Raw genomic sequence first — 57,671 nt, forward strand, 5'->3', positions numbered from 1 at the left:
ACCCCTGGTCTGGGTGCTCACGATCGTCGGGTTGCTCGCGATCGTCGCGTTCGACCTGGTCGTGATCGCCCGCCGCAACCACACCGTGACGATCAAGGACGCCACCCGCTGGGTGCTGTTCTACGTCGGCCTCGCGGGGCTGTTCGCGATCGGGCTGTTCGTGTTCAGCCCGGGGCAGTCGGGCAGCGAGTTCGTCGCCGGGTACATCACGGAGTACAGCCTCAGCGTCGACAACCTGTTCGTGTTCGTGATCATCATGGCGCGGTTCGCCGTACCCAGCCTGGCGCAGGACAAGGTGCTGTACATCGGCATCGTGGTGTCGATGGCACTGCGGGCGATCTTCATCCTGGCCGGCGCGGCGGCGATCTCGGCGGCGAGCTGGGTGTTCTACATCTTCGGTGCGTTCCTGGTCTATACCGCCGTCCGGCTCGCACTCGAGGGCGAGAACGATGAAACCGACTTCCAGGAGAACGCGATACTGCGCGGCCTGCGCCGGGTGCTGCCGTTGTCGCAAGACTACGACGGCTCCAAGCTGGTCACCCGCGGCGGCGGCAAGCGGCAGCTGACGCCACTGGTGATCGTGATCTCCGCGATCGGGATGGCGAACGTGATCTTCGCGCTCGACTCGATCCCGGCGATCTTCGGTCTCACCCAGGACGCCTACATCGTGCTGACCGCGAACGCGTTCGCGCTGATGGGCCTGCGCCAGCTGTACTTCCTGATCGGCGGCCTGCTGGAACGGATCGTCTACCTGAACGTCGGCCTGTCGGTGATCCTCGCGTTCATCGGCGTGAAGCTGATCATCGAGGCGCTGCACGGCTCGCACATCGACGACATCGGCGCGATCCACCTCCCGCACATCGGCATCCTGACCTCGCTCGGCTTCATCGTCGGCACGCTGTTCGTCACCACTGTGGTCAGCCTGCTCAAGACGGCCCGCGACAACCGCCGCGAGGCCGTCCGGGTCAAGATCGACGACTGACCAGACCGTCTTTCCGGAAACTATGCGGCGTCCGGCGCAGGATTCTTTCCGGAAACCGGGTCCAGGCCGGCGTTGTAGACGTAGTACGTCCGCGTGGGGTCGGCAGAGCGGTAGGGAGGCATCGCGGGGTTCTCCTGAAGGCGCGCGTGCGGGTATGACGGAGCGCGACCGGGAGCCGGTCAAACGCTTGCGTGGCGCACGTCGGAGGTGCGCGATCAGGAGCGGGTTCGCATGGCGCCAAAAGTAGGGCAGCGCGCGGCGCGTCCGCCCGCCGATTTGCCGACCCCGCTTGGTGATCAGGGGTATCATCGAAGTTGCCTGGCCCGGCCGTTCCCCCGTGATGGTCGGGTCAGGTTTTTCCTTGCGCCGGACACCCTCCGCGACGGACCTGCGACGATGGCGGGATGCTCAGCACACCGCCCCTGGACGCGTTCGGACTCGAGGTCGACCGCATGGAGGCGACCCGGCCGGGCGACGACGAGTCGCCCGGCAACGGCAACTGGCATCTGTGGACGGCCGACGGCGAGCACCACATCCTCCGGCGGTATCACGTACTCCGGACCGAGGCCGACCTCATCTTCGAGACCCGAGTGCTCGACCACCTGACGGCGCAAGGGAGTTCCAGGGGTCGGATCGCGGGGTCGGGCTGCTTCGCAGGCAGCGGCCCGAGCTGGCGGATCGGGCGGTGCGGGCGATGGCGCGGGCGAAGGAGCTCGTGAGCGAGCACGGGCTGTTGGAGCTGCCGCGGACGATCGTGCACGGGGATTTCGCGAGCTGGAACGTGCACTTCGACGACGACGGCAAGCTGGCGGGCGTGATCGACTTCGATCTCGCGCATGTGGACAGCCGGTCCTGGGAGTTCGTCATCGCGCGGGTGGATCTGGCACCGGGGCTCGTCGACGGGTACCAGCGCGCCACGGCGTACCCGCTGAGTGGGCGGGAGCTGGGGGCGATCGGGCCGTTGCAGGTTGTGTTGCAGGTGTTGATGGTGATGGCGGGACTGTGGGACGGGCAGCGGAGTGGCCGGTTCGACGAGGCGATGATCACTCGGCACCTGGTCGCGGCCGGGTCTTGACACAGGACGTTGTCGGCGGGTTGACTGCCATATAGTTAACCGAAGAAATAAATTCTGCAGAGGTTCGGCGTCGGCGGCTCAGAACGACTCCGGGCCTTCCTGAGGTGTGCCCGGATCCGGTGGCCGGCCATCGGATCATTCGTCGTTGGGTGACCCATCGTTGCTAGCGGCAACCTCGGTAAGCCCTTGCAGGCAAGGGATCCGAGCGCCTCGGTCACCGTCCGGTATCGACTCGGGCCGGAACTCTTCCGCTTCCCGGGGATTGTGTGTCATCCTCCGGGATAGCGAAACCCGAGATCCTATCGGATATCGGTTCCACTCCAGCGCGTGAGGGAAAGGAAGCGGAGTGAGCGCAACCTTCGAGGTGAAACCGGCAGCCACGGCACCGGCACCGCCGGCGGCAGCGTCGGCCCGGAAACCACCGCGAACGAGCCGCCGGACCCAGGCCCGGCGCAGTCTGCGGCGGCACTGGCAGCTCTACCTGCTCGTCGTCGTACCGCTCGCGTACTTCGTGATCTTCAAGTACATCCCGATCGTGAACGCGGTGATCGCGTTCAAGGACTACAGCCCGGTCAAGGGCCCGTGGGGCAGCCCGTGGGTCGGTTTCAAGAACTTCGAGCTGTTCTTCCAGAACCCGGTGTTCTGGACCCTGGTGAAGAACACCTTCCTGCTCTCGGTCTATACCGTGCTGGCGAGCTTCCCGATCCCGATCGTGCTGGCGATCGCGCTGAACGAGATCCGCAACGGCCGGTTCAAAAAGACCGTCCAGCTCGTCACGTACGCGCCGTACTTCATCTCCACCGTGGTCGTCGTGTCGATGACGATCCTGGTGCTGTCGCCGCGGCTCGGGTTCGTCAACGACGCGATCGGGTTGTTCGGCGTACCGCAGATCGACTTCCTGGGTAACCCCAACTACTTCCGGCACATCTACGTCTGGTCGGACGTCTGGCAGACCACCGGGTACTCCGCGGTGATCTACCTGGCCGCGCTGGCCGGTATCGACCCGGCGCTGCACGAGTCGGCCCGGATCGACGGTGCCAGCCGGCTGCAGCGGATCCGGCACGTCGATCTGCCCGGCATCATGCCGACCGCGGTGATCATCCTGGTGCTGGGCGTCGGCAACATCATGTCGATCGGGTTCGAGAAGGCGTTCCTGCTGCAGAACCCGCTGAACACCGCACAGTCGGAGATCATCGCGACCTACGTGTACAAGACCGGTCTGCTGAACGCCGACTTCAGCATGGCGACGGCGATCGGGCTGTTCAACTCGGTGATCAACCTCTTCCTGCTGCTCGGCGTGAACTTCGCCGCCAAGCGCATCACCGGAAACGGACTCTGGTCATGAGCGTTACGCTGCAAGAATTCCGCCGTACGTCGACGCGCGGGCACGAGTCGCAGCGCACCACGATCGAGGAGACGCGGACCGACAAGATCTTCCTGACCGGCGTGAAGATCATGCTCTGGCTGGCGCTGATCGTGGTCGCGGTCCCGCTGATCTACATCGTCGCGAACTCGTTCAGCAGCCCGTCCGCGGTGAGCGCGGGCAAGGTGCTGCTCTGGCCGGTCGAGCCGAGCGTCAAGGCGTACAAGGAGGCCTTCAGTGATCCGCTGATCATGAAGGGCTACCTGAACTCGTTCATCTACGCGATCAGCGGCACGCTGATCAGCGTCACGCTGACGATCGCGATCGCGTACCCGCTGTCGCGCCGGACGTTCTTCGGCCGGAACGTGATCATGAGCGTGCTGATCTTCACGATGCTGTTCTCCGGCGGGCTGATCCCGACGTACCTGGTGGTCCAGGACCTCGGGATGCTGAACACCCGCTGGGCGATGGTGATCCCGAGCGCGATCGGCGTCTGGCAGGTGATCATCGCGCGGACGTTCTTCCGCTCGACGATCCCGGACGAGCTGTACGAGGCGGCGACCATCGACGGCGCCAGTGACCTGCGGTTCCTGTGGTCGATCGTGCTGCCGCTGTCGAAGCCGGTGATCGCGGTGATCGCGCTGATGTACGCGATCTTCCAGTGGAACAGCTACTTCGACGCACTGATCTACCTCAAGGACCCCGGCCTGTACCCGCTGCAGATCGTGCTGCGGAACGTGCTGATCCTGAACACCCTCACCGGGTCCACCACCACGACGAATCTGGCCCAGCAGCTCGAACAGCAACAGCTGGCCAACGTCCTCAAGTACGCGCTCATCGTCATCTCGAGCCTGCCCGTACTGGTCATCTACCCGTTCGTCGCCCGCCACTTCACCAAGGGCGTGATGGTCGGCGCTGTCAAAGGCTGACTACAGAAAGGAACACCGCAATGCGCTCATCCATGAGCAAGGTCGTGGCGCTGGCAGCTGCCGGCGCACTGGCCCTGGCCGCTTGCAGCTCGGACAAGTCGTCCAAGGGTGCGGCGAACGAGACGTCGGCCGACGGGAAGGTGATCATCGATACCTTCACGCCGTCGGACCAGAGCACCGATCTGGCCACCAACGCGGTCACCAAGATCATCAGCGACAAGTTCAAGATCCAGTTCCGCTGGCAGACCACGACGTACGACGCCGGCCCCGCCAAGGAGAAGCGCCAGATCGCGCTGGCCAGCGGCGACTACCCGGACCTGTTCTTCCTGATCCCGTGGGTCGACGCGTTCACCCAGGCCGAGGTGCTGAAGCTCGGCCAGCAGGGCGTCGCCGTACCGCTCGAGGACCTGATCAAGCAGAACGCGCCGAACATCCAGAAGGTGCTGGACTCCAACAAGGAGTACAAGGAGATGGCGACCGCGCCCGACGGTCACATCTACGCGCTGCCGCAATGGGCCGACTGCTTCCACTGCACGTACCCGGACAAGCTGTGGATCAACAGCAGCTGGCTGAAGAAGCTCGGCCTGCAGGTACCGAAGACCACCGACGACCTGCGCAACGTGCTCGAGGCGTTCAAGACCAAGGACCCGAACGGCAACGGCAAGGCCGACGAGATCCCGATGACCACCGACGTCCAGGACAGCAGCCTGATCGCGTACCTGATGAACGCGTTCGCTTACGACCCGGTCGGCGCGAACAACGGCGTCCGGTCGCTGCTCACGCTGAACGGCGACAAGGTCGTCACGCCGGTCACCTCGGACGCGTGGAAGGAAGGGCTCAAGTACATCCACGGTCTCTACAAGGACGGGCTGATCGACCAGGCAGCGTTCACCCAGAACGCGCAGGCATTGCAGGCCGAGGGCAACAACCCGAAGGCCGTCGTGCTCGGTTCGGTGCCGGTGCTCTGGCCGGGCATCTTCGTCCAGCTGGACTCCAAGGACGGGCGGGACAAGCAGTACGACGCCGTACCGCCGCTGACCGGTCCGGAGGGTAAGAGCTACACCGGCTACAACCACCCGACCTCGACCGGGTACACGTTCATGCTGACCAACAAGGCCAGCAAGGAGGCCCAGGTCGCGGCGATCAAGATGCTCGACTGGATCTATACCGACGAGGGCCAGATGATCACCAACATGGGCCCAGAGGGTGTCGGCTGGACCAAGCCCGGCCCCGGTGACATCGCTCTCGACGCGAGCACCAAGCCGCTGTACAAGCCGAAGCAGAACGCGCCGAAGAACATCAGCTGGGGTGCGCTCGGTCAGTACAACAACACCCTCGCCTTCCGGAACGCGCAGGTCACGCCGAAGGACATCTACTCCGGCGCCGGCCTCGAGCGGCGGCTGTGGGAGGCGACCAAGCAGTACGAGAACCATGTCGACAAGTCGCAGTGGTTCCCGCAGGCGTTCATGTGGCCGGACCCGAGCCTGAGCGGTGAGATCGCCACGCTGCAGACCAACCTGAACAACTACGTGAACCAGAACCAGCTGGCCTTCATCACCGGCTCGAAGAACATCGACACGGACTGGGACGCGTACGTGAAGGGGCTCGACAGCACCGGAATGCCGCGGTACCTGCAGATCAACCAGCAGGCGTACGACAAGTACAAGAGCGGTTCGAAGTAGTGTCGCATCTCCTGTGGTTCCGTACTCCCGCACCGGACTGGTTCGAGGCGTTGCCGCTGGGCAACGGGCACCTCGGCGCGAAGGTGTACGGCCGGGTGTTCGACGAGCGGATCGCGCTGAACCTCGACGACGTGTGGTCCGGGGACGGGCCGCGGACGTTGAGCGTCCCGGACGGGCCGGCGGTGCTGGCCGACGTACGGCGGTTGCTGCTGGACGAGGGTGATCAGCTGGCGGCGACCGAGCGGACCCGGGCGTTGCAGGGGCCGTTGGTGGAGTCGTACCAGCCGCTGGCCGATCTGGTGATCTCTGCCGGGCCTGTCGGCCAGAGTGCGGACTACAGGAGAAGTTTGGATCTGCGGACCGGCATCGCCGCCGTCGACTACACGGTCGACGGCGTGCGGTTCCGGCGCGAGACGTACGTGTCGGCGCCGGACCAGGTGCTGGTGTGGACGCTGATCGCCGACAATCCTGTCGTCGACCTTCAGATCGGGCTGGAGAGTAAGCATCCCGTCGAATCGGTAGTTGCTGACGGCACCTATGGAGTGGTGGGACATGCGCCCTCTGACCTGACCATCGAGTACCGGTCGCGACCTGATCCGGTGCGGTACGAGGACGGGCGGGGGATCGGGTTCGGGGTCGGGCTGCGGGTGTTCTCCGACGACGGCTCGGTGTCGGTTTCGGGCGATGGTGTCGCTGTCCGTGGGGCTTCTCGGGTGACGGTGGTGGTGGCAGCCTCGAGTACGTTCTTGGGCTGGTCGGTGCCGCCAGGGCGTGATCCGTCGGTCGCTTTCGATGCCGCTGTGGCCGTCCTGGATTCGGTTGCCGTGGACAAGCTTCGGGCGCGGCACGTCGAGGACCACGTCTCGTTGTACGACCGGGCGTCACTGGAGCTCGGTCCGATGGTCGACGAGCCGACCGACGAACGACTCCGGGCGGTCGCTGCGGGGGCGAGTGATCCGGATCTGATCGCGCTGATGTTCAATCACGGCCGCTACCTGTTGATGGCGTCCTCCCGCCCGGGGACGCAGGCCGCCAATCTGCAGGGCATCTGGAACCAGGACCGCCGGCCTATGTGGGCCAGCGATTGGACCAACAACATCAACACCCAGATGAACTACTGGCTCGCCGACCTCACCGGGCTGAGCGAGTGCTTCGAACCGTTGGCTTCGTTGATCGAGGAGCTGGCCGCGGCGGGTGCCGGGACGGCGCGGATCCTGTACGGCGCGCCGGGATGGGTGTGTCACCACAATTCGGACATCTGGCGCGCTACCTGGCCGGTGGGCGAAGGCGGTGACGATCCCGTCTGGGCGATGTGCGCGACGTGCGGCGTGTGGCTGACAGCGCATTTGATGGAGCATTACCGGTTCACAATGGATGTGGAGTTCCTGCGTACGCGGGCCTATCCGGTGCTGGCGGGTGCGGCCGAGTTCGTGCTGGCGATGCTCGTCGCGGACCGGGACGGCGTACTGCAGTTCATTCCCTCGACTGCGCCGGAGCATCACTTCGTACTGCCGTCGGGTGCGAAGGCGTCCGTCGATCTCACCTCGACGTACGACATCTGGCTGATCCGCGAGCTGTTCGCGAATCTGCTGGAGGCGGAGGCGGCGCTCGGGCTTTCGTCGTCGCTGGCCGAGCGGGTTTCGCAGGCGCGCGATCGGTTGCCGGCGGTACGGGCGACGCCGGACGGGCGGCTGCACGAATGGCCGACGGACTGGGAGCCGTCCGAGGTACATCATCGGCATCAGTCACATCTGTACGGGTTGTACCCGGGCGCCGAGATCGATCCGGTGCGTACGCCGGAGTGGGCCGCGGCGGCTCGTACTTCGCTGCTGGTCCGGACCGACGGCGCCACGAACGGCGGGTGGACGGCGGCCTGGCTTGTGGCGCTGTGGGCGCGGCTGTTCGAGCCGTCACGGGCGGTCGCGGTGATCCAGGACTACCTCAGCCGCTTGGTTTCGGACAACCTGTTGTCGCGGGACGGCGACATCTTCCAGATCGACGCGAACTTCGGGATGACCGGGTGCATTCCGGAGCTTCTGCTGCAGAGCCATACGGATGTGATCCGGGTGCTGCCCGCGCTGCCTTCCGAGTGGCCGGACGGGTCGTTCCGCGGGCTGCGGGCGCGGGGCGGGCTCGTGTTCGACGTGTCCTGGCGGGACGGGGAGCTGACCGAGGCCGTCGTACGGGCGTCGCACGGCGGCACGTACCGGATCGCGCTGCCGTCCGGGGAGCGGACCGTGACGCTCGCGGCCGACCAGGTTCTCGTCCTGGTTAGGGCTGCCTAACCAAAGGTGTGTAGGGTCAGCGGTTGTGAGGAAGCTGATCGGGATCGTCGCCTCGGCCGCCGTACTCGTACTGGCCGGCTGTGGTGGCGCAGACGCCAAGACCGCGGACACCGGCGTCGGTGACAAGGACGTCGCGACCGGCGGGCGGGTGTTCAAGACCGCCGACGCCGAGACCGCGAAACTCGGATCGGACGCCGCGCCCGGCGCGTTCCCGCGGACCGTGAAGGGCGCGCTCGGCTCGGTACAGCTCGAGAAGAAGCCGACGCGGATCGTCGTACTGGACAGCGGCGAGCTGGACGACGTACTGGCCCTCGGCATCACGCCGGTCGGGATGGCGACGACGGCCGGACAGAACGGCGTACCGTCGTACCTGGCCGGCAAGGCGCAGGGCATCAAGACGGTCGGCGGGATCAGCGAACTCAACCTTGAGGCGATCGCCGCGCTCAAACCGGACCTGATCCTCGGCAGCAAGCTGCGCGCGAACGACCTGTACCCGAAGCTCAGCGCGATCGCGCCGACCGTCTTCAGCATCCGCCCCGGGTTCCCGTGGAAGGAGAACTTCCTGCTGGTCGCGGACGCGGTCGGCGAGGAGGACAAGGCGACCGCGATCCTGAACGACTACCAGAAGCGCGCCGACCAGGTGAAGTCGAAGGTGCAGGGTAGCCCGACGATCTCGCTCGTCCGGTTCCGCCCGGGGGAGATCCGGCTCTACGGGAACCTGTCGTTCATCGGCGTCATCCTGAAGGACATCGGCCTGCCGCGGCCCAAGATCCAGAACGTGCAGGATCTCGCGGTCGAGGTCTCCCAGGAAAACATCGGCCAAGCTGCCGGCGACTGGATCTTCTACTCCAGCTACGGCAAACCCGACACCACCGACGAGAACAAGGTCGTCAACAGCCCCCTCTGGAAGTCCCTCCCCGCCGTCGAATCCGGCAAGTCGGCCCGCGTAGACGACGAGATCTGGTTCCTGGGCCTCGGCCCACTCGGCGCCATGGACGTCCTCTCCGACCTGGAAAAACTCCTCACCTGAACCACCCCCCACGGCTCGAGTATTGGCTCACTCGCTGACGGGTAACAGGCCTCGTTCGGCGAAGACCTTTTTGGCGATGGTGATTGCGTTGATTGCGCGAGGGAAGCCCGCGTAGCCGAGGGTGTGGATGAAGGTTTCGACGATCTGTTCGGGGGTGAGGCCGACGTTGAGGGACGTGCGGATGTGGACTTCGAGTTCGGGTTCGCAGCCGCCGAGAGCGGCCAGGATGCCGAGGGTGATCAGTTGCCGTTGCTGCGGTACGAGCGCTGGTCGCGAGTAGATGTCACCGAAGCCGAACGCGACGATGTGGTGCGCGAGCGCCGGTGCGATGTCGCCGAGGCCGTCCATGACCGCGGGTGCACCACCGCCGTCGATCGCGCTGAGAACCTCCAGACCACGCTGATAGCGGGCCTGTTCTTCCGGGCTGTTGATGTCAGGAGCTGCCATACCCGCGACGCTAACGCGGCAGCGGGTCGGAGACGTCCAGCGCCGACCCGGCGGTCGCGGGTTCGGTCAGTCCTCCACGCGGCCGCGGTTGGTGACTGGGACGTGGGGAGCGCAGCGGGCGACGGCGTTGGCGAGTTCGGCGTACGGGAGAGGGCGCCCGAGGATCTCGTGGGTGCCGGGCCACGGGCAGGACGGGCCCCAGGCCTTGGTACTGCGGGGGAGCGCGTCCTCGTCGACGAGCATCACGATCAGGCGCGGCTCCCAGACCTCCTCGGCCTCGAGGCGTTCGACCCGGCACACGCCGCGGATCTCGCGCCAAGGGATGGTCCGCGGCTGGTCGCCGCCGAGGTAGATCCCGGTGTTGTCGACGGTCAGCAGTACGTCGTCGGCGTCCTCCTCGCGGCGTTCCTCGAACGCGGTGATCGCGCCCGCGAGGAGCAGCACCGGCAGGCCGACGGCGAAGATCAGCGGCGTACCGCCCCAGCTCAGCCAGACGGCTTCCAGCGGCTGGCGGATCGAGGCGCCGCGGATCGCCTGCACCACAACGATCCCGAGCGTCAGCAGCACCATCGCACCGAACAGCGCGCTGCCGAGCGCGAGCGCGGTCTTCGTCGTACCCAGGCCGTGGCGCTTCACCACGAACGGCTCGCTGGTCTGCGCTGACATACCGGCATTGTGTGCGCTGTCCGCCGAAGGCACCAGACTTCTCCCTGATTCCTCATCATTCCGGTCCCGACCGGTCGTCCGTACGGATGAAATCGGCAACACTGACCGGGGATGGGCTTTGGTCCGGCCCGGCAGTCCGCAACAATCGCTGCATGTCCGACCGCCAGACCGCAGTCGCCGCCCGTTCGCGACCGCCGACGCGCTCCAGCGCGCGCCGGCGGAAGAAGACCGGCGGCATGTGGCGCCGCGGCTGGGTGATCGCTGTTCTCGCGGTGCTGACCGCGATGGTGTTGTTGTTCCACCGCAGCGTGCCGAACTCGATCGGCAACCTCGGCAGCCTGCTCGACACCTTCCTGCCGTGGGTCGGCGTCGCCGTCCCGGTGCTCGGGATCGCAGCGCTGGTACGGCGTTCCGCAACGGCCGGCGTCGCGCTGCTGCTCCCGCTGGCGATCTGGGGACTGATGTTCGGGCACCTGATGCTGCCGGGGAAGGCGCCCGGCGGCGCGTACGACCTGCGGGTGCTGAGCCACAACGTCGACGCGGCGAATCCGGCACCGAAGCAGACCGCGCAGGACCTGCTCGGCGCCGACGCGGACGTGGTCGCACTGGAGGAGCTCACGCCGGCGGACCTGAAGATCTACAAGGCGGAGTTCGCCAAGACCTATCCGTACGAGGTGACGCGCGACACGGTCGCCCTGTGGTCGAAGTACCCGGTCGTCGAGACGAAGTCCGTCGACGTCGGGTTCGCGTGGACGCGGGCGTTGCGGGCCGAGGTGAGGACGCCGAAGGGCACGGTCGCGGTGTATGTCGCGCACCTGGCGTCGGTGCGGGTCGGGACCAGCGGGTTCACGTCCGACCAGCGCAACAACACGATCAAGGCGCTCGGCCGGCAGATCGCGGCGGACAAGTCGTCCGGGGTGATCGTGATGGGCGACTTCAACGGCACGATCAACGACCGCAGTCTGGCGCCGCTGACCTCGGGTCTGCGTTCGGCGCAGGGCGCGGCCGGTACCGGGTTCGGATTCACCTGGCCGTCGGCGTTCCCGATGGCGCGGATCGACCACATCCTGGTCCGCGGTCTCACGCCGACCAAGGCATGGGTGATGAGTTCGACCGGCAGCGACCACCGCCCGGTCGTCGCGGAGCTACGCCTCTGAGGCGATTCCGTTGCGGAAGGCGTAGCGGACCGCCTCGGCGCGGTGCCGGGCACCGATCTTCGCGAACGTGTTGTTGATGTGCGTCTTCACAGTCGCCTCGCTGATGAAGAGTTTGCCGGCGATCTCGGCGTTGCTGAGTCCCTGCGCGATCAACCGCAGTACCTCGGTCTCGCGCGCGGTGAGTCCGTCACCGGTGGCATCACTCGACGGTGACAGGCCCGCGACCAGTCGCTTTGTCACCTCGGGGTCGAAGGTCGACTGCCCCGCCGCGGTCGAGCGCAGCGCGGCGCCGATCTCGGCGCGGCCGGCGTCCTTCGTGAGGTAACCGCGCGCACCGGCGCGGAGTGCGTTGGCGATCGACGCGTCGTCGGCGTACGTCGTCAGCACGAGTACGGCGACGTCCGGGTAGCCGGCGGTGATCCGCGCGGTCGCCTGGGTACCGTCGAGCACGGGCATCCGCAGATCCATCAGCACGACGTCCACGTTGCCCTGGGCAACCAGATCGACGGCCTCGGCGCCGTTCGCGGCCGCACCGGCGACCTCGACGCCGTCGATCAGCCCGAGCAGCGCGACCAGTCCTTCCCGGACCACCTGCTGATCGTCGGCGACAACCACTCGGATCACGTCACTCAACCTCTGCCACCACCAACCAGTCGTCCGGACTACTGGGGTCCGGGCCGGCCGTCAACGTCCCGCCCACCAAGGCCAACCGCTCCCGCATCCCCGCCAGGCCGAAGCCTTCGCCGCTCGTGATGCCCTTGTTCCGCACCGACACCCGGACGCCATCGTCGTAGACAAGCCGAAGGTCGACAGTCTGACCAGGGGCGTGCTTGGCCGCATTCGTCAACGCCTCGCGAGCCGCACCGAGCAGCGCGACGGTGACCCCTGACTCCAACTTGCGCCGGCCGGTGACAGTCAATCGCACAGCGGTCCCGTGATCCGCGGTGTGCTGCTCTGCGAGCGCAGCCAACGCTGCTGGAAGCTCAGGTACCTCGCCCGCCCGTAGCGCGGCCACCGCGTCACGTGCCTCAGTCAGCCCTTGTACGGCGAGCCTGCGCGAACGACGTACCCGTTCAAGCGCCCCGGCCGTGTCGCCACGCTCCTCGAGCAGGGCCTCCGCCACCTCGAGCTGAACGCTCAGCGCTCCCAGCGAATGCGCCAGTACGTCGTGGAGGTCGCGGGCGATCCGCCCGCGCTCCTCCAGCGCCGCAGCACGCGCATGCTCGCTCTGGGCGAGCTGGGTCTGCTCCAGCAACTGCTCGGTCTGTCGTGCCTGCACCTCGTACTGCCGCCGGTTCAGCCCGAACGCGACCAGTACGGCGGTCCACAGCAACTGGGTGAAGTACCAGCTGTCCGACTGCCCGAACAGCCAGGCGGAACCTGCGTACGCCACGGCCACTCCGATGCCAGCAGCAACGATCGGCCGGTTCCCGTGCTTCTGGAAGTCGATCACCGCGATGTCGGTGATGGCAACCAGTACGAGGACGAGAGCGTTGGACTGGGGGTACCCGGCGATCAGCGCATTGCTGACCGCAACAGCCGACAGCAACGCGAAGGCGACGTACGGCCGGGCAGCCATCAGCATAGAGCCTGCCAGGAACACGGCGAAGGTCACACCGAGCACTACCCAGACCCAGCTGTCCGCGGGACACGCGGTCGCCAGTACGGCGATCGCGACGCCGGCGGTGAGCACGCGGCCGACCCAGCCGCTCTCTCCGTGCGGACGGGGCGGCAGCAGCGCCTTCAGCTTCACTGGTGGGTGTACTCCTCCGCCATGCGGCTCGCCTTGCCCTGGATGATCATCGACTGCGTCAACAGGTTCGCACCGAGCGAGACCAGCAGCGCACCGCCCTCGGCGACCGGTACGCCGAGCAGGTGGCCGACGCCCGCCAGACCGAGCCGGATGACCAGGTAGGCCACCATGATGCCCAGCCCGGGCAGACCGAGCCGGTAGAACACCTTCCCGGCGCGTCGCTCCACCTGGGCGACCCGGCCGCTGGCGACCCCGGCGACCAGCGCCACGCCCGCACCGATCACCAGCAGGGTCACGTCGGCGGCGCTCAGGTGCACGTGGTCGGCGTACAGCTGGTAGATGCCGATCCCGATCAGCACGACCGGGCCGCGCCACACGTCGGCGTTGGAGTTGTCCAGCTCGGACCAGGACAGCCGCCGGGCGACGACGGCGACCACGACGGCGATCACGACGAGTGCGTTGGGCAAGGTTCCGAAGCTCATGTCACGGACGGTAGGTCCGCACAGCACTGCGTGAGGACAGACCAGGGGTGGAGATCCAGGTGGAGATCGGCGTACCGCCGGGTCGCCTCTCAGCTAGTTGAAAGAAGGAGTAACGTTCCTGAGCGGTAACAACACGAGCTGTCACTCAGAGGCGATCCGGAGGGCCGATGCTCCCGCAACAATCCATCCTCAGACTGGATGCCACGGCGATCGACTACATCATCATCGCGCTGTACTTCGTCTTCGTGCTGGGCATCGGGTACCTGGCCAGACGGGCGGTGTCGAACAGCCTGGACTTCTTCCTGTCCGGGCGCTCCCTGCCCGCCTGGGTGACCGGGCTGGCGTTCATCTCGGCCAACCTCGGCGCGATCGAGATCATGGGCATGTCCGCCAACGGGGCGCAGTACGGCATGCCGACCGTGCACTACTTCTGGATCGGCGCAGTCCCGGCGATGCTGTTCCTCGGCGTCGTGATGATGCCGTTCTACTACGGCTCGAAGGTCCGCAGCGTGCCGGAGTTCATGCTCCGCCGGTTCGGGAAGCCCGCGCACCTGGTGAACGCGATCAGCTTCGCACTGGCGCAGGTACTGATCGCGGGCGTGAACCTGTTCCTGCTGGCGACCATCGTGAACGTACTGCTCGGCTGGCCGATCTGGGTGTCGGTGATCGTCGCCGCCTTGATCGTGCTCAGCTACATCACACTCGGCGGGCTGTCCGCTGCGATCTACAACGAGGTGCTGCAGTTCTTCGTGATCGTCGCCGCGCTGCTGCCGCTCACGCTGATCGGCCTGCACAAGGTCGGCGGCTGGCACGGACTCGTCGACAAGGTGACCGCGGCGCCGGGCGGTGGTGAGCAGATGTCGGCCTGGCCGGGCAACGCGCTGAGCGGCTTCCACAACAGCTTCCTGTCGGTGATCGGGATCGTGTTCGGCCTCGGCTTCGTGCTCTCGTTCGGGTACTGGACGACGAACTTCGTCGAGGTCCAGCGCGCGATGGCGTCGAAGAACATGTCGGCGGCCCGGCGGACCCCGATCATCGGCTCGTTCCCGAAGATGTTTATTCCGTTCATCGTGATCATCCCCGGCATCATCGCCGCCGTGGTCGTGCCGGAGCTGGCCCAGTTCAAGGCCTCCGGCAAGGGCGAGGTCGACTACAACGACGCGCTCCTGCTGCTGATGCGCGACCTGCTGCCGAACGGCATGCTCGGCCTCGCGATCACCGGTCTGCTGGCGTCGTTCATGGCCGGTATGGCGGCCAACCTCAGCTCGTTCAACACGGTCATGTCGTACGACATCATCGAGCGGTACGTGATCAAGGATCGCCCGGACGACTTCTACCTTCGAACCGGTCGCTGGGTGACCGTGATCGGTACGCTGATCGCGATCGGCACCGCCGCGATCGCCTCCGGCTACAGCAACCTGATGGACTACCTCCAGCAGCTGTTCTCGTTCTTCAATGCACCGCTGTTCGCGACGTTCATCCTCGGTATGTTCTGGAAGCGGATGACCGCGGCGGCCGGCTGGATCGGTCTGGTCAGCGGTACGGCGACCGCGATCCTGGTGTTCGTGCTGTCCGAGAACGGTGTGATCAACCTGCCAGGCCAGGGCGCCAGCTTCGTCGGCGCCGGTGCGGCGTTCGTGGTCGACATCCTGATCAGCGTGCTGGTCAGCCTGGTGACGGTCCCGAAGCGCGACACCGAGCTGGTCGGCCTGGTGTACTCGCTGACCCCGAAGGAACAGCGCACCGAGGTCGCGGTGGCCGGCGACGGCGGCTGGTACCGCAAGCCGGTCCTGCTGGCCGGGATCTCGCTGGCGATGACCATCGCCCTGAACATCATCTTCCGCTGACTAGGAGCTCTTCATGGCGAAGCAGAAGAAGGCCGGAGCCTTCGACATCCGCGTGGTGATCGCACTGCTGGTCGGTATCTACGGCGTGGTCCTGACCGTCCTCGGGATCACCGGCAGCAAGGCCGAGGTCGAGAAGGCGGCCGGGATCAACATCAACCTCTGGGGCGGGATCGGGATGCTGGTGTTCGCGGCACTGTTCGTGCTGTGGGCCCGGCTGCGGCCGATCGTGGTACCGGACGAGGACTGAGCATGTCCGTTTGACGAACATCGGCGTCCGGTCGGGTCCTCCCGCCGGGACGCCGGCGTTCGTAGGCTCGAAGTACCCGATCAGGAGGTACTCCGAGATGACGATCACATCCGAGCGGCCCGAGCTGTCGTCGCTCGCCGAGCAGTACGCGGCCGACGGCTTCGTGTTGGTGAAAGGCCTGCTCAGCAAGGAAGAAGCGGCGTACTACCGGCAGCGCAGTCACGACCTGCTGGCCCGGCTGAACCGCTCCGACGACCCCACGTGGGGGGCTGCTCGCGACATGGCGGACGCACCCACCAAGCTCCAGCATCTGCACGACGCACAGTTCTACGACGCGGAGTTCGCGAAGCTGCTGGTGGACCCACGGTTCACCGACGTGGCCGCCGCGGTGATGGGAGTCGACAACGTCCAGCTGCACCACACCAAGCTGTTCGTGAAGCCGCCGGAGAACGGTTCGCCGTTCCCGCTGCACCAGGACCACCCGTTCTTCCCGCACACGTACCACCGGGTCGGGGCGGCGATCTTCCACTTCGACGACGCGCCGGTCGAGAAGGGCTGCGTACGGGTGGTCCCGGGCAGCCACAAGTCCGGACCGCGGGATCATGAGGCCGAAGGGTCGTACCACCTGCTCGAGCCGGCCTTCGACGAGGCGACACCGCAGCCGGCCGAGGCGGGCGACGTCCTGTTCTTCACGTACCTGACCGTGCACGGGTCCGGCGTGAACACCAGTGACGAGGCCCGGACCACCTGGCTGATCCAGTACCGCGACCCGGCGGACCCGCCGACGGTGAAGACCCACGACTGGTCGCTCGGCCAGGGCATGATGCTGCGAGGAGTCGACCCCACTGGCAGGAGTGCCGTTTGACGCTGGCCGAGGTAGGCAGTGCTGACCGGTTCGTCGACCTCGCGGGACTGCTGGAGTCCTGCGAGGTCGACGGCTTTCGCGCGGACTTCGTCAGCTGGGGCCACTACCAGCCGGAGTACTGGCGCAACTACTGGCACAGCCACTCCTTCCACGAGGTCTGCCTGGCGTACTCGGGGGAGGGGCGCTTCAACAACGGCGCAGAGCAGTACGACGTGGTGCCGGGCTCGGTCTTCCTCGCGCGACCGGGTGACGTACACGAGATCGAGTCCTCGCGCGCTGAACCCCTCGGGATCGCGTTCTGGGGCTTCACCTTCCGGCCAAGTAAAGACGAGCCCGGATGGTGGTCCGGGCTGACACGCACTGGTGGCCCTGTCATGTCCAGCAGAACAGGTGCGCTGCCGGCCCTCGTGACAGCGCTGGCGAGAGAAGCTGCAGCTCCGGTCTCCGGCTACGAAACTGCTCTGGCAGCTCTGGGCTCCACGCTCGTGATGGAGACGGCACGGGCATTCGCCCTGGACGAGGACCTGGCCGTTGAACCAGTACGTCGAGACCGAGGACCCCTAGTAGTAGCGGCCATGCAAAGGCACCTCCGCGACAACCTCTCCCGCCCTATCACCGTGAGAGACGTAGCCGCCGCAGCCCACCTCTCGGAGCGCCACGCAGAACGCCTCTTCACCCAGCAGACCGGTGACTCCATCATGTCCACACTCAGACGCCTGAGACTCGAACTGGCCGCCCAGCTCCTCCTGGACCACACCCTCACCATCACCGACGTAGCGAAAGCCTGCGGCTACTCAGACGTCCGCCCCTTCTCCACGGCCTTCAAGCGGATGTACCGCCGCACACCAGGTGACCACCGCCGCACCGGCGGTACAGAGTTCCTCTAGTGGTACCCTGACGTCATGCGAGTGAGCCTGCTCCTTACGTAGCCGTACTGGCATCCAGGCGCAATCTGAGCGCCGGGTCGGTACGGCACCCCCTCCTGTGTGAGGGGATTTTTCATTTCTGGCAGATTTAGGCTCAACAAGACCACGAAGCAGGAGTAGGACCGTGAGCGAGCAGGTAGAGGACGCCCAGATCGACAGGGGCGGCTACGACTTCAACGCCATGCAGGCCAAGTGGCGTCCGGTGTGGGAGAAGCTGGACCCGTTCAAGGCCAAGGACGACGGCTCGGCGGAGCGTCGCTACGCGCTCACGATGTTCTCTTACCCGTCCGGCGACCTGCACATGGGTCACGCCGAGGTGTTCGCGCTGCACGACGTCCTGGCGCGGTACTGGTTCCAGCAGGGGTACGACGTCCTGAACCCGATCGGCTGGGACTCCTTCGGCCTGCCCGCGGAGAACGCCGCGATCAAGCGCAACGAGCACCCCGCGACGTACACGTACGCCAACATCGAGACCCAGGCGGAGTCGATCCGGCGGTACGCGCTGAGCTTCGACTGGTCGCGCCGGCTGCACACCTCCGACCCGGAGTACTACCGCTGGACGCAGTGGCTGTTCCTGCGGCTGTACGAGCGCGGCCTGGCCTACCGCAAGGCGTCGTACGTCAACTGGTGCCCCAACGACCAGACCGTGCTGGCCAACGAGCAGGTCGTCCAGGGACGGTGTGAGCGCTGCGGCTGGGAGGTCACCAAGCGCGAGCTGACCCAGTGGTACTTCAAGACCACCGAGTACGCGCAGCGCCTGCTGGACGACATGGACCAACTGCAGTGGCCGGAAGAGATCCTGCTGATGCAGCGGAACTGGATCGGCCGCTCCGAGGGGGCCTTCGCCGACTTCCAGGTCGAGGGCCGCGAGGAGCCGATCCGGGTCTTCACCACTCGCCCGGACACGCTGTTCGGCGCCACCTTCATGGTGGTCGCACCGGACGCGAAGCTGGCCGCCGAGCTGGTCACGCCGGAGCAGCAGACCGCCTTCGACGAGTACCTGACCAAGGTCAAGGCCACCACCGAGATCGAGCGGCAGAGCACCGAGCGCGAGAAGACCGGCGTCTTCCTGGGCTCGTACGCGATCAACCCGGTGACCGGGCAGCGGATCCCGATCTGGGCGGCCGACTACGTGCTGGCCGACTACGGCACCGGCGCGATCATGGCTGTCCCGGCGCAGGACACCCGCGACTACGAGTTCGCGGAGAAGTACGAGCTGCCGATCGTGCGGACCGTGCAGCCCCCGGCGGACTTCGACGGCAAGGCGTTCACCGGTGACGGACCGGCGATCAACAGCTCGAACGACGAGATCAGCCTGGACGGGCTGGAGGTCGCCGAGGCGAAGTCGCGGATCATCGACTGGCTGGAGAGCAAGGGGCTGGGCGAGCGCACGATCAACTACCGGCTGCGCGACTGGCTGCTGAGCCGCCAGCGGTACTGGGGCTGCCCGATCCCGATCATCCACTGCCCGTCCTGCGGCGAGGTGCCGGTACCGGACGACCAGCTGCCGATGGAGCTGCCCGACCTGCGCGGCGCCGACCTGCGGCCGAAGGGCGTGTCCCCGCTGGCCGCGGCCCGTGACTGGGTCGAGGTCGACTGCCCGAAGTGCGGCGGCCGGGCCGAGCGCGACACCGACACGATGGACACGTTCGTCGACTCCTCCTGGTACTTCCTGCGTTACCTGTCGCCGGAGTACACCGACGGCCCGTACGACCAGGAGGTGGCCGACCGCTGGATGTCGGTGTACCAGTACGTCGGCGGCAAGGAGCACGCCGTACTGCACCTGCTGTACTCGCGGTTCTTCGTCAAGGCGCTGTACGACATGGGCATGCTGAAGGTCACCGAGCCGTTCACCCGGCTGCTGAACCAGGGCCAGGTCATCAACCAGGGCAAGGCGATGAGCAAGTCCCTGGGCAACGGCGTGAACCTGGGCGACATGATCGACGAGTACGGCGTCGACGCGGTCCGGCTGACGATGGTGTTCGCCGGCCCGCCGTCGGACGACATCGACTGGGCCGACATGTCGCCGGGTGGTTCGCTGAAGTTCCTGCAGCGCGCCTGGCGGCTGGCCGGCGCGGTCGAGTCGCCGGCCGGCACCGACCCGTCGACGGGTGACCGGGAACTGCGCAAGCTGACCCACCGGACGGTGGCCGACGCGGCCGAGCTGATCGACTCGCACCGGTTCAACGTGATGGTCGCCCGGATCATGGAGCTGGTGAACGCGACCCGGAAGGCGATCGACGCCGGACCCGGCGCGGCCGACCCGGCGGTCCGTGAGGCGGTCGAGACGGTGGCGATCCTGCTGAGCCTGGTCGCGCCGTACACGGCCGAGGAGATGTGGGAGGAGCTGGGCCACCAGCCCACCGTGGCCAAGGTCGGCTGGCCGAAGGTCGACCAGGCGCTGCTGGTCCAGGACACCGTGACGTGTGTGGTCCAGGTGGCCGGCAAGGTGAAGGACCGGCTGGAGGTAGCACCGGACATCAGCGACGCCGACCTGGAGCAGTTGGCGCTGACCTCCGAGGCGATCCAGAAGGCGCTGGACGGTCGTGGCACCCGCAAGGTGATCGTGCGGGCGCCGAAGTTGGTCAACATCGTTCCCGCCTGACTCGGACTAGTCTGCTCAGATGTACTCCGAGCTGATCGACGTCGAGACCGGTGGTTCCGAGGTCGTCTTCGACCTGACCAGCAGGTGTGAGCAGTTCGTTGCCGCCGAGGCCCACCAGGCCCAGGGCGACGGACTGCTCCACCTGTTCGTACCGCACGCGACCGCCGGGATCGCCATCCTCGAGACCGGAGCCGGCAGCGACGCCGACCTGCTCGCGGTGCTCGAGCAGGTGCTGCCGCGCGACTTCGGCTGGCGGCATCGGCACGGAACGCCGGGGCACGGACGCGATCACGTCCTGCCCGCGTTCGTACCTCCGTTCGCCAGCATCCCGGTGCTCGAGGGCCGGATGATGCTCGGAACCTGGCAGTCGATCTGCCTGGTCGACACGAACGTCGACAATCCGCGGCGCCAGGTCCGGCTTTCCTGGCTACCGGGTTAATGGACCACCGGGTAACTGGCGGCAAGGTATTTTGGTGACTTATCGTGATGTTGCCCACCACGTTACGTTTGCGAAACACGGCTCCGCTTGAATTACCCCATGGCTGCCCTGGACACCCTGCGCGACGTCACCGTTGAGCTCCTGGTTCGCGCCACCCGGGGCATTTCCGACGGCAGTTTGCTGAATGCCGACACCGGCCGCGCCGACACCCACGCGCGGCTCGACGACTGGACCGACGTGCTTTCCCTGTACGCGGCAGAAAACGAATCCCGTCCGGTTCGCGCGACTGCTTGAAAGACGTATTTCTGAACGCGCAGGAATTCAATCGGCTGATTCCCGGGTGACCCAGACCGCAGCCCGCACGCCGGGCAACCCCGCTGACCGCGTACCGATCACGCTATGTTGTGTCAGGTACGTGAGGCCTTCAGAGGGGTGACGGGCTGTGTCGGACAGGGATGGCCGGGCGGACGGGCGGCGGGTTTTCGCCGAACTGTTGCTCGACTCGAGGGTCCAGGCAGGCCTTTCCCAGGAGGAGCTGGCCGACCGGGCCGGGCTGAGTGTGCGCTCGATCCGGGAGATGGAGGCCGGCCGGGTCGCGCGCCCGCGGAAGGACTCGGTCCGGCTGCTCGCCTCCGCTCTGGGACTCCAGGACGTGGCCGAGTTCCTGCGGGCCGCGGGGCACGGGCGTCCCGTTGCTCCGACCGCACCGACCGTCTCGGTGGCGGTCGCGGCTCCGACCGGTCTGCGCTGGCGCGGTACGCGTCCGATCCCGGACGGGCTGGTCGGGCGTGAGCAGGACCTGCACGAGCTCGAGGGGCTGCTGCGGCAGAACCGGCTCGTCACGCTCGTGGGCCCCGGCGGCGTCGGGAAGACGGAGCTGGCGCTGGCCGCCGCGGACCGGTTCTCCGGCGCGGACACCACGGTCGTGGTCGTCGACCTGACCACCGTGCAGCGCGATGCCGCCGTACCGTCGGCCATCCTCGACGCATTCGGAACCGCCCCCGGTACGTCGGACCTCGACGACGTACTGTCCGGCCGCCGTCCTGGCGACCTGGTCATCGTCGAGGACAACGCGGAACACGTGCTCGACGGTGTCGCCAAGGTCGCGAACCGGATGGTGCGGAGCTTCCCGGGTATCGGCGTGCTGGTCACGTCGCGGATCCCGCTCGGGCTGCCGGACGAAGTGGTACGCCGCGTGCAGGTGCTCGGCGTACCGGCGAACGACGAGGACTTCGAGGAGATCGCGGCGTCGCCGGCGGTGGAGATGTTCACCCGGCGGGTGACGCGCGTGCGTCCGGACTTCGAGCTGACCCCTGCGAACGCGCCGACGGTTGCGCGGCTCTGCCGGCGGCTGGACGGGCTGCCACTCGCGCTGGAGTTGGCGGCCGCGCGGGCCGGGTCGTTGTCGGTGGAGACGATCCTGGCCGCGCTGGACGACCGCTTCCGGTTGCTGTCCGGCCCGCGGCGCTTCGGTGCACCCCATCAGCGCACGCTGGCCGACACGATCGCATGGAGCGTCGACGGGCTGTCGGACCCGGCGCGGCAGTTGCTGTACCGGACGTCGGTGCTCGGATCGCCGTTCACGCTGGAGGCCGTGGCGGGAGTCTGTACGGGTACGCCGATCCACGAGCTCGACGTACCGATGCTGCTGGCCGAACTGGTGGAGAAGTCGCTGCTGCAGCCGGTTCACGAGTTCGAGCAGCTCTACGGCGCGCGGTACAAGCTGCTGGAGACGATCCGGGAGCACGCGTACGGAGGGTTGTCGTCGCAGGGGGACGACCTGACCGAGTTCCGCGACCGGGCCGTCGAGTGGTGTACGACGTACGTGTCCGGGCTGGAGGGCGCGTGGTCGTCGCCGGACCGCGATCGGCGGTACCGGGCAGCGCATGCGAACTCGGCACTCTTCGAGGTGGCGCTGGAGCGGGCCGCGGAGCTGGGGGAGTGGGACGCGGCGGCGCGCATCGTGCTCGGGTTCCGGATCGCCTGGCAGTACCAGGCGAGCGTGGCCGAGAGCGGGATCCGTTGGGCGACGTTGTGCGCTTCCAACGTCTCCGACGAGGAGACGAGCGGACGGCTGCTCGCGATCGCCGGGCGGCTGTCCAGTCTGACCGGTGACATCCACGGTGCTCGACGGCATTACGAAGAGGCGCGCAAGCTCATCCCTGGAGAGACGGAGATGGGCCTGGTCGCTCGGGGCGGCTGGGTGTCATCGGGCTCGCACCTGCTCGATACGCAGAGCCTGGCCGAGATCCCGGCGCTCGTTGAGGACGCACGCAAGCACGGCGATCTGCAGCGGTCAGCGACGGTACAGGCGACCTGTGGGCTCGCTCTGCTTCGTTGGGGTCGTTTGGAGGAAGCGCGTGAGCTGCTGCTCGCTTGGGAGGCCGCCCTGGTGAACCCGGGCGTCTACCCGGACGAGATCGCGTACATGGCGCTCAGCCGGGTCGATCTGGAGCTGGGGAACCTGGCCGGCGCCCGTCATTGGGCCTTGCTCGCCCGGGACAGCCAGGCCTCCGACGACCCGGAGCGTACGAAGGTCGCCGGCTGCCTCGCCATGGTCGAGTTCCACGACGGCCAGTACGACGAAGCGCGCGAACTGCTCGACCAGGCCGACGCGGACATCCGCGGCCACCGTGGGTACTTCGACTACCTGGTGATGCTCTACCGGTCACGGCTGGCCCGTGCAGCCGGTGAGGTGGAGCAGGCCCGTCTGGCCGTACTGGACGCGCTGAACCGGCTCCTGCTCGAAGGGCGGGTCGTGTACCTGCTCGAAGTACTGCCGGAACCCGTGGCGGTGCTGCACGCTCTCGGGCGCTCCGAGGCCGGGGATGCGATCTGTGGGGATCTCCTGTCGTGGCAGCGCACGATGGACCCGCCGATGCTGCCGACGGCATGGGCCGTGCTGCAGGAGTCGTGCCAGAGCGCCACGGCCTCCGACGGGTGGCCGCAGCCTGATCCGGCGGCCGCCGTGCAGCGGCTGGCCAACGACGTACTCGCCGCGCTTTCCTGACGCGGAACCGCCGAAGCTGCCGGGTAACTGCCGGTAGTTCTGCCTCGTCCTGACATGGCGCTGCGGCCAAGAATTACAGCCGTAGGGCAGGTTCCACGAAGCAGAGTCCGACGCCGGAAAGCGGCGGGAAAGGCGGTGCACCATGAAGAGGCCATGGCACAGCGCCGGACCGCATGGCCCGGCGAAGGCGACGCGGAGGGCCTCCGGTGGCTGGTTGGTGGGGGCGCCGACCGGCTGCCGAGAGCTCCGGGTGCTGTCGCGTGTGGATCTGTCCTGCCTGTACCGGGCGCGGTGCTTACTCGCACTGCTTCCGGGGCGGGGTTCCAGCACAGGGCCAGGCACACGACACAGGGGACGAGTGTCACCGCCCGGCCGGCGCGGGGCGGGCTTGGTCTCCCGCCGGCGGGCCGGCCGCTGGGACCTCCCGGGACCTCGGCGAGCTCGCGGTCAGGCCGGTTCGTACGGAACCGGATACGGGGAGTAGCTCGCCGAGGCCCCAGCGACGTCAGCTGACAACCAGGGGGAGTCAGCCGAACGAGCCGGGCTGTTGACGCACAGGGGACGTCAGGAGCCCGGCAGAGTTCCAGAGCGAGGTGAAGGCCCCGGGAGGGGTGGCCTTCACCTCGCTGTCGCTCTGATCTTTGTGGACTTCGACACTGCGCCTGGAGATAAACCGTCCGGTAACCTCGCTGCATGGCAGCCCGCGTGCAGGTCGTCACCGACTCCACGGCCGGTCTGTCCACGCACGAGCTCCTCCGCCTCCCGCTCACCGTCGTACCGCTGCAGGTGGTGATCGGCGGTACGTCGTACGACGACGGCGCCACCTCCGCGGACGCGGTCGCGGAGGCGCTGAAGACGTTCACACCGGTCTCCACCAGCCGGCCGGCGCCACAGACCTTCGCCGACACGTACGCCCAGTGCGCCGAGGACGGCGCGGAGGCAGTGGTCTCGATCCACCTCTCCGGGGACATGTCCGGCACCTTCGAAGCCGCGATGATCGGCGCCAAGGAGTCCCCGATCCCGGTCCGGGTCGTCGACTCCCGCTCACTCGGCATGGGCCTCGGTTTCCCGGCCCTTGCCGCCGCCGCCGCAGCTGCCGCCGGAGAGGACGCCCCGGCCGTCGAAGCCGCAGCCCGAGCCCGGATGAAGACGATCTCGTCGTACTTCTACGTCGACACCCTCGAATACCTCCGCCGAGGCGGCCGAATCGGCGCCGCCCAGGCTCTCTTCGGCACCGCCCTGGCCGTCAAGCCCCTGCTCACCATCAACGGCGGCCGAATCGTCCCCCTGGAAAAGGTCCGCACCTCGACCCGAGCCATCGCCCGCCTGGCCGACATAGCCATCCAAAGAGCCGGCGACACCCCCGTAGAACTAGCAGTCCACCACCTCTCCAACCTGGAAAAAGCCCAAACCCTAGCCGACACCCTCACCACCCGCCTCCCCCAAACCAAGTCGATAGTCCTCCGAGAAGTAGGCGCCGTAATAGGAGCCCACGTAGGCCCCGGCCTCCTAGCCGTAGTAGTAAGCCCCCTCTAACCCCACCCCAACCTCCCGCCCACCTCCCCGCCCCCGGCCCGCCACACCTCTCCACCCTTCCGCCTCCCCGCTCACCTCGTGCCACCCGCCTCCCGCCTCGTGTTTCCCGCCTCGCCCGCGCCTCGCGCCCGCGCGCACCCGCATCACTCTGCGTGCCGGGCGCTGCCCGCCTACCTCTCGCGCCGAGTCAGGTCAACCTTCCGCGCTGCGTGCCTGCCACCCGCGCCGAGTCATCCCGTCTCCGTCCTCGGGCGGACGCGCCGCCTTGGCACCCTTCCCGCGCCGGCCAACGGCGAGGGTGGGAACAGGCGCTGGTGTCTGGAGACAGGCAATAGCCACTCCCCAGACACCATTGCTTGTTCCCAGTCCCGACCAAGGCACCGTTTCGCGCTGGCCCACGCCTGCTCCCACGCGGATCACCGCACCGGACTCCGGATCTCCGGCGCGACGTCCTCCACAGGTTTCAACTCGCGCGTCCGAGCGTGCTGAGAACTCGTACTTTCCCTAGGCGTGAAGGTCTTCCGCCGTACCGACCCCCCGCCCCCGGACGCCCGAGCCCGAGCCCTCGCCCGCCTCGCCGTCCGGCCGCCCACGCACGCTGACCTCCACACCCCCAACGACCACCCCGACCAGGAGGAGCGTGAAGAGGTGCGCGGAGGATGGACCCCCCACCAACCCCCCAACCCACCCAAGCACCCCGACCACGAACACCCTGACCGCCAACCACCCCAGCCACACCACCAAGCCACTGACGCACGCGAGCATCCGCAGCTCCACCAGCCCGGCGGTGACCTAGGCGACCACCCGGTACGGCGCCAGCGCGAGCAGCCCGACGCCCACCCCAGCGAGCGCCCGGAGCTGCACCTGCCCGGCGGTGACCTAGGCGACCTCCCGGTACGGCGCCAGCGCGAGCAGCCCGACGCCCACCCCAGCGAGCGCCCGCAGCCCCACGAGCCCGCCCGTGACCTACGCGAGCACCCGGAGCGGCACCAGCGCGATCGCCACACACGCGAGCTTCCGGAACTGCACCATCGCGAGCAACTCGACCGCCACCACCGTGAGCGACCTGACCGCCAGCCACGCGAGCGGCCGGAGCGAAATGAGCTGGATCAGAGTCAGCGTGACCTGTTCGTCGATCGGCTTCGTGATGCTCGATGGACTCTTACGCCTCGCCACATCGTCGTGCTCCTGGCGATTCTGGCAATCGGCCTCACCTGGGCGACCTGGAGCTTCCTCCGCGCCCGCCCGACTCCGATCCCCGAGGCCCGCCCCACCACAGCATCGACAGGCAGCCCGGTCAGCCAACCCTGCCCAAGTCAGCCCGCCCCCACAACGGCACAGCCATGCCCGACCACAGGCCAACCTTCAGCCGCACCAACGCAGCCCGGCACCAGCCAAACCCAGCCCATCCCAAACCCAACAGGCGCTAACCAGACGCAGCAGCCCGGCCTCAACCAACCACCAGGCACCGGAACCCCACCGAACCAGCAGCTCGTAGTCGTCTACGTAGCCGGCAAGGTACGGCGCCCCGGTCTCGTCCGCGCCCCGCTCGGCTCCCGCGTAGCCGACGTCCTCACCCTGGCCGGCGGCGCACTCCGCGGCGTCGACCTGACCACCCTCAACCTCGCCCGCCAAGTAACGGACGGCGAACAAATCATCGTCGGCCAACCCAACCAGCCCCCACCCCCAAACCCACCTCCACCATCAACCCAGCCCACGCCGACCACCGCCCCCAACACCCCCGTGAACCTCAACACCGCCACCCTCGACCAACTGGACGCCCTCCCCGGTGTAGGCCCAGTGCTAGCCCAACGCATCCTCGACTACCGCACCCAGAACGGCCCCTTCACCACCATCGACCAACTCCAGGAGGTCCCCGGCGTAGGCCCCAAAAAGTTCGACTCCCTCAAATCCCATGTCACCCTCTGACCCCGCCCCCGAACCGGACCCGACCCCCGACCTCAACCCTGCACTACCAAACGCCCCCGGAGCCGATCCCGCAGACCACTCGGCAGGCGCTCCCGCGGACGACTCTGCAGGCGGTCGCCCGGACGACTCTGCAGGCGGTCCCGCGGGGGACCCGACCGAAGCTGAGCACACAGACATTGGCTTACTCGCCCCAGCGGACGACTCGGCACGCGATCCCGCGGACGACCCGGCAGACGGTCCGGCGGGCGACTGGGCAGGCGGTCCCGCGGGGGACCCGACCGAAGCCGAGCCCACAGACCTAGGCTTACTCGCCCCAGGGGACGACCCGGCAGACGGTCCCGCGGAGGAACCAACCGAAGCCGAGCCCACAGACCTAGGCTTACTCGCCCCAGGGGACGACCCGGCAGACGGTCCCGCGGAGGAACCAACCGAAGCCGAGCCCACAGACCTGCGATTACTCGCCCCAGCCGCAGCTGGCTGGTTCGCGGCAGCACTCCTGGTAGGCCAGGCACCGAGGGTCGGCGCCGTGGTCGGTGCAGTGGCGCTCGCAGTAGCCGCAGTCCTCAGCCTCCGGCTCGTACGTCGAAACCGCCCGACGCCTTCCGAGTCGGCGGATTCGGCGTGCTGGCGGGCGTCGGGTCGGGCTCGTAGTGGGTGGTGGCGTGGGGTTCGTGGTCGGCGTGAGGTTCGCGCCACTGGTGATCAGGGTGGCCGCCGTGGTGGGTCAAGTGGGGGCCGTCGGGGTCGGTGGGTTGTGGTGGGGGTGTTGGTGGTGGTCGGGGGATTGGGGGTTGCGGCGGGTTTGCAGGTGGCTGGGGTAAGGGCGGGGCCTGTGTATGGGTTGGCGGGGGAGGCCGCGAACGTGGGGGTGCGGTTGCGGATTGATGGGGATCCGTCGTTGCGGCAGAGCACTGCGAGTCGGCGGCCGCCGTATGTGGTGGTGAGGGCAACGATTGAGGAGGTGCGCAGCCAGCGAACAGGGACAGTGCGCGTGCGTACCCCGGTGCTCGTGATCGGGAACGCGAAGTGGCAGACAGTCAGGTACGGCCAGCACATCGAGGCGAACGGGAGGCTTGATCGGGCTGATTCTGGTGGTGAGGTTGGTGCGATGCTGTCGACGCGTTCGCCGCCGCGGGCAGTGGACGAGCCGCCGTGGTGGTTGCGGGCGGCCGAGCGTGTGCGGGCCGGGCTTCGGGAATCGGTGGCTCACGAGCCTGAAGACGTACGCGGACTCGTACCGGCGCTGGTGATGGGTGACGTCTCCGGTGTCTCGGCCGACTTGAACGCGGACTTCCGCACCACAGGGCTTACACATCTGTCCGCGGTGTCCGGTACGAACCTGACGCTGCTGCTCGCGTTCGTGCTCCCGCTGGCGCGCGGGATCGGCGTACGCGCACGCGGTTTGACCGTGGTCGGTGTGCTGACTGTCGTCGTGTTCGTCGTACTCGCCCGACCGCAGCCGAGTGTGCTGCGTGCGGCTGCGATGGGTCTGATCGCCTTGGCCGCCATGACAAGCGGAGGAGGGCAGCGTCGCGCCGTACGCAGTCTGTCGGTTGCGGTGATCGTCCTGCTGCTGCTCGACACGTCGCTCGCGCGCTCGGCCGGGTTCGCGTTGTCGGTGCTCGCGACTGCTGGGATCGTGCTGCTCGGACCAGACTGGCGGGATGCCTTGGCGCGTTGGCTTCCGCGGTGGCTGGCGGACGCGATCTCGTGCCCGCTCGCGGCTCAGCTTGCGTGTACGCCGATCGTCGCGTGGCTCTCGGGTCAAGTGTCGCTGGTCGCCGTTGCTGCCAATCTGTTGGCAGGTCCAACAGTTGGCCCGACGACAATCCTCGGGTTCGTCGCGGCTGGGGCCGCGTTGGTGAGTACGGGACTGGCGCAGTTCGTCGGTTGGATTGCTGGGTGGCCTGCGCGCTGGATCATCCTGGTCGCTCGCGAAGGCGCCGACCTGCCCGGTGCGGCGAACGCCTGGCCCGCAACGGTGATCGGCGTCGCAGTACTGACGTTGATGTGCATCGCGCTGGTCGTCGGCCTGCACCGCATCCTGGCCCGCCCGATCGCGATGGTTCTCGCGGTGGTTGCGCTGGCGGTCGTCGTACTGCGGCCCGTCGGGTCGTTCGGGTGGCCACCGGGCGACTGGGTGTTCGTGGTGTGTGACGTCGGGCAGGGCGACGGGTTGGTGTTGCGGGCGGGCGACGGTACGGCGGTTGTGGTCGACACCGGGCCGGATCCGGCGGCGATGGATCGGTGTCTCAAAGAGCTGGGGGTGAAGTACATCCCGGTGGTCGTACTGAGTCATTTCCACGCGGATCACGTCGGCGGGCTCGCCGGGGTCCTGAACGGGAGGAAGGTGGGTGAGATCGAAGTGACGCCGTACTTCTCGCCGCGGGCAGAGTACGCGCGGGTGGTTGAGCTCGCGGCGCAACATCGGGTGCCGGTGCGTACGGTCGCGTTTCACGAACAGCGGGCTGTTGGGCAGGTGAGTTGGACGACGTTGTGGCCGGCGACCGTACCGGCGCTGCCTCCGCCGGGTACGTCGTCGGCGACGTCTACGGACGAGGGATCGCCGGAGAACAACGCCAGCATCGCGATGATGGTCGAAGTCGCCGGCCTGCGGATCCTGCTCACCGGAGACCTGGAGCCCGAGTCGCAGCGGGCCGTGCTGGCGACCGGTGTCGATCTGCACGCCGATGTGCTGAAGGTGCCACACCACGGATCCGCCCAACAGGATCCCGCGTTCATCGCAGCGGCGAACGCGCGCCTGGCTGTCATCTCCGCGGGCCGCGACAACGACTACGGCCACCCGGCCCCGCGGACGCTCGACCTGTTGTCCCACGACACCGTCCGAACTGCCACCACCAACGTCAGCGGAGCCCTCGTGATCACCAACACCAACAACCACCTCTCCCTCACGACCCGAGCCGAGGAGGTGGTGGGCTAGCAGGTGAGGTTCGAGACCCGCTGCACTACCCCACACCCAGAGGTGCGTCGGCCAGGTGGTGTGGCTTGGGCGAGTTTTCCCTGATGGTCGGGGGCGGGCGGTGTGTGGGCTGGGTGGTGGGGCTTGGCGGGTTGTGTCTGGCTGTTCGAGGGCGGGTGGTGTGTGGGCGGGGTGGGGTGTTTGAGCAGGTTTGTTCCTGGCTGTCCGGGGGCGGGTGTGATGTGTCGGCCGGCTGGTGAGGCTTGGGCGGGTTGTGTCTGGCTGTTCGGGGGCGGGTGGTGTGGGCTGGGTGGCGGGGTTTGAGCGAGGTTGTTCCTGGCTGTCCGAGGGCGGGTGGTGTGTCGGCCAGGTGGTGAGGCTTGGACGGGTTCTGCCTGGCTGTCCCAGGGCGGGTGTGGTGTGTGGGCTGGGTGGTGGGCTTGGGCGGGCGGTGTCCGGCTGGCCGGGGTGGGGGGGTTTGGGCTGGGTGGTGGGGCTGGAGCGGGTGGTGTCTGCCTGTCCGAGGGTGGGTGGTGTGGGCTAGAAGGTGACGCTTGAGGTGGGGATTGTGTTGGCGGGTTGGTTGCCGAGGGACCAGGCGGCTACGCGGGAGGCGATGTGAGCTGGGATTGCTTCTGACACGCCAGGTACGGCGGGGATGTCGTAGGTGCCGTGAGCGTCGTACGGGAGTACGACGCGGTAGCCGCGGGCCAGTGCGGTCTTGGCCGTGGCATGCACGCACATCTCCGACATCAACCCGCAGATCGCCAGCGACCGCACGCCGGCGGACACCAGTACCTCCCCGAGCGGAGTGGCGTCGAAGCCGTCGTCGCGCGGTTTGCGGATCACGTGTTCCCGCGGGCCGGGCTTCACAGGCAGGTACAACTCCCAACCAGGCGTACCGGGCTCGTCGTCGGCGCCGGGTGGGCCGTCGTTCTGCAGGTGTACGACGATCGCGTTCGCTGCTCGTGCGCGGTCGAGCAGTTCGCCGATCCGTTCGACAAGCTGAGCGGCGCCTGGCACCGGGTCAGGACCGGAGACGAACGCGGTCTGTACGTCCACAACTACCAAGGCGTCGACGGTCATGGCGTCATCCTTGCCGGTTTGTTCAAGGCGCGCACCGAGATTGTCCGGAGGGCGTGGGATGCTTGGCGTCGTGGCTGCTCGTAAAGGTTCTGCGCCGAAGCTCGGTGATGTCCTGCTGGTGACCGGGACCGAGTCGTTCCTGGCGGATCGGGCGGTGCGGTCGGCGATCGCGGCGGTCTCGAAGACCAGTGCGGACGTGGAGGTGACGGAGCTCGAGGCGTCGGCGCTCGACATCGGTGTGTTCGCGGAGCTGACCGGGCCATCGCTGTTCGCGACCGAACGGGTGCTGGTGCTGCGCGCGCTGGAGAACCTGCCGAGCGAGATGGCGCCACATCTGATCGAGTACGCCGGTGCCTCGGCGGACGACGTACTCGTGGTGCTCGTGCACTCCGGTGGGCAGAAGGGTAAGGCAGTCCTCGACAAGTTGCGGAAGGCATCCGTCAACGAGGTGGTCGCGACGGCGCCGAAGGCGTGGGAGTTGCCGCAGTTCGTGGCCGGGGAGATCCGGTTGCTCGGCGGGTCTGTGGACGAAGGCGCGGCATCGGCGCTGGTCGATGCGGTCGGACATGATCTGCGGGCGTTGGCGGGGGCGTGTTCGCAGTTGGTGTCGGATTCCGGTGGGCAGGCGGTGACTGCTCAGCTCATCGGGCAGTACTTCGGTGGTCGTGCGGAGGTGACGAGCTTCGCGGTGGCGGATGCCGCGATCGCGGGGCGGACCGAGCCGGCGCTGGAGCAGTTGCGGTGGGCGCTGGACTGCGGGGTCGCGCCGGTGCTGGTGACGAGCGCGATGGCGGGTGGGTTGCGCGGGCTGGCGAAGTACGCGAGCGCGGCGAGCGGGATGCGGGACGCGGATCTGGCGCGCGAGGTCGGCGTACCGCCGTGGAAGCTGAAGCAGCTGAAGCAGCAGGCGCGGGGGTGGACCCCGGGCGGTCTCGCTGCGGCGATCAAGGCGGTCGCCCAGGCCGACGCCGACGTCAAAGGCGCCTCCGGCGACGCCGGCTACGCCCTCGAACGGATGGTCCTAACAGTCACCCGCTCCCACGGCCGCCGCTGACCCTGCACTACCCACCCAGCTACCAGCTTCTACGCCGGTGGGTTGGTGGCTGCTCGTCAGGGTTTTGGGCATGCGTAAACGATCGGCCGGTCTTGGGGACGGGCCGATCGTTTGGGGTCGGGGGACCCGGGCTGCTAGAGGGAGGCGGCCTTCTTGAAGATGGCTGACTTGCGGTTGGCGGCCTGGTTGGCGTGGATGACGCCCTTGCTGACGGCCTTGTCGAGCAGGCGGCCGGCCTTGCGGGCGGTCTCGTTGGCCTTCTCGGCCTCGCCGGCCTCGACGGCCTCGTGGAAGCGACGAACAGCCGTCTTGAGGGTCGACTTCACGGACTTGTTGCGAAGTCGCGCAGCCTCGTTCTGGCGGTTGCGCTTGATCTGGGACTTGATGTTCGCCACGGAGCAGAGCCTCGATCAGGTGTGTGCGGTCATTACGGAAGATGGTGCGGCGCACGACTGAAACCACCCGTGGGCGCGCGAAGAGACAGATTACCAACAAGCCGTCCCCAGCTCCAAACCGGCGACGACCCGGCAACCCTCCGCTCAAACGCGAGGTGATGCCTCGGCGGCCGACTTCAGGCGAGTCAGCGTGGTGTGGATGCCGTCGGCGTTTCGTGGAGTGCGGTTGCCGAAGACGGGGCGGAACAGCGTCTTCAGGATACGTGGGCGGTGGTCGGTCCAGGATTCGGTGACCGTGCAGCCGTCCGCCGCATCAGTGAACGAGTAGTCCTAGCCGGAGATCGGGCTGGGTGAGTTGGGGTCGCATGCGGTGGGCTGGGTGCGGTGCGGCTGGGTGCGGTGCGGCTGGCTGCGGTGCGGCTGCGTGCGGTGCGGCTGGGTGCGGTGGGGCCGCATGCGGCGGGGTGTGAGAGGTGGGGTCGCATGCGGTGGGGCTGGGGTGAGGTGGGCTGGGTGGGCTGGGGCGCGGGGAGGTGGGGCGCGGGGGGGTGTGGGGCCAGTGGGGCCGGATGCATGCGGGGCTTCAGGTGGGCAGGTGGGGGAGGTTGCTGACCGATCGATACAGGGTGTCAGCGGTTGAGTGCGCTGTGATGGATTCGGTCAGGTCCGGGATCGGGTTTTCCCTTCATCTGCGGTCGCTGACTGTGGGGAGGGTGACACTGTCGGCGGTCACCGGCATACTCGGGGCCCCGCGAGCCCCAAAGCTCCGCCATCGCTCCGCCAAGCCCTGGAGGAACTCCGTGACCCGCAAGCGACCGGCGATCATCGCCGCGACCGCACTGATCGCCGCGTGTGCCGGCGTACCGGTGCTGGTGAACTCCGCGCACGCCAGCCAAGCGTCCGCACAACCGGACGCACAACCGGCCGGCCAGCAGGCCGCACAACCGGGCAGCCAGCCGGCCGGCGCCGAGGTGAAACGCTCCACCACCGGGTCGTACATCGTGCAGCTCGATGACTCGCCTGTTGCGGAGTACGACGGCGACATCGCCGGGCTCGCCGCGACGAAGGTGGTGCCTGGCGCGAAGCTGCTGAAGACCGCGGCGCCCGTGGTCGACTACGTCAAGCACCTCGCGAACGAGCGCAACCAGGTGCTGGCCAAGGTTCCCGGCATCACCAAGCTGTACGACTACAACTACACCTACGCCGGCTTCTCGGCCGAGATGTCGTACGACGACGCGGTCAAGCTGGCCAAGTCGTCGGGCGTGAAGAGCGTCGAGCCGAGCGAGATCCAGCACGCCGACACCGTCGACACGCCGCGCTTCCTGGGGCTGTCCGGCAAGGGCGGCGCCTGGCAGCAGGCGGGCGGTATCGACCAGGCAGGCGACGGCGTGATCATCGGCATGATCGACTCCGGCTTTGTCCCGGAGCGGCCCAGTTTCGCGCCGATGAAGACCACCAAGCAGTCCGACGCGATCGTCGCGAAGAAGTGGAAGGGCACCTGCCAGGCCGGCGAGGAGGCGCCCGTCACCTGCAACAACAAGGTGATCGGTGCCCGGTACTTCGACAAGGGCATCGGCAACCGCCCGATCCCCGAGGAATTCAAGTCGCCGCGCGACTACGGCGGCCACGGCACCCACACCGCGAGTACGGCGGCCGGCAACTACGGCGTCGACATGACCGTGATGGGCCGCGACTACGGCAAGGGTTCCGGGATGGCGCCGCACGCCCGGCTGGCGATCTACAAGGCGCTGTGGGCGGTCGACGCGACCGGCGGCGGCAGCGGTACCGACGCCGACATCGTCGCGGCGATCGACGCCGCGGTCTCGGACGGTGTCGACGTGATCAACTACTCGATCTCCGGCAGCGGGTCGACGTACGTGAACGCCACCGGCCTCGCGTTCCTGCGGGCGGCGAAGGCGGGCGTGTTCGTCGCGACCAGCGCCGGCAACACGGGTCCGGGTGACGCGACCGTCGGCAAGACGTACCCGTGGGTCACGTCGGTTGCCAACGGCACCCATGACCGCGACATTCAGACCACGGTGACGTTCGGCAACGGCAAGTCGTACACCGGCGCGGGCATCGGCGCCGGTACGCCGCAAGCACCGGTCGTGCTGGCCAAGGACGCGGGCCTGCCCAACGCCGACCCGGCCAACCTCACGCTCTGCCAGGCCGGCACGCTCGACCCGGCCAAGGTGACCGGCAAGATCGTGGTCTGTGACCGCGGTGTGAACGCCCGCGTCGACAAGAGCCTGCAGGTGAAGAGCGCCGGCGGGATCGGCATGATCCTGCTCAACATCACCCCGGGCACCCTCGACGCCGACCTGCACTCGGTCCCGACCGTCCATCTGGACAACACCAAGGCGCCGGAGGTCAAGGCGTACGTCAGCGGCACCGCGAACCCGACCGCCACGATCGGTGCCGGGACACCGGTCCGCGTGAACGCTCCGATGGTCGCGAGCTCGTCGAGCCGCGGCCCGTCCCCGGCCGGCAACGGCGACCTGCTCAAGCCCGACATCATGGCGCCGGGCACGAACGTGCTGGCCGCCACGACCGCGTTCAGCGCGGCCGGTGGCGAGTACGCGTTCATGAGCGGTACGTCGATGGCCACGCCGCACATCGCCGGCATCGCGGCGGTGCTGAAGGGCAAGCACCCGACCTGGTCCCCGATGGCCATCAAGTCCGCGATGATGACGACCGCGACCGACAAGGACACCAGCGGCAAGCCGATCCAGAACGACAGCGGTTCGCCGGCCACCCCGTTCGGGTACGGCGCCGGCGAGGTGCAGCCGAAGTACGGGATGGATCCCGGCCTGGTCTACGACTCGACCTACACGGACTGGACGAAGTTCGTCTGCGGTTCCGGCCAGGTGCCGAGCACCCACGAACTGTGCGCCAACGGCACGATCGACCTGAGCGACCTCAACTACCCGACGATCGCGATCGGCGACCTGGCCGGCCGGCAGACCGTGACCCGGACCGTGACGAACGTGGGTACGCGACCCGAGGTGTACTTCCCGACCGTCGAGGGTGCGAAGGGCCTCAAGGTGACCGTCACGCCGAAGCTGCTCGTCACGTTCCCGGGCCGCAGTGCGACGTACAAGGTGACGATCGAGAACAACGGCGCCCCGCTCGAGCAGTACTCGTTCGGCAAGCTGGTCTGGAAGTCGGCGAAGCACTCGGTCGCCAGCACGCTCGCGATCAAGCCGCTCACGGTGAAGGCACCGGTCCAGGTCAACGGCACCGGTACGGCGGGCTCCGTGCAGGTCCCGATCACCTCCGGGTACGCCGGGACGCTCAACACCACTGCCCTGGGTCTCACCCCGGCGACCGTGAACGAAGCGGCGCTGAAGAACCCGGGTGGCGTGTCGTTCCCGACGACCGCGCCGAAGGCGAACGACCACGTCGCGAAGTTCACCGCGAACATCCCGGTGGGCTCGACGTACGCCAGGTTCTCCACGTTCGACGCGGACTACCCGGCCGGCACCGACCTGGACGTGTTCGTCTACAAGGCTGGAACGACGACCCTGCTCGGTAGCAGCACGGGTGGCTCCGCCGAGGAAGAGGTGAACCTGCCGCAGCCCGCGGGCGGTCCGGTGGACGTCTACGTCGACCTGTACGCCGGGGCGAACTCGCAGCAGGTCAAGCTGAACCACTGGGAGCTGCAGAAGGGCGCGGGCAGTCTGACGGTCACTCCTGCGACCCAGCAGGTGCAGGTAGCAGCCGAAACGAGCGTCACGGCCAGCTGGACCGGCCTGACCGCCAACACCCGGTACCTGGGCCAGCTGCAGTTCACCGACGGCGCAGACGGCTCCGGCAACACCGTCGTACGCGTAGACAGCTGAACAACCGAACGGCGGCCTGGCACCCAGCCAGGCCGCCCTCGTCCTGATTGTCACGGCATCTGCAGCGTCATCCCTGTGGCGTTCTTCTGCAGGACAGCGCACTCGCCGCTGCGAACATCGCACCGGTACAGCGCCGGAGGCTTGCGCGGTGGAGCGCTGAGCAGGATCAGACGGTTCGCATCCTCGAACTGCGGCTGGGGGAAGTCGGTCACCTCGTCCCCCGCGGGCAGCTGGAGCTTGGCGGTCTTCCCTGACCGTACGTCGAAGACGACCTTCCCACGACTGTTGACGATCTTGCGCCCGTCCGGCGACATGACCGGGTACAGCGTGTTCGCATCCGCGTCGCAGTACTGGCGCAGAACCTTGAGCGCACCGTCGCGCAGTACAGCTGCCTTGAGACAGCGATCGTTTCCTGTCTTGGTGGTCAGGACGATGGCGTCGGTGTCCGGCGGAGCGCTCAGCGCACCCTCGAAGCCGGCGGCATCGAGGTGTTCTGGCCGGCCGGATCCTGGCTGCGGCCACACCAGCAGTTCGTTCGTTGTCGCTGTCTCGTTGGCCATCCAGAGTCCGCTCCGGTTCCAGCCGAGCAGCGTCGGCTGATACGACAGCGGAGTGGTCGACACGGCCTTGCCCGACGCGATGTCGACGATGACGATGTCGCCCTCGGTGGCAGTCCGGTAGTGCATGACCGCCACCTGCTTGCGGTCGGGAGACAGGGTGGTTCCTCCTGATCGCTGAGGCCCGATCAGGCGGAAGGTTCCGTTCGCGTTGAGTACGCCGGCCTGGAACTGACCCGGTTCGGGCAGGCTCATCCCCAGCCAGCCGCCGTGGACCCTCCCGAAGAAGAAGCCGTCGATCCCCTTCGGGATCCGAACCCGCTGGTCGCCGTCGTGCAGCGTCGCGCCGACGGTGTACGGGATCGTCGGGGCAGTGGTGGGCACCGGCTCGGCCGGCTCCGGAGCGTTCCCCGAAAGCCGCGTCACGAGGGACACACCGACAGCCAGTACCAGGGCGATCGTGGCGGCGGCTGCGAGGGCCGGCCAGTTGCGGCGGCGTGTTGCTGGTTCGAGGCCCGGGCCCTGGGCGGAGTCGGGGACGGTGGCGGCCTGGGTCTGGAGGTAGTCGCGGAGGCGGGTCTCGGTGTCGGTCATCGCAGTTCCTTCAGGCGTTCGGTCAGGACGGCGAGGCCGCGCGACGAGGTGGCACGGGCCGAGGATTCGCTGATCCCGAGAGTCTGGGCGATCTCCGCGAACGGCAGATCGAGGTAATACCGGAGCACGAGCACCTCGCGGGTACGTCGTGGCAGCGCGTGGAGCGCCTGCTGTACCTGGGAGCGTTCCTCGCCCAGTACCGCGTCGCTCTCGGCGGAGGCGTTCGGCGCCTGGTGCGGCGGGATGTAGAGCCGTGCCACCTTGCGCCGTCGCAGTACGGACCGGCTGCGGTTCAGCACAGCAGTACGTAGGTAGGTCAGGGCTGCGTCGGACGCCCGCAGCGGCCAGTGCCGGTACAGCTCGGCAAAGGCCTCCTGTACGACGTCTTCTGCCGCCTGCCGGTCGTCCACCATCAGCACGGCCAGCCGGAGCAGCCCGACCCAGTGCTGCTGGTAGAGCGCCGAGACCGCTCCCTGTGCGTCCACAGGTGCTGGGCGGCTGATGCTCACCATTGGATTCGTCACACCGCTACAGACGCCCGTTGCTCAGAAACGCTGCATGCGGTCGCGTACCCACTCCAGATGCACCAGAGCGTGCTCCCGCTGCCAGGGGCGGATCGTGGGGAGCCCAGGTGGCGCCGGCTGCGCAGCGCCCCACCACAGCCCGCCTGCGATGGCAGCGATGAAGCCTGTGATCGCCGCGTCGTCCGGTAGTTCCGGGAGCGTCACCGAACCACGCATCTCTGCGTGCAGGATCACCGTGTCCGCCCAGCGCGGTGCCAGCCCCGGGTGTGCCCAGTCGATGAACACCACCCGGTCGTCGGTCAGGATGATGTTGTCGGCCCGCAGGTCCCAGTGCGCCAGCGCCTTGCCCTCGGCCAGCGCCCTGATGCCGACCCGGGCCAACTCGGCGAAAGCCTCCACATCGACCCAGGACGGCACAGCGAGGTTGTCCGCGAGCACGTTGTCCCACCGGCTCAGGAAGTCATGGCTGCGTACGGCGATCACCGGTGCGTCCGGCCACGGCGACGGGTCCAGTACGTCGGTCAGCTCCGCCAGCGCGTCCAGGACCCGGTCCGCGTCGTCCTGTACCCACGGATGCGGCGGGAGGCGGCCGTCGATGTCCTCGAAGAGCATGCCGACCCAGTCACCGTCGTCGTACACCGCGTACAGCTCCGGAGCCATCGGGAGCCGGCCGATCGCCTGCGTCGCGGTGATCTCCAGCCGGAACAGCTCCGGCGTCTTCGGGTTCAGCGACGTACCGACTGCCTTCAGGAACGCGCTGCGACCGGACGCCGTCACCAGCCGGGCTGCGGTACCGGGGGAGAAGCCGCCCTGCTGCGTCTTGGCCGACACCACGACGGAACCGAGCGTGCGCTCCACCCACGAGCGCAGCCGAGCGGGCAGCTCGTCGTACGGCAACCGGACCCCAGCAGCGTGTGCCATGCGTCCCGAGGGTAGAGGCCCGGGCGGCCGCCCGCCCGGGATTTTCGAATCTGCTGGACCCGCATGGGATGATTGACCAGATATTCACGCCGCAACGACCGAACTGGACCCCTCCGTGCCCGCTGGCTCCACGAATGTGCCGCAGCCGGGTCGTACCGACCCGTCGCTGATCCGGAACTTCTGCATCATCGCCCACATCGACCACGGGAAGTCGACGCTGGCCGACCGGATGCTGCAGATCACCGGGGTGGTCGACGACCGCTCGATGCGGGCGCAGTACCTCGACCGGATGGACATCGAGCGCGAGCGCGGCATCACGATCAAGTCGCAGGCGGTCCGGCTGCCGTTCACGCCGGGCCCGGACTCCCCGGGCGGCCTGCTGGCCCCGGACGGTACGACGTACATCCTGAACATGATCGACACGCCGGGGCACGTGGACTTCACCTACGAGGTCTCGCGGTCGCTCGAGGCGTGCGAGGGCGCCGTACTGCTCGTCGACGCCGCGCAGGGGATCGAGGCGCAGACCCTCGCGAACCTGTACCTCGCGCTGAACGCGGACCTGCATATCATCCCGGTGCTGAACAAGATCGACCTGCCGAGCGCCCAGCCGGAGAAGTACTCCGAGGAGCTGGCGAACATCATCGGCTGCAGCCCGTCGGACGTGCTCAAGGTCTCGGCGAAGACCGGCGAGGGCGTCGAGGAGCTGCTCAGCGAGATCGTCGCGCAGATCGACCCGCCGAAGGGCGTCAAGGACGCGCCGCCGCGGGCGCTGATCTTCGACTCGGTCTACGACACCTACCGCGGCGTGGTCACCTACGTCCGGGTCGTCGACGGCGAGCTGATCCACCGTGACCGGATCAAGATGATGTCGACCGGTGCGGTGCACGAGATGCTCGAGGTCGGCGTGATCTCGCCGGAGCCGATGAAGACGCCGAGTATCGGTGTCGGCGAGGTCGGTTACCTGATCACCGGTGTGAAGGACGTCCGGCAGTCCCGCGTCGGTGACACCGTCACCTCCTCGGTGCACGGCGCGACCGAGGCGCTCGGCGGCTACAAGCACCCGCAGCCGATGGTGTACTCCGGCCTGTTCCCGATCGACGGCGACGACTACCCGACGCTGCGGGACGCCCTCGAGCGCCTACAGCTGAACGACGCGGCCCTCCAGTACGAGCCGGAGACCTCGGGCGCGCTCGGTTTCGGCTTCCGCTGCGGGTTCCTCGGGCTGCTGCACATGGAGATCGTCCGCGAGCGGCTCGAGCGCGAGTTCGACCTGGACCTGATCTCGACCGCGCCGAACGTCGTCTACCGGGTCGAGATGGAGGACGGCAAGGAGTACGTCGTCACGAACCCGAGCGAGTTCCCCGAAGGCAAGATCGCCGATATCTACGAGCCGGTCGTCCGTGCGACGATCCTGAGCCCGAAGGATTTCATCGGCGTGATCATGGAGCTCTGCCAGTCCAAGCGGGGCAGTCTGCTCGGCATGGACTACCTGTCCGAGGACCGGGTCGAGCTGCGCTACACCCTGCCGCTGGCCGAGATCGTCTTCGACTTCTTCGACCAGTTGAAGTCCAAGACCAAGGGCTACGCGTCGCTGGACTACGAGCCCACCGGTGAGCAGTCGGCCGCGCTGGTCAAGGTGGACATCCTGCTGCAGGGCGAGACGGTGGACGCGTTCTCCGCGATCGTGCACCGCGACAACGCCTACTCCTACGGCGTGGCGCTGGCCGGCAAGCTGAAGGAACTGATCCCGAGGCAGCAGTTCGAGGTGCCGATCCAGGCCGCGATCGGGTCCCGGATCATCGCCCGTGAGTCGATCCGCGCGATGCGCAAGGACGTGCTCGCGAAGTGCTACGGCGGTGACATCACCCGCAAGCGCAAGCTGCTCGAGAAGCAGAAGGAAGGCAAGAAGCGGATGAAGATGGTCGGCCGCGTCGAGGTCCCGCAGGAGGCCTTCATCGCCGCCCTGCGCACCACCGAGTCCTCCGAGAAGGCAGGCAAGAAGTAGGTTGCCGATCCAGATACCCGAAGGCCTGCTGGTCGTCTCCTCTCGCGGGCAGGACTGGGCCGACTGGCTCGATCGGCTTCCGCGGCTGACCCGGGACCTGCTCGACGAGTGGAGCCTGCAGGTCGACGGTACGACGACGTACGGCAACTGTGCGCTCGTCGTACCGGTGGTTGCCGAGGGCAAGCGCGCCGTGCTGAAGGTGCAGTTCCCGCACTGGGAGGCCGAGACCGAGCATCTGGCGTTGCGGGACTGGGCCGGTAACGGCGCCGTCCAACTGCTGCGGGCCGACCCGCGCCGGTTCGCGCTGCTGCTGGAGCGACTCGAGCCGCGGGACCTGACCACGATCGACGCGCTGGACGCCTGCGAGATCGTTGGCAGTACCTACAAGCGGCTGCACGTCCCGGCGGGTCCGCAGTACCGGACACTGTCGGGGGAGCTGACGCGCTGGATCGCAGGCTTCCGGAAGCTGCCCGCGTCCGCGCCGGTGCCGCACCGGTACGTCGAGCAGGCGATCTCGCTGGCCGAGGACTTCGTCGCGGACCCGGCGACCGACGGCCGGCTGATCCACACCGACCTGCACTACGAGAACATGCTTGCCGCGGAGCGTGAACCGTGGCTGGTGATCGACCCGAAACCGTTGTCCGGCGACCCGGCGTACGAGGTCGCGCCGCTGATCTGGAACCGGTGGGACGAGGTCACCGGGGCGCACGACCTGCGCTTCGCCGTCCAGCAGCGGTTCTGGACGACCGTCGACGCGGCCGGATTCGACGAGGACCGCGCCCGCGCCTGGGTGATCGTCCGGCAGATGCTGAACGTGTTGTGGACCCTCGAATCCACCAGCGCCGACGAGTCCCTCCCACAGGACTGGCTGACCCGCAACATCGCGATCGTGAAGGCGATCCAGGACTAAACTCCACGACATGACCGTGACGAACCGCAGAGCCCGTAGCCCGCGTGGGTCGGGGGAGGATCTGCGGGACGCGCTGGTCACGGCGACTGCGAAGTTGCTCGAGACGCAGGACCTGAACACGCTGTCGGTGCGGACGGTCACGTCGGCGACCGGCGTCAGCCCGACCGCGCTCTACCTGCACTTCGCCGACCTGCCGGAGCTGCTCCGCGCGGTCAAAGCGCGCTTCTTCGGCGAGCTCCGGGACAGCCTGCTGGCCGCCGACGGCGACGTCCGCTCGCTGGCCAAGGCCTATCTGCGGTACGCGCGCGAACACGAGGGCCGGTACGCCGTGATGTTCCACGCCCACCGCCGTACCGACGCCCCGGCCGCACCCGCCGCGGAGCTGGTCGAGCTCGGATGGGCCGCGTTCGAACCGCTGATCGCCGCGGTCGGCGCCGTCCTCCCGGACGCGTCGGACGACGAGCTCCGCGAGACCTCCCTCGAGCTGTGGCTCGCCCTGCACGGGCGCGCGCAGCTGAGTGTGGCAATGCCGTGGTTCGAGCTGCCGGACGAGGACCGGTACGTCGACCGCCTCGTCCGGCACCTCCTCGGTCAGCCCGCGTAGGCGGTCTTCCCACCGTCGATGACCAGCTGCGACGCGGTCAGGTACGGGAAGTCGTCGGAGGCGAGCGCCAGCGCGAAGACGGCGATCTCGTTCGGCGTCGCCATCCGTTGCAGGCCGTGGACATGGGACTTGCCCCAGTTCGCGGCCAAGGCGTTCCAGACCGGATCGGGGACATTCATCATGCCGGCCAGCCGGCGGACGAGCTCGGTGTTGGTCGTCCCCGGGATCAGCGTGTTGATCCGGATACCGCGCGCCGCGTAGTCGTGCGCGGCCGACTGGACCAGGCCGACCAGGCCGCGTTTCGTCGCGGTGTACGCGGACCGCTTCTCGGTGGTCGCGATCGCGTTCGACGACGAGGTGACGACGACGGTCCCACCGCCGCGCTTCAGCAGGTGCGGTACTTCGTACTTGAGCGCGAGGAAGTTCCCGCGCAGGTTGGTGTTGGTCACGTCGTCCCACTCGGCCGTCGTGTACTCGTGCAACGGCCGCTCGATACTGATCCCCGCGTTGTTGAAGCAGACGTCCAGCCCGCCGTACTCCGCGGCGATCCCGTCGACGAAGTTCCGTACGTCGTCCTCGACGCGGACGTCGGCCCGCAGGTACGTCGCCTCGCCGCCGGCGGACCGGATCTCCGCCTCGACCTGCCGGCCGAGCTGCTCGCGGCGCCCACAGAACCCGACCTTCCCGCCCTCGGCCGCGAACAGCAGCGCCGCCGCCCGGCCGATCCCACTGGTCGCGCCGGTGATCAGCACGACCTTGTTCTCGAACCGCTTCCGCGGTGAGGCCTCCATCGTCGGCGGCGTGTCGCTCTGGGCGAACGCCACGCCTGCCGCCGCCCCGGCTGCCGCGGCGGCGACGCCGGCCACTGCTCCGGTCGTGATCACCCGGCGGCGGCTGAATCGCTGGTCTGTCATCTCCCACTCCCTCTCCTGGTTTACAAATGTAAATATACACTCGTAAACGTAATGCGGAAGACATTGCGGTTAGTAGTTACCACCTACTAACTTCAAGGCTGTGGCGACGCGGATGAGTGGACAGGAACGGCGCGAACAGGTGCTCGGGATCGCGGAGCAGGAGTTCGCCGGCGCCGGGTTGTCCGGCGCCTCGACGGAGACGATCGCGCGCCGCGCGGGGATCACCCAGGCCTACGTGTTCCGGATGTTCGGGACGAAGAAGCAGTTGTTCCTCGAGTGCGTGGACGCGGCCTTCGAGCGGATGCGGCTCGCGATGGTCGCCGCGGCCGGTGGGTCGAGCGGGATCGAGGCGCTGGCCGCGATGGGCCAGGAGTACAACGACATGCTCGCCGACCGCACGACGCTGCTCCTTCAACTCCAAGGCATAGCGGCGGCGGCGGCCGGCGACGGCGAGGTACGAGACGCCGTACGGGCCAGCTTCGCCCGGTTGTGGCAATCAGTTGCCGACACCGCCCAACTCGACCCGGTCACCGTCAAGGCGTTCCTTGCCTTCGGCATGCTGCTCAACACCAGTGCGGCGCTGGACCTCCCGCAGGTCGACGAACCCTGGTCCCACCAAGCCAGAACCCGAATAAAACCAGGCCTTTTCCAGCACATCACGACCGAGACGAACCGATGAACACGACGCAGGTAGTTGCCAAGCCCCGCGTACTCATGGCGTTTCTGGTGGCGGTCGGGGTGATCCTGTCGGTCGTGATCGGGAGCCTGGGAGCTCCGTTGATCACCGCTGTGGCGCAGCAGTACGGCGTTTCGCTTGCCGTGTCGCAGTGGACGCTGACGCTCGCACTGCTCGCCGGGGCCGTCGCCACGCCGGTCCTTGGGCGGCTCGGGGCGGGTCCACGTCGACGTACCGTCATGCTCGCGATGCTGGGAGCAGGGGTCGTCGGCAGTTTGCTGACCGTGCTTCCGTTGCCGTTCGCGTTCGTGCTGATCGGCCGGGCGCTGCAGGGGTCCGGGCTCGGGCTGATCGTGTTGATGATGGCGGTCGCTCGCGATCACCTGGACGAGGTCCGGACCGCGAAGACCATCGCCCTGTTGTCGGTGGCATCCACCGCGGGGATCGGGATCGGTTATCCACTGTCCGGGTTCATCACGGACGTCGCCGGTGTCCGCGCCGCGTACGGACTCGGCCTCGCCGTCACCGCGACCGCATTCGTCGCCGCTGTCTTCGTACTGCCGCAGGCGCCGGACCGCCCGTCGGTCCGGCTCGACGTGCGCGGCGCGATCCTGCTCACGATCGCCTTGCCCGCGCTCCTCTTGGTGATCGGACAAACGACCCTGTGGCAACACCACACCGGGGTCGCGCTGACCGTCCTGATCGCGGCACTGCTGCTGTTGGCCGGTTGGACCTTCCTCGAGGTGCACACCGAGAACCCGCTGGTCGACATCGGACTCCTCCGTCACCCCGCGGTCGCCGCGGCCAACGTCGTGATGTTCGCCGGCGGCATCGGGATGTACCTGTTGTTCAGCATGATCACCCGCTATGTGCAGACGCCCTCGGCGGCCGGCTACGGCTTCGGGCTCAACACGTTCCAGGCCGGTCTGGTACTGGTCCCGTTCTCGCTGCTCGGTTTCGTGGCCGGTCGCCTCGTACCCGGTTGGCGGGAGCGCCTCGGTCCCCGGATGTTGCTGACGGCAAGTACGGCGACGGTGCTCGTCGCGTTCGTACTCTTCGCCACGGTCCGCTCACACCTGGTCGAACCGATCGTTGCGAACGGCATCCTCGGCTTCGGCGTCGGCGCGTTCTCCGCGGCGATGCCCGGTGTCATCCTCGCGGTCACGCCGAAGGCCGAGACCGCCAGCGCGATGAGCGTGAACGCGGTCGTCCGGAGCGTCGGCTTCTCCACCGGCAGCGCGCTCGGCGGCCTGATCCTCGCCGCGCACACGACCGGCGTCTTCCCGCGCGAGTCCGGGTACGGCGCGGCGGCCTGGATCGGTGCGGCCGCGACCGCGGCGACGTTGCTGATCATCGCCGTACTGCCCCTGAGGCGTCAGTAAACCGGTGGAAACGCCGAGCCCCTCGGGAGAGGATGCGGGTATGCGGTTGCTGACGGTCAACGTGGTGGAGAAGCTCATTCCGGGTCCTAAGGAGACCGGATTCACCGCGATCGACAAGCGGCCGCAGCTCGGCCGGATCCGTGTCCGCCCGCTCGGGCTGGAGGGTGACCGTGTCTGCGATACCGCGAACCACGGCGGCCCGGACCTCGCCCTCTACGCGTACGCCGACGAGGACGCGAAGTGGTGGGCTCAAGAACTCGGCCGCGACATCCCGACCGGTCTGTTCGGCGAGAACCTGCGCACCGAGGGCCTCGACGTCAACGGCGCGCTGCTCGGTGAGGTGTGGCGGATCGGCGCCGAGGTCGAGGTGATGGTGCGCGCGCCGCGGATCCCGTGCATCACGTTCCAGCACCGGATGCAGCTCCCGCGCTGGGTCAAGCGCTTCCACCAGGCCGGTCGCCCCGGCGCGTACCTGAAGGTGCTCCGCGAGGGCACGATCGGCGCCGGCGACCCGATCGAGATCGTCAGCCGACCGGACCACGAGGTCACCGTCGCGCACATGTTCGGCGAGCAGGACCCGGGCAAGCTGCGCGCGATGCTCGATTCGGGTGTCGACCTGATGGGCGAGATCCGCGAGAACGCCCAGCGGATCGCGGCCCGTGGTGAGTGAGCTGTCGACCGGCGCTCGTGGTGTGCTGCCGGCACCCGGCCCGTTGCGCCCGCTGGCTCTCGCCACCCTGCTGAGCAGGGTCGGCAACGGCCTGCTGATGACGGTAAGCGTCCTGTACTTCAACCGGATCGTCGGCCTCAGCATCGCCCAGGTCGGCCTCGGGCTCACCGTCGCAGGCCTGTTCGGGCTGTTGTCCGCCGTACCGCTCGGGCATCTCGCCGACCGGCGCGGCCCGCGCGGGCTCTTCGTCGTACTCAGCCTGATCCTCTGCGCGCTCTCGCTGGTCTACCTGTTCGTGCAGAACTTCTGGCAGTTCCTGGTCGTGAGCATCGTGCTGACAATGATCGACCGCGGCGCGGGCGCGGTCCGGGCGGCCCTGATCGCCGCGATCACCACCGGTGCGGGCCGGGTCGCGGCGCGTGCGTACCTGCGGGCCGTCACCAACATCGGCATCATGCTCGGCGCGGCCGTCGGTGCGTTCGCGCTGCATTTCGACACCGGTACGGCGTACCGCCTGATGTTCGTGCTCGACGCGGTGTTGAGCAGTGTCGCGGCGCTAGTCGTACTGGCGATCCCGCGGGTGGCGCCGCAGCCGCATGACGACGGCCGGCCGGTGTGGATCGCGTTGCGCGACCGCGGGTACCTCGCGGTGGCCGCGCTGAACGCCGGGATGAGCATCCATTTCGCGGTGCTCGATGTCGCGATCCCGCTGTGGGTGGTCGATCACACCGACGCCCCGCGGTGGACGGTCGCGGTGCTGCTGATCATCAACACCGTAGTGGTCTCGTTGTTCCAGGTGCGCTCGTCGCGCGGTGTCGCCGACCCGACCACCGCGGCCCGTGCCACCCGGACGGCCGGACTGTTGCTGCTGGCATCGATGATGCTGATGGCCGGCGCCACCTGGGGCAACGCGGTGACCGCGGTCGCGCTGCTCGCCGTCGGCGCGTTCGTCCAGGTGATCGGGGAACTGCTGCAGTCGTCGGGTTCGTTCCTGCTCAGCTTCGACGTCGCGCCCGGCCACGCCCAGGGCCAGTACCAGGGCGTCTGGAACACCAGCATGTCGATCAGCACCATGGTCGCCCCGACCGTCCTCGCCCTGCTCCCACTCGGCCTGGGCGTCCCCGGTTGGATCATCCTCGGCGTGTGGTTCGCTCTCGTCGGCGTCCTGTTCGTGCCGGTCGTCCGCTGGGCCGAACGGAACCGCAGTACCGCACTTCTTGCGACTTAGTCGCAGATAGCTCATGATGGGCCGGTGCGGAAGCTGCTGCCGGCGCCAGGTCCGCTGCGCCCGTTGGCGCTGGCGACCCTGCTCAGCCGGGTCGGCAACGGCCTGCTGATGACAATCAGCGTGCTGTACTTCACCCGCGTCGTCGGGCTGTCGATCGCGCAGGTCGGCCTCGGCCTGACCGTGGCCGGTCTGTTCGGCCTGCTCGCGAGCATCCCGTTCGGCCACCTCGCTGACCGGCGCGGACCGCGCACGCTGTTCGTGGTGCTGAGCCTGCTGATGTCCGCGACCGCGGTGCTCTACATCGTGATCGGCACGTTCTGGCAGTTCCTTGCGGTCGCGACCGTTGTCGTCGTCCTGGACCGCGGCTCGAACGCAGTCCGCTTCGCGCTCATCGCCGGTGTCGTGCAAGGCCCCGAGCGCGTCGGGGCCCGTGCGTACCTGCGGTCGATGACCAACATCGGCGTCACCGCGGGCGCCGGCCTCGGCGCGATCGCACTGTCCTTCGGTACGGCGACGTCGTACCGGCTGATGTTCGGCCTGTACGTCGTACTCGGCGTGATCGCGGCACTCGTCGTGCTCGCCGTACCACGGGTCGCGCCCCAGCCGCGTACGGACGGACCGGTGTGGATCGCGCTCCGCGACCGTGGGTACCTGGCGGTGGGCGCGCTGAACGCCGCGATCTCCATCCATTACTCGGTGATCGACGTCGCGATCCCGCTGTGGGTGGTCGAACACACCGACGCGCCGCACTGGGCGGCCGCTGTACCGCTGATCGTGAACGCCGCCGGGGTCGCCGTCCTGCAGGTCCGGGCGTCCCGGGGCATCGTCGACACCACCTCGGCCGCGCGCGCCACCCGAACCGCCGGATTGTTGCTCTTGGCATCGATGGTGCTGTTCGCGGCCGCGTCGGCGGGTGCTGCTCTGGTGGCCGTGGCGGTCCTGGTGATTGCCGCGTCGGTGCAGACCGCCGGCGAACTGTTGCAGTCGTCCGGATCGTTCCTGCTCGGGTTCGACCTCGCCCTGGAGCAGGCCCAAGGTCAGTACCAGGGCGTCTGGAACACGAGTACGTCGGTCAGTTCGATGGTCGCGCCATCGATCATGGCGCTGCTCCCGCTCGGTCTCGGCGTACCGGGCTGGATCGTCCTCGGCGGATGGTTCGCGCTCGTCGGTGTCCTGTTCGTGCCGGTGGTGCGCTGGGCGTCAGGGCGTCGGCTCGCGGTAGCCGAGCGCGGCTGAGATCTTGCGGGCGGCCTCGATCGCGGCGGGGGCCATCAGAGCTACCTGGGCGATCGACTGCTCGAGGGACAGGGTGGAGATGCTGACCGCGGCGATCGCGGCGCCGGTGTGGTCGTGGATGACGGCGGCCACGCAGCGGATGCCTGGCTCGTTCTCCTCGTCGTCCAGGGCGTAACCACGGGCGCGGGTCTGAGCGAGGTCAGCCTTCAGCGCGGCGGCGGTCGTGTGGGTGAGCGGCGTCCGGGCCGGCAGACCGGTGCGCGTGATGTGGACGTCGAGCGATTCGTCGTCCTTCTCGGCGAGCAGGGCCTTGCCGATGCCGGTGCAGTGCAGCCAGATCGCCTTGCCGACGCGGGACGGCATCCGGTACGGCTTCGGGCCGTCGAGGCGGGCGACGTAGATCGCCTCGTCGCCGTTCAGCAAGCCGACGTGCACGGTGCAGCGGGTCTGTGCGACCAGGTCCGCGAGCACCGGACGGGCCACCGTGGCCAGGTCGACGTTCGTCAGCGCGTGGCCGGCCAGCCGCAGCGCCTTCGGGCCGGGGTGGTACGACCCGTCCTCGGCCTGAGCGACGAACTCGTGCTCGACCAGCGACGCCATGATCCGATGCACGGTCGATTTGGCCAGTCCGGTCGCGTTCACCACGTCGGTGAACCGCGAGTGCTCCAGTACGGCGTCCAGCACCATCAACGTCTTGTCGATGGCCGAAGGCGAATCCATGCCCGACATCCTGCCACTCCTATCTCGCCAGCCAGCCACCGTCGACCGCCAGGACGTGGCCGTTGACGTAGTCCGCCGCCGCGGACGCGAGGAACACCGCCGCGCCGACGACGTCCTCCGGCCGCCCCCAGCGGCCGGCCGGAATACGCTGCCGGATCGCCGCCTCCCGGTCCGGGTCCGCCTGGAGTGCGGTGGTGTTGCCGGTACTGATGTACCCGGGCGCGATCGCGTTCACCTGGACACCGGCCGGTCCCCACTCGTTGGCCAGCGCCCGGGTCAGCCCCGCCACTGCGTGCTTGCTGGCCGTGTAGGCCGGGACGGTGATCCCGCCCTGGAAGCTGAGCAACGACGCGATCGTGACGATCTTCCCGTCACCGCGTTCGGCCATCGCCGCGCCGACCGGCCGCGTCACCGCCCACGTCGAGTTGAGATTCACGTCGATGACGTGCTGCCAGTCGGCGGTCGTCGTCTCGGCCGCGGGCGCCCGGCGGATCGTGCCGGCGTTGTTGACCAGGATGTCGACCCTCCGATGGTCGACGATCTCCGCGGCGGCTCGTTCGACCGCGGCCGGATCGGCGAAGTCCGCGATCACCACCGTCGCGTCGCCGCCGTTCTGCTTGATCGCCTCGAGGGTCTCCTCGAGCGCCGCGTCCCGGGCCATCAGGATCAGCTCGGCCCCGGCCGCGGCGTACCCGGCCGCGATAGCCGCGCCGATCCCGCGCCGCGCGCCGGTGACCAGCGCCGTCCGGCCTTCCAGGCTGAACAACGTCACCGCAGATCCCGCACGTCGACACCGTCCATGTCGCCGAACGCCTGGTTCTCGCCGGCCATCGCCCAGACGAAGCTGTACGACGAGGTGCCGCAGCCGGAGTGGATCGACCAGCTGGGGGAGATGACCGCCTGCCGGTCGGCGACCAGCAGATGCCGGGTCTCCTCGGGTTCGCCGAGCAGGTGGACGATCCGCTCGGTCTCCGGCAGGCCGAAGTACAGGTAGCACTCGGTACGCCGGTCGTGGGTGTGCGCGGGCATCGTGTTCCACGTACTGCCCGCGTGCAGCGTCGTCACGCCGAGGACGATCTGGCAGCTCTGCACCCCGTCGGCGTGGATGAACTGGTCGATGGTCCGGCGGTTCGCGGTCTGCTGATCGCCCAGTTCGAGCCGGTTGCCTTCGCCGGGGTTCACCTGCCTGGTCGGGAAGGCGGTGTGAGCGGGCGCCGAGAACACGTAGTACGCCGCTTCGGGCCCTTCGAAGACGACCTCGCGGACGCCACGTCCGACGTACAAGCAGGCGCCGCTGGTCAGCTCGTACTTCGTGCCGTCGGCGGTGACCGTGCCGGGTACGCCGACGTTGACGATCCCGGCCTCGCGGCGTTCGAGGAAGTACTCGCTGCGCAGCTCGGGGTAGGTGCCGAGCGTCAGCGGCCCGTCGGTGGGACGGGCGCCGGCGAGCACGATCCGGTCGTGGTGGGTGAGTACCGCGTTGACGGCGCCGGGGACGAACAGGTCGTCCACCAGGTAGTGGCGGCGCAGCGCGGCCGTGTCGAAGCCTGGCACCTGCTCGGGATGGGTCGCGTGCCTGATCTGCAATGTCACGGAACAAGGTTCTACTCAGCGGAACGCACTGTCAACGCTGGAACATAGCGTCGAAATGTTCCAAGTTCCGTATCTTGACACTAGGTTCTGTTCAGTGGAACCTCTCAAGCACTCGCCCCACGCCCCTGGGAGGATCCCCGATGACCGCTCTGGACTGGACCGTCCTGGTCGGCTATTTCGTGTTGATGGTGCTGATCGGCGTCTGGTCGCGCACCAAGATCAAGACGGTCGTGGACTACTTCACGACCGGCGGCCGGATCCCGTGGTGGCTGTCCGGCATCTCGCACCACATGTCCGGCTACAGCGCGGTGATGTTCGTCGCCTTCGCCGCGGTCGCCTACTCGTACGGCATCACCGTCTACGTCTGGTGGGCGATGACGATCGGGATCGGCGTCGGCATCGGGGCGTTCCTGTTCGCGGCCCGCTGGAACCGGTTGCGCGCGAAACACGGGGTCGTGTCGCCGCTGGAGTACCTCGCGCGGCGCTACAACCTGCCGACGCAGCAGGCGCTCGCGTACTCCGGTGCCGCGCTCAAGGTCGTCGACATCGCGTCCAAGTGGGTCGCGATCGCCGTCCTGCTGAACGGTTTCACCGGCGTACCGATCCGGTGGGGCATCCTGCTGACCGGCGTGGTGACGATGCTGTACGCGACGCTCGGCGGGTTGTGGGCCGACGTACTCACCGACTTCGGGCAGTTCGTGATCCAGTTCGGGGCCGGTGTCGCGATGTTCATCGGGGTGCTGCACCACCTGGACGGCGTACCGACGCTGTGGAAGATGTGGGACCAGTTGCCGGCCGGGCACGGGCACGCGCTGAACGGGCCCTACACACCGGTCTTCCTGGTCGCGTTCCTGTTCATCAAAACCTTCGAGTACAACGGCGGCATGTGGAACCTGGCGCAGCGCTACATGGCCGCGCCGTCCGGCTCCGAGGCGAAGCGCTCCGCGTTGCTGTCCTCGGTGCTGTGGCTGGTCTGGCCGCTGATCCTGTTCATCCCGATGTGCGCGGCGCCGTTGCTCGTGCACCCGGGCAAGCCGGAGCAGTCGTACGTGCAGCTGGCGCAGTTGCTGTTGCCGAGCGGTTTGATCGGGCTGGTGCTGGCCGGGTTCTTCTCGCACACGATGGCGATGGTGGCCTCGGACGCGAACGCGATCTCGTCGGTGATCACCCGGGACCTCGCGCCGGTACTGGTACCACGGGTGCGCCGGTTGACCGACGGCGCGACGCTGAAGATGGCGCGGATCGTGACGTTCACATTCGTCACGGTGAGCATGCTGATCGCGATCGCCACCAATGGCGAGGGCGTCGTGCTCAAGATCGTCGTCGACCTGGTCGCGGCCACGATGGGTCCGATCGCGATCCCGTTGATGCTCGGGCTGCTGCCCTGGTTCCGGCGGAGTGGCTCGCGGGCCGCACTGGCGTCCTGGGCGATCGGGCTGATCGCGTGGGCGATCGTCAAGTACGGCGTCGGATCCACCGACCAGACGCTGGTCGTTGCGTTGCCGTTGGCAACCTCTCTGGTGGTGTACGTGGGCCTCGGTCTGCTGCTGCCGGAGAACCGCGGGGACGTCGAGGAATTGGTCGACTCCCTGAACACCGATCCGGTCGCCGCCCGCCGGGCGGCGGCCCTGTCCTGACACCGAACCCCAGGAGAAACTGCCAGATGCCGAACATCACCGTCGAACTGCTCTCCGGCCGCACCCTCGACCAGCGCCGCGAGTTCGTCGCCGCCGTCACCGACTCCGCGATCGCCATCCTCGGCGCCAAACGCGAATCCGTCCGCATCGTGTTCCAGGAGATCGAAACCACCGACGTAGCCAACGGCGGCACCCTGGTCGCCGACGCCTGACCCTGACCCCCGGGGCGGACCCCAGACACTCACCAACCGCGCGTCCGGCCTGCCGGCCGAGCGTGCCGCTGGTGTGAACAGCCCGGCGGGCGGCGGTTGGTGAGTGCGGGACGTCCGCCCGCTGAAATGTGCGGGCGGGAGTCGCGGGCACCTACTACCCTCGGTCGTATGCGAGTAGGTGTGTTCGGTGCGACAGGTCAGGTCGGCGGGGTCATGCGGGAGTTGCTGGTCGAGCGCGACTTCCCGGTCGACGAGGTGCGGTTCTTCGCCTCGGCGCGGTCGGCGGGCAGGACGCTGCCGTTCGGTGACCGGGAGATCGTCGTCGAGGACTCCGCCACGGCGGACTTCGCCGGGCTCGAGCTGGCCCTGTTCTCGAACGGGAAGACCGCGTCCAAGGAACTCGCCCCGCGCGTCGCGGCGGCGGGAGCGGTGGTTGTGGACAACTCGTCCGGCTGGCGGATGGACCCCGACGTACCGCTGGTCGTGTCCGAGGTGAACCCGGACGACCTGGACACGATCCCCAAGGGCATCGTCGCGAACCCGAACTGCACCACGATGGCCGCGATGCCGGTGCTCGCGCCGCTGCACCGTGCGGCCGGCCTCACCCGGCTGGTCGTCTCGACGTACCAGGCCGTCTCCGGCTCCGGTGGCGTCGGCGTCAGCGAGCTCGAGGACCAGGCCCGCGAACTGGTCGTGGCCGGTGGCAAGCTCGCCCGTGGTACCGACGGGATCACGCTGCCCGAGCCCAAGGTGTACGCCGGTCCGATCGCGTTCAACGTGCTCCCGCTCGCCGGGTCGATCGTTGCCGACGGCACCGGTGAGACAGACGAGGAGCAGAAGCTCCGGAACGAGAGCCGCAAGATCCTGCACCTCCCGGACCTCCCGGTCGCCGGTACGTGCGTCCGGGTGCCGGTCTTCACCGGTCACTCGCTGAGCATCCACGCCGAGTTCGCGCAGCCGATCACCCCGGCGGAGGCCACCGACCTGCTCCGGGCCGCTCCCGGCGTGGCGCTCGCGGACCTGCCGACCCCGCTGCTCGCGGCCGGTCAGGACCCGTCGTACGTCGGCCGCATCCGGCAGGACCAGTCCGTGCCGGACAACCGCGGCCTCGTGCTCTTCGTCTCGAACGACAACCTCCGCAAGGGCGCCGCGCTCAATGCCGTTCAGATCGCGGAGCTGCTCGTCGCCCGAAAGCATCAGCAGCGGTAGAAGTCCTTTGTGTAGACGCCGTTCTCCGCGGTGAGGGTGTGGTCGAAGCAGCCGTGGCCGATCGCCCGGAACCGGACGGTCTGGGTGCCGGTGGCGTGCCGTTGGTCGCGCGGTACGCCGTAGATCCACGACGCGCGGCCGTCGTACGTCTCGGTCGTGGTCAGCCCCGGCGTCCGGATGGTGTCGTGGATCTTCAGGTCCGTGACCACGTCGTACCCGCCGGGGATCGTTGCGTTGGGCAAGAACGTGAGCACCCCGTTCTTGCCGTAGTCGAGGTCGGTGCGGTGGACGCGGCCGTTGCTGATCGTCGTCTCGGTGTCGCGCCAGCTCGCGTCGAGGGCGTCGCGTGATTCGCCGGCGTCCCAGGTGGGCTTGGAGACGTTGCTCAGGTTGCGCTGCACGGTCGTGTGGATCCGCCCGGCCGACGTGTCGACGTACCCACTGATCTTCAGGGTGCGGGACGCGGTCATGTCGACGGAGCCGGCCTCGTTCGGGGCGCCGGCGACGTTGTCGGTCTTCGCGAGTGGGCTGACGGCGTACGACGTGAGACCGCCGGTGGTCTGGGCGCGGTGCGCGTCTGTCCACACGTGCAGGTTCGGGACGGTGAACCAGCCGGACTGGCCCGCCGGTACGCCGTCGACGTGGATGCGGAACTCGTGCGGTTTGCCGTCGGCGAGCAGACCCGCGAACGGCGTGAGGTCGTACGTCACCGGCTTGATGTCGAACGCGCGCGGCGCCGGGGACGGCCGCCACTCGTACGGGTTCGACCAGCCGCCGGTGTAGATGTACGGGTACGGCAGGGCGATCCCGGCGAGCTTGCCGTCGATGCTCACGTCGACCTCCCGGTACGGCGAACCGTCGGGGCAGGAGTACCCGGTCTCGGCCGGCGCGGACGTGTCCCAGAATTCCTCGCACCCGCCGCCGGATCCGGTGACGTAGACCTCGCCGAGGACGCGGGTCGTGTTTCGCGGGAGGGTCGCCGTACCGCGGAGATCCGCGCCGTCGCGGGTCTGGTCCTGGAGCGGGAGCACTTCGTTCGCAGTCTTCGCGGCCGGGGTGTGGCGATCGGTCGTGTAGAAGTCGAGCGTGACGGTGATGTCGAGGACGCCCGTGTAGGTGTCGTCGACGACGTTGCCGAGCTCCATCACGACAGGCTGCGGTGACCTCAGCAGCGGGCTGTACGACGTGACGTCCTTCTCCACATTCCACTCGATGCCGTCGGTGCTGGGCTCCGGCGTCGAGGTCCGGAACACGCCGACGCCGCCGATCGTGAGATGCCCGAGACGGTCGTACTGCACGCCCTTCACCGCGCCGTGCATCCGCAGGACGACCTTCGACCACGGACCCTGACAGCCGGCCGGCGGCGTGTACGTCGACCGGTACGGGTCGAAGTTGCGGAACTGGTTCCGGACGATCTGCACCTCGCAGTGCTTGGTGTGCGGGACCGCGACCGCCGGGGCGGGCGTCCGCGGATCGTCGTAGTCCGAGCCGAACGCCGACGGCGGGGTCGCCGCCCGGGCCGGGACGCCGATCGCGAGAAGCAGGACGGATAGTGAGGCGGATACCACCGACCGTATGCGCATGTTGCGGAAACGTAATCGAGAAGGTTCAGCCGGGCAAGCGAGTGGCATGGTCAGACATGCGGATTGCTATTACTCTCCGGTTAACTTGACCCCCCTCTTGGAGGCCAGTCATGACTGTCGCCGATCCCGGCCAGCTCGCGCTGCTCAGCAATCGCAAGGGCACCATGGCCCAGATGTTCCTCGACCGGGTGGCGGACACGCCGGAGCGGGAGGCGTTCCGGTTCCCGCGCGGGGAGGCGTGGACGTCGGTGACCTGGCGGGAGACCGAGGCGCTGACCCGCCGGCGGGCCGCCGGGCTGATCGCGCTCGGGGTGGAACCCGAGCAGCGGGTCGGGATCGCCGCGAGCACCCGGATCGAGTGGATCGAGTGCTATCTGGCCGCCGTGCTCGCCGCCGCCGCGACGACCACGATCTACCCGTCGACGATCGCCGGCGACGTCGCGTTCATCGTGGCCGATGCCGACGTACAGGTGGTGTTCGCCGAAGACGCGGGGCAGGTCGACAAGCTGCGGGAGCACCGGTCGGAGACGCCGTCGCTGCGGAAGGTTGTGCTGCTGGACGGGACGCCGGAGGAGAGCGACGGCGACTGGGTGATCGGGCTCGGCCGGCTCGACGCGCTCGGCGACGAGTACCTGGCCGAACATCGGACGGCTGTCGATGACCGGATTGTCGGCATCAAACCGGACACCTTGTGCACATTGATCTACACGTCCGGTACGACGGGTCGTCCGAAGGGGGTCCGGCTGCCGCACTCGGTGTGGACGTACGAGGGCGCCGCGGTCGAAGGGATGCGGGTGCTCTCGCCGGACGACCTGCAGTTCCTCTGGCTGCCGTTGTCACACGTGTTCGGGCAGGTCCTGCTCGCCGTCCAGTGCCAGATCGGGTTCGCGACCGCGGTCGACGGGCGGATCGACAAGATCGTGGACAACGCCGCGGTCGTGCAGCCGACGTTCATGGCGGCGGCGCCGCGGATCTTCGAGAAGGCGCACGCGCGGATCAGGACGATGATCCAGTCCGAGGGCGGGGCGCGGGCGCGCTTGTTCGACTGGGCGTTCGGTGTCGGCGCTCGGGTTTCGGAGCTGCGGCAGGCCGGGCGGGAGCCGTCGGGTCTGCTGGCTGCGCAGTTCGCGGCGGCGGACCGGCTGGTGCTGTCGAAGATCCGTGCCCGGTTCGGTGGCCGGATCCGGTTCTTCGTCTCGGGTTCGGCCGCGCTGGACAAGTCGCTCGCGGAGTGGTTCCACGCTGCCGGCCTGCTGATCCTCGAGGGGTACGGGTTGTCGGAGACGTCGGCAGGCTCGACGCTGAACCGGCCGACGCAGTACCGGCTCGGCAGCGTCGGCCCGGCGTTCCCGGGGACGTCGTTCAAGATCGCCGAGGACGGCGAGGTGCTGATCAAGGGCGACGGCGTGATGAGCGGGTACCACAACCAGCCCGCCCAGACCGCCGAGGTGATCGACGCCGACGGCTGGTTCCACACAGGCGACATCGGCCACTTCGAGGACGAGTTCCTCTACATCACCGACCGCAAGAAGGACCTCTTCAAGACCTCCGGCGGCAAGTACGTCGCGCCGCAGGTGATCGAGGGCCGCTTCAAGACCATCTGCCCGTACGCCAGCCAGTTCATCGTGCACGGCAACCTGCGCAACTTCGTGTCCGCACTCGTCACCCTGGACCCCGACGCGATCGAGGGCTGGGCCGCCGCCAACGGCCTGGCCGGCAAGTCCTACGCCGAGATCGTCACCTCGGACGCGGCCCGCGCGATGGTCCAGTCGTACGTCGACGAACTCAACGCGGGCCTGAACCGCTGGGAGACCATCAAGAAGTTCACCATCCTCGACCGGGACCTGACCGTCGAGTCCGGCGAGATGACCCCGAGCCTCAAACTGAAGCGCAAGTACGTGGAAACCCAGTACGCCGACATCCTGGACAAGATGTACGACTAGC

At 68.1% G+C, this 57,671-nt stretch carries 50 protein-coding genes and 1 pseudogene (2 of these 51 cut by a window edge); 34 read left to right on the forward strand and 17 right to left on the reverse strand.

The window, feature by feature from the left end:
• From FB475_RS26860 to FB475_RS26890, 7 genes are all read left to right on the forward strand, one after another.
• A protein-coding gene (locus tag FB475_RS26860; RefSeq protein WP_141859303.1) for a TerC/Alx family metal homeostasis membrane protein crosses the window boundary here: on the forward strand, positions 1-982 show its 3' portion. The gene continues 5 nt to the left of window position 1, outside the view; only the last 982 of its 987 coding nucleotides appear in the window; its start codon lies off the left edge, out of view; the stop codon is at positions 980-982.
• Between the two features lie 340 nt (positions 983-1,322).
• Positions 1,323-2,057 carry an aminoglycoside phosphotransferase family protein gene (locus tag FB475_RS26865; protein ID WP_141859304.1) on the forward strand — a complete coding sequence of 245 codons (735 nt, stop codon included), beginning with the start codon at positions 1,323-1,325 and terminating at the stop codon, positions 2,055-2,057.
• A gap of 346 nt (positions 2,058-2,403) precedes the next feature.
• Positions 2,404-3,402, forward strand: a complete 999-nt coding sequence (locus tag FB475_RS26870) for an ABC transporter permease (RefSeq protein WP_141859305.1) — start codon at positions 2,404-2,406, stop codon at positions 3,400-3,402.
• A complete protein-coding gene (locus FB475_RS26875; RefSeq protein WP_141859306.1) occupies positions 3,399-4,349 on the forward strand; it encodes a carbohydrate ABC transporter permease in 951 nt (316 codons plus the stop codon). The genes FB475_RS26870 and FB475_RS26875 overlap by 4 nt, the downstream gene beginning before the upstream one ends.
• Before the next feature lie 32 nt (positions 4,350-4,381).
• The gene (locus tag FB475_RS26880; protein ID WP_238332431.1) at positions 4,382-6,031 is read left to right on the forward strand and encodes a type 2 periplasmic-binding domain-containing protein; all 1,650 of its coding nucleotides are present in this window, start codon (positions 4,382-4,384) and stop codon (positions 6,029-6,031) included.
• Positions 6,031-8,316, forward strand: a complete 2,286-nt coding sequence (locus tag FB475_RS26885; RefSeq protein ID WP_185759449.1) for a glycoside hydrolase family 95 protein — start codon at positions 6,031-6,033, stop codon at positions 8,314-8,316. The genes FB475_RS26880 and FB475_RS26885 overlap by 1 nt, the downstream gene beginning before the upstream one ends.
• Positions 8,317-8,341: 25 nt before the next feature.
• Complete coding sequence (locus FB475_RS26890) at positions 8,342-9,346, forward strand: ABC transporter substrate-binding protein (RefSeq protein ID WP_141859309.1); 1,005 nt, start codon at positions 8,342-8,344, stop codon at positions 9,344-9,346.
• Between the two features lie 27 nt (positions 9,347-9,373).
• Here the strand turns inward: FB475_RS26890 and FB475_RS26895 are convergent, their stop codons facing one another.
• Positions 9,374-9,793: a carboxymuconolactone decarboxylase family protein gene (locus tag FB475_RS26895; protein ID WP_141859310.1), complete on the reverse strand. Its 420-nt coding sequence runs from the start codon at positions 9,791-9,793 to the stop codon at positions 9,374-9,376.
• Positions 9,794-9,859: 66 nt separating this feature from the next.
• Positions 9,860-10,459, reverse strand: coding sequence for a hypothetical protein (locus FB475_RS26900; RefSeq protein ID WP_141859311.1), 600 nt, complete (start codon positions 10,457-10,459; stop codon positions 9,860-9,862).
• A gap of 236 nt (positions 10,460-10,695) precedes the next feature.
• Here FB475_RS26900 and FB475_RS26905 point away from each other — a divergent pair, with 236 nt between their 5' ends.
• Positions 10,696-11,616 (forward strand): endonuclease/exonuclease/phosphatase family protein, encoded by a 921-nt coding sequence (locus FB475_RS26905; protein WP_475422009.1) that lies wholly within the window; start codon positions 10,696-10,698, stop codon positions 11,614-11,616.
• Here the strand turns inward: FB475_RS26905 and FB475_RS26910 are convergent.
• Genes FB475_RS26910 through FB475_RS26920 form a run of 3 tightly spaced genes read right to left on the reverse strand, consistent with a single transcriptional unit; the run spans position 11,605 to position 13,851 of the window.
• Positions 11,605-12,240, reverse strand: coding sequence for a response regulator (locus tag FB475_RS26910; RefSeq protein ID WP_141859836.1), 636 nt, complete (start codon positions 12,238-12,240; stop codon positions 11,605-11,607). The two genes, FB475_RS26905 and FB475_RS26910, sit on opposite strands and share 12 nt — an antisense overlap.
• A gap of 1 nt (position 12,241) precedes the next feature.
• On the reverse strand, positions 12,242-13,369 hold the full coding sequence (locus FB475_RS26915; protein WP_202878518.1) for a sensor histidine kinase: 1,128 nt from the start codon (positions 13,367-13,369) through the stop codon (positions 12,242-12,244).
• Entirely contained in the window at positions 13,366-13,851 is a 486-nt protein-coding gene (locus FB475_RS26920) for a hypothetical protein (protein ID WP_141859313.1), read from the reverse strand. The genes FB475_RS26915 and FB475_RS26920 overlap by 4 nt, the downstream gene beginning before the upstream one ends.
• 167 nt (positions 13,852-14,018) lie before the next feature.
• Here FB475_RS26920 and FB475_RS26925 point away from each other — a divergent pair, with 167 nt between their 5' ends.
• From FB475_RS26925 to FB475_RS26965, 9 genes are all read left to right on the forward strand, one after another.
• Positions 14,019-15,698 carry a sodium:solute symporter family protein gene (locus FB475_RS26925; RefSeq protein WP_141859314.1) on the forward strand — a complete coding sequence of 560 codons (1,680 nt, stop codon included), beginning with the start codon at positions 14,019-14,021 and terminating at the stop codon, positions 15,696-15,698.
• Positions 15,699-15,711: 13 nt separating this feature from the next.
• Positions 15,712-15,945, forward strand: a complete 234-nt coding sequence (locus FB475_RS26930; RefSeq protein WP_141859315.1) for a hypothetical protein — start codon at positions 15,712-15,714, stop codon at positions 15,943-15,945.
• 97 nt (positions 15,946-16,042) lie between these two features.
• Positions 16,043-16,810: a phytanoyl-CoA dioxygenase family protein gene (locus tag FB475_RS26935; RefSeq protein ID WP_141859316.1), complete on the forward strand. Its 768-nt coding sequence runs from the start codon at positions 16,043-16,045 to the stop codon at positions 16,808-16,810.
• Entirely contained in the window at positions 16,807-17,697 is an 891-nt protein-coding gene (locus FB475_RS26940; protein ID WP_141859317.1) for a helix-turn-helix domain-containing protein, read from the forward strand. Before FB475_RS26935 ends, FB475_RS26940 begins: the two co-directional genes overlap by 4 nt.
• Positions 17,698-17,860: 163 nt before the next feature.
• Complete coding sequence (gene leuS / locus FB475_RS26945) at positions 17,861-20,341, forward strand: leucine--tRNA ligase (protein ID WP_272952102.1); 2,481 nt, start codon at positions 17,861-17,863, stop codon at positions 20,339-20,341.
• A gap of 19 nt (positions 20,342-20,360) precedes the next feature.
• Positions 20,361-20,780 carry a YjbQ family protein gene (locus tag FB475_RS26950; RefSeq protein WP_141859318.1) on the forward strand — a complete coding sequence of 140 codons (420 nt, stop codon included), beginning with the start codon at positions 20,361-20,363 and terminating at the stop codon, positions 20,778-20,780.
• 99 nt (positions 20,781-20,879) lie between these two features.
• Positions 20,880-21,074 (forward strand): hypothetical protein, encoded by a 195-nt coding sequence (locus FB475_RS26955; RefSeq protein ID WP_141859319.1) that lies wholly within the window; start codon positions 20,880-20,882, stop codon positions 21,072-21,074.
• 148 nt (positions 21,075-21,222) lie between these two features.
• A complete protein-coding gene (locus tag FB475_RS26960; RefSeq protein WP_141859320.1) occupies positions 21,223-23,790 on the forward strand; it encodes an ATP-binding protein in 2,568 nt (855 codons plus the stop codon).
• Positions 23,791-24,483: 693 nt separating this feature from the next.
• Complete coding sequence (locus FB475_RS26965; protein ID WP_141859321.1) at positions 24,484-25,326, forward strand: DegV family protein; 843 nt, start codon at positions 24,484-24,486, stop codon at positions 25,324-25,326.
• 966 nt (positions 25,327-26,292) lie between these two features.
• Here the strand turns inward: FB475_RS26965 and FB475_RS36965 are convergent.
• Positions 26,293-26,502, reverse strand: a complete 210-nt coding sequence (locus tag FB475_RS36965) for a hypothetical protein (RefSeq protein ID WP_185759475.1) — start codon at positions 26,500-26,502, stop codon at positions 26,293-26,295.
• A gap of 6 nt (positions 26,503-26,508) precedes the next feature.
• Here FB475_RS36965 and FB475_RS37830 point away from each other — a divergent pair.
• From FB475_RS37830 to FB475_RS26975, 3 genes and pseudogenes are all read left to right on the forward strand, one after another.
• Positions 26,509-26,925: pseudogene (locus FB475_RS37830) on the forward strand (SLBB domain-containing protein); the annotation flags it as partial.
• Between the two features lie 144 nt (positions 26,926-27,069).
• On the forward strand, positions 27,070-27,255 hold the full coding sequence (locus FB475_RS37840) for a ComEA family DNA-binding protein (RefSeq protein ID WP_238332432.1): 186 nt from the start codon (positions 27,070-27,072) through the stop codon (positions 27,253-27,255).
• A 991-nt stretch (positions 27,256-28,246) separates the two neighbouring features.
• Positions 28,247-30,196: a ComEC/Rec2 family competence protein gene (locus FB475_RS26975; protein WP_238332433.1), complete on the forward strand. Its 1,950-nt coding sequence runs from the start codon at positions 28,247-28,249 to the stop codon at positions 30,194-30,196.
• Between the two features lie 519 nt (positions 30,197-30,715).
• Here the strand turns inward: FB475_RS26975 and FB475_RS26980 are convergent.
• Positions 30,716-31,261 (reverse strand): isochorismatase family protein, encoded by a 546-nt coding sequence (locus FB475_RS26980; RefSeq protein WP_141859323.1) that lies wholly within the window; start codon positions 31,259-31,261, stop codon positions 30,716-30,718.
• Between the two features lie 70 nt (positions 31,262-31,331).
• Here FB475_RS26980 and holA point away from each other — a divergent pair, with 70 nt between their 5' ends.
• The gene (gene holA, locus FB475_RS26985; RefSeq protein ID WP_141859324.1) at positions 31,332-32,315 is read left to right on the forward strand and encodes a DNA polymerase III subunit delta; all 984 of its coding nucleotides are present in this window, start codon (positions 31,332-31,334) and stop codon (positions 32,313-32,315) included.
• 134 nt (positions 32,316-32,449) lie between these two features.
• Here the strand turns inward: holA and rpsT are convergent, their stop codons facing one another.
• Positions 32,450-32,710: a 30S ribosomal protein S20 gene (gene rpsT / locus FB475_RS26990; protein ID WP_141859325.1), complete on the reverse strand. Its 261-nt coding sequence runs from the start codon at positions 32,708-32,710 to the stop codon at positions 32,450-32,452.
• Between the two features lie 800 nt (positions 32,711-33,510).
• On the opposite strand from rpsT, the gene FB475_RS26995 reads away from it, so the two are divergent.
• Entirely contained in the window at positions 33,511-36,552 is a 3,042-nt protein-coding gene (locus FB475_RS26995) for a S8 family serine peptidase (RefSeq protein WP_238332434.1), read from the forward strand.
• A gap of 50 nt (positions 36,553-36,602) precedes the next feature.
• On the opposite strand, the gene FB475_RS27000 is transcribed toward FB475_RS26995, so the two are convergent.
• The 3 genes from FB475_RS27000 to FB475_RS27010 are packed head-to-tail and all read right to left on the reverse strand — an operon-like array spanning position 36,603 to position 39,148.
• Positions 36,603-37,703 carry a hypothetical protein gene (locus FB475_RS27000; RefSeq protein ID WP_141859327.1) on the reverse strand — a complete coding sequence of 367 codons (1,101 nt, stop codon included), beginning with the start codon at positions 37,701-37,703 and terminating at the stop codon, positions 36,603-36,605.
• On the reverse strand, positions 37,700-38,227 hold the full coding sequence (locus FB475_RS27005) for an RNA polymerase sigma factor (protein WP_238332435.1): 528 nt from the start codon (positions 38,225-38,227) through the stop codon (positions 37,700-37,702). The genes FB475_RS27000 and FB475_RS27005 overlap by 4 nt, the downstream gene beginning before the upstream one ends.
• A 21-nt stretch (positions 38,228-38,248) precedes the next feature.
• Positions 38,249-39,148, reverse strand: coding sequence for a protein kinase family protein (locus FB475_RS27010; RefSeq protein WP_141859328.1), 900 nt, complete (start codon positions 39,146-39,148; stop codon positions 38,249-38,251).
• A 115-nt stretch (positions 39,149-39,263) separates the two neighbouring features.
• Here FB475_RS27010 and lepA point away from each other — a divergent pair, with 115 nt between their 5' ends.
• The 3 genes from lepA to FB475_RS27025 are packed head-to-tail and all read left to right on the forward strand — an operon-like array spanning position 39,264 to position 42,667.
• Positions 39,264-41,153 carry a translation elongation factor 4 gene (gene lepA, locus FB475_RS27015; protein ID WP_202878519.1) on the forward strand — a complete coding sequence of 630 codons (1,890 nt, stop codon included), beginning with the start codon at positions 39,264-39,266 and terminating at the stop codon, positions 41,151-41,153.
• Position 41,154: 1 nt separating this feature from the next.
• Positions 41,155-42,063 carry an aminoglycoside phosphotransferase family protein gene (locus tag FB475_RS27020; protein WP_141859329.1) on the forward strand — a complete coding sequence of 303 codons (909 nt, stop codon included), beginning with the start codon at positions 41,155-41,157 and terminating at the stop codon, positions 42,061-42,063.
• A 10-nt stretch (positions 42,064-42,073) separates the two neighbouring features.
• A complete protein-coding gene (locus FB475_RS27025) occupies positions 42,074-42,667 on the forward strand; it encodes a TetR/AcrR family transcriptional regulator (RefSeq protein ID WP_141859330.1) in 594 nt (197 codons plus the stop codon).
• Here the strand turns inward: FB475_RS27025 and FB475_RS27030 are convergent.
• Complete coding sequence (locus FB475_RS27030; protein ID WP_141859332.1) at positions 42,655-43,581, reverse strand: SDR family NAD(P)-dependent oxidoreductase; 927 nt, start codon at positions 43,579-43,581, stop codon at positions 42,655-42,657. The two genes, FB475_RS27025 and FB475_RS27030, sit on opposite strands and share 13 nt — an antisense overlap.
• Positions 43,582-43,681: 100 nt before the next feature.
• Here FB475_RS27030 and FB475_RS27035 point away from each other — a divergent pair, with 100 nt between their 5' ends.
• Genes FB475_RS27035 through FB475_RS27055 form a run of 5 tightly spaced genes read left to right on the forward strand, consistent with a single transcriptional unit; the run spans position 43,682 to position 48,773 of the window.
• Complete coding sequence (locus FB475_RS27035; RefSeq protein WP_202878520.1) at positions 43,682-44,260, forward strand: TetR/AcrR family transcriptional regulator; 579 nt, start codon at positions 43,682-43,684, stop codon at positions 44,258-44,260.
• Positions 44,257-45,639, forward strand: a complete 1,383-nt coding sequence (locus FB475_RS27040; RefSeq protein ID WP_141859334.1) for an MFS transporter — start codon at positions 44,257-44,259, stop codon at positions 45,637-45,639. The genes FB475_RS27035 and FB475_RS27040 overlap by 4 nt, the downstream gene beginning before the upstream one ends.
• A gap of 40 nt (positions 45,640-45,679) precedes the next feature.
• Positions 45,680-46,309, forward strand: a complete 630-nt coding sequence (locus FB475_RS27045) for an MOSC domain-containing protein (RefSeq protein WP_141859337.1) — start codon at positions 45,680-45,682, stop codon at positions 46,307-46,309.
• On the forward strand, positions 46,302-47,537 hold the full coding sequence (locus FB475_RS27050; RefSeq protein WP_141859338.1) for an MFS transporter: 1,236 nt from the start codon (positions 46,302-46,304) through the stop codon (positions 47,535-47,537). The genes FB475_RS27045 and FB475_RS27050 overlap by 8 nt, the downstream gene beginning before the upstream one ends.
• 24 nt (positions 47,538-47,561) lie before the next feature.
• A complete protein-coding gene (locus FB475_RS27055) occupies positions 47,562-48,773 on the forward strand; it encodes an MFS transporter (protein WP_141859340.1) in 1,212 nt (403 codons plus the stop codon).
• On the opposite strand, the gene FB475_RS27060 is transcribed toward FB475_RS27055, so the two are convergent.
• From FB475_RS27060 to kduI, 3 genes are read right to left on the reverse strand one after another with little or no spacing between them, the layout of a single operon-like run.
• A complete protein-coding gene (locus tag FB475_RS27060) occupies positions 48,738-49,493 on the reverse strand; it encodes an IclR family transcriptional regulator (protein WP_141859342.1) in 756 nt (251 codons plus the stop codon). The two genes, FB475_RS27055 and FB475_RS27060, sit on opposite strands and share 36 nt — an antisense overlap.
• Before the next feature lie 19 nt (positions 49,494-49,512).
• Positions 49,513-50,265 carry an SDR family oxidoreductase gene (locus FB475_RS27065; RefSeq protein WP_141859344.1) on the reverse strand — a complete coding sequence of 251 codons (753 nt, stop codon included), beginning with the start codon at positions 50,263-50,265 and terminating at the stop codon, positions 49,513-49,515.
• Entirely contained in the window at positions 50,262-51,086 is an 825-nt protein-coding gene (gene kduI / locus FB475_RS27070; RefSeq protein ID WP_238332436.1) for a 5-dehydro-4-deoxy-D-glucuronate isomerase, read from the reverse strand. The genes FB475_RS27065 and kduI overlap by 4 nt, the downstream gene beginning before the upstream one ends.
• A gap of 140 nt (positions 51,087-51,226) precedes the next feature.
• Here kduI and FB475_RS27075 point away from each other — a divergent pair, with 140 nt between their 5' ends.
• The 3 genes from FB475_RS27075 (at position 51,227) to FB475_RS27085 (ending at position 54,144) form a co-directional block, all read left to right on the forward strand.
• Positions 51,227-52,723 carry a sodium:solute symporter family protein gene (locus FB475_RS27075; RefSeq protein ID WP_141859346.1) on the forward strand — a complete coding sequence of 499 codons (1,497 nt, stop codon included), beginning with the start codon at positions 51,227-51,229 and terminating at the stop codon, positions 52,721-52,723.
• 26 nt (positions 52,724-52,749) lie between these two features.
• The gene (locus tag FB475_RS27080; protein WP_141859348.1) at positions 52,750-52,935 is read left to right on the forward strand and encodes a tautomerase family protein; all 186 of its coding nucleotides are present in this window, start codon (positions 52,750-52,752) and stop codon (positions 52,933-52,935) included.
• 168 nt (positions 52,936-53,103) lie between these two features.
• A complete protein-coding gene (locus FB475_RS27085) occupies positions 53,104-54,144 on the forward strand; it encodes an aspartate-semialdehyde dehydrogenase (protein ID WP_141859350.1) in 1,041 nt (346 codons plus the stop codon).
• Here FB475_RS27085 and FB475_RS27090 read toward each other — a convergent pair.
• Entirely contained in the window at positions 54,132-55,727 is a 1,596-nt protein-coding gene (locus FB475_RS27090; RefSeq protein ID WP_141859352.1) for a peptide-N4-asparagine amidase, read from the reverse strand. The two genes, FB475_RS27085 and FB475_RS27090, sit on opposite strands and share 13 nt — an antisense overlap.
• Before the next feature lie 110 nt (positions 55,728-55,837).
• Here FB475_RS27090 and FB475_RS27095 point away from each other — a divergent pair, with 110 nt between their 5' ends.
• Positions 55,838-57,670, forward strand: coding sequence for an AMP-dependent synthetase/ligase (locus FB475_RS27095; protein ID WP_141859354.1), 1,833 nt, complete (start codon positions 55,838-55,840; stop codon positions 57,668-57,670).
• On the opposite strand, the gene FB475_RS27100 is transcribed toward FB475_RS27095, so the two are convergent.
• Positions 57,667-57,671: the final stretch of an IMP cyclohydrolase gene (locus FB475_RS27100; RefSeq protein ID WP_141859356.1), read on the reverse strand. Its footprint extends 661 nt past the window's final position; only the last 5 of its 666 coding nucleotides appear in the window; its start codon lies beyond the right edge, outside the window; it ends in the stop codon at positions 57,667-57,669. The genes FB475_RS27095 and FB475_RS27100 overlap by 4 nt on opposite strands.

Source organism: Kribbella jejuensis (genome assembly GCF_006715085.1).
GTDB lineage: Bacteria > Actinomycetota > Actinomycetes > Propionibacteriales > Kribbellaceae > Kribbella > Kribbella jejuensis.

Coding starts and splice junctions, on each gene's coding strand:
- FB475_RS27080 (WP_141859348.1), top strand. CDS start 52,750: ATGCCGAACATCACCGTCGAACTGCTCTCCGGCCGCACCCTCGACCAG.
- FB475_RS26895 (WP_141859310.1), bottom strand. CDS start 9,793: ATGGCAGCTCCTGACATCAACAGCCCGGAAGAACAGGCCCGCTATCAG.
- FB475_RS27085 (WP_141859350.1), top strand. CDS start 53,104: ATGCGAGTAGGTGTGTTCGGTGCGACAGGTCAGGTCGGCGGGGTCATG.
- FB475_RS26965 (WP_141859321.1), top strand. CDS start 24,484: ATGGCAGCCCGCGTGCAGGTCGTCACCGACTCCACGGCCGGTCTGTCC.
- FB475_RS27025 (WP_141859330.1), top strand. CDS start 42,074: ATGACCGTGACGAACCGCAGAGCCCGTAGCCCGCGTGGGTCGGGGGAG.
- FB475_RS26905 (WP_475422009.1), top strand. CDS start 10,696: ATGTGGCGCCGCGGCTGGGTGATCGCTGTTCTCGCGGTGCTGACCGCG.
- FB475_RS27095 (WP_141859354.1), top strand. CDS start 55,838: ATGACTGTCGCCGATCCCGGCCAGCTCGCGCTGCTCAGCAATCGCAAG.
- FB475_RS26900 (WP_141859311.1), bottom strand. CDS start 10,459: ATGTCAGCGCAGACCAGCGAGCCGTTCGTGGTGAAGCGCCACGGCCTG.
- FB475_RS26920 (WP_141859313.1), bottom strand. CDS start 13,851: ATGAGCTTCGGAACCTTGCCCAACGCACTCGTCGTGATCGCCGTCGTG.
- FB475_RS26950 (WP_141859318.1), top strand. CDS start 20,361: ATGTACTCCGAGCTGATCGACGTCGAGACCGGTGGTTCCGAGGTCGTC.
- FB475_RS26925 (WP_141859314.1), top strand. CDS start 14,019: ATGCTCCCGCAACAATCCATCCTCAGACTGGATGCCACGGCGATCGAC.
- FB475_RS26980 (WP_141859323.1), bottom strand. CDS start 31,261: ATGACCGTCGACGCCTTGGTAGTTGTGGACGTACAGACCGCGTTCGTC.
- FB475_RS27040 (WP_141859334.1), top strand. CDS start 44,257: ATGAACACGACGCAGGTAGTTGCCAAGCCCCGCGTACTCATGGCGTTT.
- FB475_RS26935 (WP_141859316.1), top strand. CDS start 16,043: ATGACGATCACATCCGAGCGGCCCGAGCTGTCGTCGCTCGCCGAGCAG.
- FB475_RS27010 (WP_141859328.1), bottom strand. CDS start 39,148: ATGGCACACGCTGCTGGGGTCCGGTTGCCGTACGACGAGCTGCCCGCT.
- FB475_RS27000 (WP_141859327.1), bottom strand. CDS start 37,703: ATGACCGACACCGAGACCCGCCTCCGCGACTACCTCCAGACCCAGGCC.
- FB475_RS26865 (WP_141859304.1), top strand. CDS start 1,323: ATGGTCGGGTCAGGTTTTTCCTTGCGCCGGACACCCTCCGCGACGGAC.
- FB475_RS27045 (WP_141859337.1), top strand. CDS start 45,680: ATGCGGTTGCTGACGGTCAACGTGGTGGAGAAGCTCATTCCGGGTCCT.
- FB475_RS27060 (WP_141859342.1), bottom strand. CDS start 49,493: ATGGATTCGCCTTCGGCCATCGACAAGACGTTGATGGTGCTGGACGCC.
- FB475_RS27075 (WP_141859346.1), top strand. CDS start 51,227: ATGACCGCTCTGGACTGGACCGTCCTGGTCGGCTATTTCGTGTTGATG.
- FB475_RS26880 (WP_238332431.1), top strand. CDS start 4,382: ATGAGCAAGGTCGTGGCGCTGGCAGCTGCCGGCGCACTGGCCCTGGCC.
- FB475_RS27030 (WP_141859332.1), bottom strand. CDS start 43,581: ATGACAGACCAGCGATTCAGCCGCCGCCGGGTGATCACGACCGGAGCA.
- FB475_RS27090 (WP_141859352.1), bottom strand. CDS start 55,727: ATGCGCATACGGTCGGTGGTATCCGCCTCACTATCCGTCCTGCTTCTC.
- FB475_RS26955 (WP_141859319.1), top strand. CDS start 20,880: ATGGCTGCCCTGGACACCCTGCGCGACGTCACCGTTGAGCTCCTGGTT.
- FB475_RS26930 (WP_141859315.1), top strand. CDS start 15,712: ATGGCGAAGCAGAAGAAGGCCGGAGCCTTCGACATCCGCGTGGTGATC.
- FB475_RS26875 (WP_141859306.1), top strand. CDS start 3,399: ATGAGCGTTACGCTGCAAGAATTCCGCCGTACGTCGACGCGCGGGCAC.